This is a genomic window from Saccharopolyspora sp. NPDC050389 (assembly GCF_040655595.1).
Taxonomy (GTDB): Bacteria; Actinomycetota; Actinomycetes; order Mycobacteriales; family Pseudonocardiaceae; genus Saccharopolyspora.
In genome coordinates this window covers 19,259-75,538 of the sequence record NZ_JBFAKG010000012.1, presented here as the reverse complement: position 1 = coordinate 75,538, position 56,280 = coordinate 19,259, and the positions used below count along the sequence as shown (strand labels likewise).

54 protein-coding genes (1 of these 54 running past the window's edge) are annotated in these 56,280 nt (G+C 70.2%); 26 read left to right on the top strand and 28 right to left on the bottom strand.

Annotation, left to right across the window (positions count from 1 at the left end):
- The 7 genes from AB0I53_RS10410 to AB0I53_RS10380 all read left to right on the top strand — a co-directional run.
- Positions 1–285, top strand: the 3' portion of a protein-coding gene (locus AB0I53_RS10410; RefSeq protein WP_358599589.1) for a VOC family protein. The gene continues 99 nt to the left of window position 1, outside the view; the window shows 285 of its 384 coding nt (coding positions 100–384); its start codon lies beyond the left edge, outside the window; it ends in the stop codon at positions 283–285.
- 214 nt (positions 286–499) lie between these two features.
- A complete protein-coding gene (larE, locus tag AB0I53_RS10405) occupies positions 500–1,324 on the top strand; it encodes an ATP-dependent sacrificial sulfur transferase LarE (protein ID WP_358599587.1) in 825 nt (274 codons plus the stop codon).
- Positions 1,321–1,989 carry a nickel pincer cofactor biosynthesis protein LarB gene (larB, locus tag AB0I53_RS10400; RefSeq protein WP_358599584.1) on the top strand — a complete coding sequence of 223 codons (669 nt, stop codon included), beginning with the start codon at positions 1,321–1,323 and terminating at the stop codon, positions 1,987–1,989. The genes larE and larB overlap by 4 nt, the downstream gene beginning before the upstream one ends.
- On the top strand, positions 1,986–3,200 hold the full coding sequence (larC, locus tag AB0I53_RS10395) for a nickel pincer cofactor biosynthesis protein LarC (RefSeq protein ID WP_358599581.1): 1,215 nt from the start codon (positions 1,986–1,988) through the stop codon (positions 3,198–3,200). The genes larB and larC overlap by 4 nt, the downstream gene beginning before the upstream one ends.
- Before the next feature lie 212 nt (positions 3,201–3,412).
- Positions 3,413–3,799, top strand: coding sequence for a nuclear transport factor 2 family protein (locus AB0I53_RS10390; RefSeq protein ID WP_358599578.1), 387 nt, complete (start codon positions 3,413–3,415; stop codon positions 3,797–3,799).
- A gap of 82 nt (positions 3,800–3,881) precedes the next feature.
- Positions 3,882–4,748 carry a GDSL-type esterase/lipase family protein gene (locus tag AB0I53_RS10385; RefSeq protein ID WP_358599575.1) on the top strand — a complete coding sequence of 289 codons (867 nt, stop codon included), beginning with the start codon at positions 3,882–3,884 and terminating at the stop codon, positions 4,746–4,748.
- 32 nt (positions 4,749–4,780) lie between these two features.
- Positions 4,781–5,329 carry a GNAT family protein gene (locus AB0I53_RS10380; RefSeq protein WP_358599572.1) on the top strand — a complete coding sequence of 183 codons (549 nt, stop codon included), beginning with the start codon at positions 4,781–4,783 and terminating at the stop codon, positions 5,327–5,329.
- Positions 5,330–5,342: 13 nt separating this feature from the next.
- Here the strand turns inward: AB0I53_RS10380 and AB0I53_RS10375 are convergent, their stop codons facing one another.
- The 6 genes from AB0I53_RS10375 to ligD form a co-directional block, all read right to left on the bottom strand.
- Entirely contained in the window at positions 5,343–7,079 is a 1,737-nt protein-coding gene (locus AB0I53_RS10375; RefSeq protein WP_358599569.1) for a hypothetical protein, read from the bottom strand.
- Positions 7,076–8,899, bottom strand: coding sequence for an alpha-L-fucosidase (locus tag AB0I53_RS10370; RefSeq protein WP_358599566.1), 1,824 nt, complete (start codon positions 8,897–8,899; stop codon positions 7,076–7,078). Before AB0I53_RS10370 ends, AB0I53_RS10375 begins: the two co-directional genes overlap by 4 nt.
- A 280-nt stretch (positions 8,900–9,179) precedes the next feature.
- The gene (locus AB0I53_RS10365) at positions 9,180–11,267 is read right to left on the bottom strand and encodes a xanthine dehydrogenase family protein molybdopterin-binding subunit (RefSeq protein ID WP_358599564.1); all 2,088 of its coding nucleotides are present in this window, start codon (positions 11,265–11,267) and stop codon (positions 9,180–9,182) included.
- Positions 11,264–12,250, bottom strand: a complete 987-nt coding sequence (locus AB0I53_RS10360) for a xanthine dehydrogenase family protein subunit M (protein ID WP_358599561.1) — start codon at positions 12,248–12,250, stop codon at positions 11,264–11,266. Before AB0I53_RS10360 ends, AB0I53_RS10365 begins: the two co-directional genes overlap by 4 nt.
- The gene (locus AB0I53_RS10355; RefSeq protein ID WP_358599558.1) at positions 12,247–12,738 is read right to left on the bottom strand and encodes a 2Fe-2S iron-sulfur cluster-binding protein; all 492 of its coding nucleotides are present in this window, start codon (positions 12,736–12,738) and stop codon (positions 12,247–12,249) included. The genes AB0I53_RS10360 and AB0I53_RS10355 overlap by 4 nt, the downstream gene beginning before the upstream one ends.
- 91 nt (positions 12,739–12,829) lie before the next feature.
- The gene (ligD, locus tag AB0I53_RS10350) at positions 12,830–13,843 is read right to left on the bottom strand and encodes a non-homologous end-joining DNA ligase (RefSeq protein WP_358599555.1); all 1,014 of its coding nucleotides are present in this window, start codon (positions 13,841–13,843) and stop codon (positions 12,830–12,832) included.
- 186 nt (positions 13,844–14,029) lie between these two features.
- Here ligD and AB0I53_RS10345 point away from each other — a divergent pair, with 186 nt between their 5' ends.
- From AB0I53_RS10345 to AB0I53_RS10335, 3 genes are all read left to right on the top strand, one after another.
- Positions 14,030–14,245 carry a hypothetical protein gene (locus AB0I53_RS10345; RefSeq protein ID WP_358599552.1) on the top strand — a complete coding sequence of 72 codons (216 nt, stop codon included), beginning with the start codon at positions 14,030–14,032 and terminating at the stop codon, positions 14,243–14,245.
- Between the two features lie 181 nt (positions 14,246–14,426).
- Positions 14,427–15,908 (top strand): CoA transferase, encoded by a 1,482-nt coding sequence (locus AB0I53_RS10340; protein ID WP_358599549.1) that lies wholly within the window; start codon positions 14,427–14,429, stop codon positions 15,906–15,908.
- Between the two features lie 362 nt (positions 15,909–16,270).
- On the top strand, positions 16,271–17,068 hold the full coding sequence (locus tag AB0I53_RS10335) for an exodeoxyribonuclease III (protein ID WP_358599547.1): 798 nt from the start codon (positions 16,271–16,273) through the stop codon (positions 17,066–17,068).
- Positions 17,069–17,260: 192 nt separating this feature from the next.
- Here the strand turns inward: AB0I53_RS10335 and AB0I53_RS10330 are convergent, their stop codons facing one another.
- A complete protein-coding gene (locus tag AB0I53_RS10330; protein ID WP_358599544.1) occupies positions 17,261–17,758 on the bottom strand; it encodes an Lrp/AsnC family transcriptional regulator in 498 nt (165 codons plus the stop codon).
- Between the two features lie 132 nt (positions 17,759–17,890).
- On the opposite strand from AB0I53_RS10330, the gene pdhA reads away from it, so the two are divergent.
- Genes pdhA through AB0I53_RS10315 form a run of 3 tightly spaced genes read left to right on the top strand, consistent with a single transcriptional unit; the run spans position 17,891 to position 21,179 of the window.
- Positions 17,891–18,916, top strand: coding sequence for a pyruvate dehydrogenase (acetyl-transferring) E1 component subunit alpha (gene pdhA, locus AB0I53_RS10325; RefSeq protein WP_358599728.1), 1,026 nt, complete (start codon positions 17,891–17,893; stop codon positions 18,914–18,916).
- The gene (locus AB0I53_RS10320; protein WP_358599541.1) at positions 18,916–19,944 is read left to right on the top strand and encodes an alpha-ketoacid dehydrogenase subunit beta; all 1,029 of its coding nucleotides are present in this window, start codon (positions 18,916–18,918) and stop codon (positions 19,942–19,944) included. The genes pdhA and AB0I53_RS10320 overlap by 1 nt, the downstream gene beginning before the upstream one ends.
- Complete coding sequence (locus AB0I53_RS10315; RefSeq protein ID WP_358599538.1) at positions 19,941–21,179, top strand: dihydrolipoamide acetyltransferase family protein; 1,239 nt, start codon at positions 19,941–19,943, stop codon at positions 21,177–21,179. The genes AB0I53_RS10320 and AB0I53_RS10315 overlap by 4 nt, the downstream gene beginning before the upstream one ends.
- A gap of 61 nt (positions 21,180–21,240) precedes the next feature.
- Here the strand turns inward: AB0I53_RS10315 and AB0I53_RS10310 are convergent, their stop codons facing one another.
- Both AB0I53_RS10310 and AB0I53_RS10305 read right to left on the bottom strand, forming a co-directional pair.
- The gene (locus tag AB0I53_RS10310; protein ID WP_358599535.1) at positions 21,241–21,903 is read right to left on the bottom strand and encodes a hypothetical protein; all 663 of its coding nucleotides are present in this window, start codon (positions 21,901–21,903) and stop codon (positions 21,241–21,243) included.
- A 69-nt stretch (positions 21,904–21,972) separates the two neighbouring features.
- Complete coding sequence (locus tag AB0I53_RS10305) at positions 21,973–22,203, bottom strand: hypothetical protein (RefSeq protein WP_358599533.1); 231 nt, start codon at positions 22,201–22,203, stop codon at positions 21,973–21,975.
- Positions 22,204–22,530: 327 nt separating this feature from the next.
- Between AB0I53_RS10305 and AB0I53_RS10300 the strand changes: the two genes are divergently transcribed.
- The 7 genes from AB0I53_RS10300 to AB0I53_RS10270 all read left to right on the top strand — a co-directional run bounded on the left by AB0I53_RS10300 (position 22,531) and on the right by AB0I53_RS10270 (position 28,706).
- A complete protein-coding gene (locus AB0I53_RS10300; RefSeq protein ID WP_358599725.1) occupies positions 22,531–23,490 on the top strand; it encodes an ATP-binding cassette domain-containing protein in 960 nt (319 codons plus the stop codon).
- 65 nt (positions 23,491–23,555) lie between these two features.
- Positions 23,556–24,305, top strand: coding sequence for an ABC transporter permease (locus AB0I53_RS10295; protein ID WP_358599530.1), 750 nt, complete (start codon positions 23,556–23,558; stop codon positions 24,303–24,305).
- A gap of 47 nt (positions 24,306–24,352) precedes the next feature.
- Positions 24,353–25,012, top strand: coding sequence for a GntR family transcriptional regulator (locus AB0I53_RS10290; protein ID WP_358599527.1), 660 nt, complete (start codon positions 24,353–24,355; stop codon positions 25,010–25,012).
- 161 nt (positions 25,013–25,173) lie between these two features.
- A complete protein-coding gene (locus AB0I53_RS10285) occupies positions 25,174–25,575 on the top strand; it encodes an SgcJ/EcaC family oxidoreductase (RefSeq protein ID WP_358599524.1) in 402 nt (133 codons plus the stop codon).
- An 18-nt stretch (positions 25,576–25,593) separates the two neighbouring features.
- A complete protein-coding gene (locus tag AB0I53_RS10280; protein WP_358599521.1) occupies positions 25,594–26,226 on the top strand; it encodes a helix-turn-helix domain-containing protein in 633 nt (210 codons plus the stop codon).
- 257 nt (positions 26,227–26,483) lie between these two features.
- Positions 26,484–27,965 (top strand): NCS1 family nucleobase:cation symporter-1, encoded by a 1,482-nt coding sequence (locus AB0I53_RS10275; RefSeq protein WP_358599518.1) that lies wholly within the window; start codon positions 26,484–26,486, stop codon positions 27,963–27,965.
- 24 nt (positions 27,966–27,989) lie between these two features.
- Complete coding sequence (locus tag AB0I53_RS10270) at positions 27,990–28,706, top strand: aspartate/glutamate racemase family protein (protein WP_358599515.1); 717 nt, start codon at positions 27,990–27,992, stop codon at positions 28,704–28,706.
- Positions 28,707–28,734: 28 nt separating this feature from the next.
- Here the strand turns inward: AB0I53_RS10270 and AB0I53_RS10265 are convergent, their stop codons facing one another.
- A complete protein-coding gene (locus tag AB0I53_RS10265) occupies positions 28,735–29,934 on the bottom strand; it encodes a transcriptional regulator (RefSeq protein ID WP_358599512.1) in 1,200 nt (399 codons plus the stop codon).
- Between the two features lie 161 nt (positions 29,935–30,095).
- Here AB0I53_RS10265 and AB0I53_RS10260 point away from each other — a divergent pair, with 161 nt between their 5' ends.
- Positions 30,096–31,913 carry an NAD(P)/FAD-dependent oxidoreductase gene (locus tag AB0I53_RS10260; RefSeq protein WP_358599509.1) on the top strand — a complete coding sequence of 606 codons (1,818 nt, stop codon included), beginning with the start codon at positions 30,096–30,098 and terminating at the stop codon, positions 31,911–31,913.
- 53 nt (positions 31,914–31,966) lie between these two features.
- On the opposite strand, the gene AB0I53_RS10255 is transcribed toward AB0I53_RS10260, so the two are convergent.
- Positions 31,967–33,124, bottom strand: a complete 1,158-nt coding sequence (locus tag AB0I53_RS10255; RefSeq protein ID WP_358599506.1) for an LLM class flavin-dependent oxidoreductase — start codon at positions 33,122–33,124, stop codon at positions 31,967–31,969.
- Between the two features lie 213 nt (positions 33,125–33,337).
- On the opposite strand from AB0I53_RS10255, the gene AB0I53_RS10250 reads away from it, so the two are divergent.
- Positions 33,338–34,813 (top strand): AMP-binding protein, encoded by a 1,476-nt coding sequence (locus tag AB0I53_RS10250; RefSeq protein ID WP_358599503.1) that lies wholly within the window; start codon positions 33,338–33,340, stop codon positions 34,811–34,813.
- A gap of 48 nt (positions 34,814–34,861) precedes the next feature.
- Here AB0I53_RS10250 and AB0I53_RS10245 read toward each other — a convergent pair whose 3' ends face one another.
- On the bottom strand, positions 34,862–35,977 hold the full coding sequence (locus AB0I53_RS10245; protein ID WP_358599500.1) for a nitronate monooxygenase: 1,116 nt from the start codon (positions 35,975–35,977) through the stop codon (positions 34,862–34,864).
- A gap of 253 nt (positions 35,978–36,230) precedes the next feature.
- Here AB0I53_RS10245 and AB0I53_RS10240 point away from each other — a divergent pair, with 253 nt between their 5' ends.
- Together AB0I53_RS10240 and AB0I53_RS10235 are read left to right on the top strand one after the other, a co-directional pair.
- Positions 36,231–37,676: an MFS transporter gene (locus AB0I53_RS10240; RefSeq protein WP_358599497.1), complete on the top strand. Its 1,446-nt coding sequence runs from the start codon at positions 36,231–36,233 to the stop codon at positions 37,674–37,676.
- A 10-nt stretch (positions 37,677–37,686) separates the two neighbouring features.
- Complete coding sequence (locus AB0I53_RS10235) at positions 37,687–38,274, top strand: TetR family transcriptional regulator (protein WP_358599494.1); 588 nt, start codon at positions 37,687–37,689, stop codon at positions 38,272–38,274.
- A gap of 139 nt (positions 38,275–38,413) precedes the next feature.
- Here the strand turns inward: AB0I53_RS10235 and AB0I53_RS10230 are convergent, their stop codons facing one another.
- The 7 genes from AB0I53_RS10230 to AB0I53_RS10200 all read right to left on the bottom strand — a co-directional run bounded on the left by AB0I53_RS10230 (position 38,414) and on the right by AB0I53_RS10200 (position 45,917).
- Complete coding sequence (locus AB0I53_RS10230) at positions 38,414–40,462, bottom strand: tetratricopeptide repeat protein (RefSeq protein WP_358599491.1); 2,049 nt, start codon at positions 40,460–40,462, stop codon at positions 38,414–38,416.
- Between the two features lie 250 nt (positions 40,463–40,712).
- Positions 40,713–41,333: an HAD family phosphatase gene (locus AB0I53_RS10225; RefSeq protein ID WP_358599488.1), complete on the bottom strand. Its 621-nt coding sequence runs from the start codon at positions 41,331–41,333 to the stop codon at positions 40,713–40,715.
- 40 nt (positions 41,334–41,373) lie between these two features.
- Positions 41,374–41,979, bottom strand: coding sequence for a TetR family transcriptional regulator (locus AB0I53_RS10220; protein WP_358599485.1), 606 nt, complete (start codon positions 41,977–41,979; stop codon positions 41,374–41,376).
- Positions 41,963–43,369 (bottom strand): AMP-binding protein, encoded by a 1,407-nt coding sequence (locus tag AB0I53_RS10215; protein ID WP_358599482.1) that lies wholly within the window; start codon positions 43,367–43,369, stop codon positions 41,963–41,965. Before AB0I53_RS10215 ends, AB0I53_RS10220 begins: the two co-directional genes overlap by 17 nt.
- 129 nt (positions 43,370–43,498) lie before the next feature.
- Complete coding sequence (locus tag AB0I53_RS10210) at positions 43,499–44,116, bottom strand: class I SAM-dependent methyltransferase (RefSeq protein WP_358599479.1); 618 nt, start codon at positions 44,114–44,116, stop codon at positions 43,499–43,501.
- A gap of 131 nt (positions 44,117–44,247) precedes the next feature.
- Positions 44,248–45,000, bottom strand: coding sequence for an amino acid ABC transporter ATP-binding protein (locus AB0I53_RS10205; RefSeq protein ID WP_358599476.1), 753 nt, complete (start codon positions 44,998–45,000; stop codon positions 44,248–44,250).
- On the bottom strand, positions 45,000–45,917 hold the full coding sequence (locus AB0I53_RS10200) for an amino acid ABC transporter permease (protein WP_358599473.1): 918 nt from the start codon (positions 45,915–45,917) through the stop codon (positions 45,000–45,002). The genes AB0I53_RS10205 and AB0I53_RS10200 overlap by 1 nt, the downstream gene beginning before the upstream one ends.
- 412 nt (positions 45,918–46,329) lie before the next feature.
- On the opposite strand from AB0I53_RS10200, the gene AB0I53_RS10195 reads away from it, so the two are divergent.
- Complete coding sequence (locus tag AB0I53_RS10195) at positions 46,330–47,247, top strand: ABC transporter substrate-binding protein (protein WP_358599470.1); 918 nt, start codon at positions 46,330–46,332, stop codon at positions 47,245–47,247.
- 161 nt (positions 47,248–47,408) lie between these two features.
- On the opposite strand, the gene AB0I53_RS10190 is transcribed toward AB0I53_RS10195, so the two are convergent.
- The 9 genes from AB0I53_RS10190 to menD all read right to left on the bottom strand — a co-directional run bounded on the left by AB0I53_RS10190 (position 47,409) and on the right by menD (position 55,665).
- A complete protein-coding gene (locus AB0I53_RS10190; protein WP_358599467.1) occupies positions 47,409–47,666 on the bottom strand; it encodes a hypothetical protein in 258 nt (85 codons plus the stop codon).
- 2 nt (positions 47,667–47,668) lie between these two features.
- Positions 47,669–48,184 (bottom strand): DUF3039 domain-containing protein, encoded by a 516-nt coding sequence (locus tag AB0I53_RS10185; RefSeq protein WP_358599464.1) that lies wholly within the window; start codon positions 48,182–48,184, stop codon positions 47,669–47,671.
- A complete protein-coding gene (locus AB0I53_RS10180) occupies positions 48,181–48,351 on the bottom strand; it encodes a hypothetical protein (protein WP_358599461.1) in 171 nt (56 codons plus the stop codon). Before AB0I53_RS10180 ends, AB0I53_RS10185 begins: the two co-directional genes overlap by 4 nt.
- A 58-nt stretch (positions 48,352–48,409) precedes the next feature.
- Complete coding sequence (locus AB0I53_RS10175; RefSeq protein ID WP_358599458.1) at positions 48,410–49,624, bottom strand: helix-turn-helix domain-containing protein; 1,215 nt, start codon at positions 49,622–49,624, stop codon at positions 48,410–48,412.
- 148 nt (positions 49,625–49,772) lie between these two features.
- Entirely contained in the window at positions 49,773–50,333 is a 561-nt protein-coding gene (gene ssuE, locus AB0I53_RS10170) for an NADPH-dependent FMN reductase (RefSeq protein WP_358599455.1), read from the bottom strand.
- Positions 50,334–50,530: 197 nt separating this feature from the next.
- Complete coding sequence (locus AB0I53_RS10165; RefSeq protein WP_358599452.1) at positions 50,531–51,592, bottom strand: methyltransferase; 1,062 nt, start codon at positions 51,590–51,592, stop codon at positions 50,531–50,533.
- Between the two features lie 16 nt (positions 51,593–51,608).
- Positions 51,609–52,778, bottom strand: a complete 1,170-nt coding sequence (locus AB0I53_RS10160) for a chorismate-binding protein (protein WP_358599449.1) — start codon at positions 52,776–52,778, stop codon at positions 51,609–51,611.
- 15 nt (positions 52,779–52,793) lie between these two features.
- Entirely contained in the window at positions 52,794–53,948 is a 1,155-nt protein-coding gene (locus AB0I53_RS10155; RefSeq protein ID WP_358599446.1) for an acyl-CoA dehydrogenase family protein, read from the bottom strand.
- Positions 53,949–53,991: 43 nt separating this feature from the next.
- Positions 53,992–55,665: a 2-succinyl-5-enolpyruvyl-6-hydroxy-3-cyclohexene-1-carboxylic-acid synthase gene (gene menD, locus AB0I53_RS10150; RefSeq protein ID WP_358599443.1), complete on the bottom strand. Its 1,674-nt coding sequence runs from the start codon at positions 55,663–55,665 to the stop codon at positions 53,992–53,994.
- 230 nt (positions 55,666–55,895) lie between these two features.
- Between menD and AB0I53_RS10145 the strand changes: the two genes are divergently transcribed.
- Entirely contained in the window at positions 55,896–56,210 is a 315-nt protein-coding gene (locus AB0I53_RS10145; protein ID WP_358599440.1) for a hypothetical protein, read from the top strand.
- The last annotated feature ends 70 nt before the right edge of the window (positions 56,211–56,280 follow it).

The following is a 56,280-nucleotide window of genomic DNA, read 5'->3' as shown; positions in this document are numbered from 1 at the left end:
TTCGGTCCGTTCATGTGCGTCCAGACGAGCAACGACGTCACGCTGGACTACCTGGAGACCGACGAGAAGATCGTCCCGCAGCACTACGCGTTCCTGGTCGGCGACGCGGAGTTCGACGAGATCTTCGCGCGGATCAAGGCACAGGAGCTGCCGCACTGGGCCGACCCGGCGCATCAGGAGCCGAACCAGATCAACACCCGGGACGGCGGCCGCGGCGTCTACTTCGACGACCCCGACGGCCACGTCCTGGAGATCCTCACCAAGCCCTACGGCAGCGGCCGCTAACCACCCATTTCGCCTGGTCAGACCCCGTGAGCACTTTGGGTTGCCATAGCGACCCAAAGTACTCACGGCCGCTGACCTGGCAGAACGTCCGGCGCGTGCTCCGGGGGATGGGATCTTCCGCCGAATCCGGTTAGAGTGTGGTCAGACCACCTGTCCGGACCGTGACGCCGTTCCCGTCGCCGGACGGCCGAAGGCGGACGAAAGGAGTGCCACCGTGAGCGTGCCCGAACTCGATCGGCTCCGGCAACGGATCGGCGCGGAGGAGGCCCTCGTGGTGGCGTTCTCCGGCGGCGTCGACTCGGCGCTGCTGGCAGCCGTGGCGCACGAGGTGCTCGGTTCACGGATGCTCGCGGTTACCGCCGTCTCACCCAGCCTCGCCGCCGACGAGCGGCGGCAGGCCAAGGAGTTCGCTCGCAGCCGTGGCTTCGCGCACGTCGAGGTCTGCACCGACGAGGCCGACCGGCCCGAGTATGCGGAGAACGACGGAAACCGCTGCTACCACTGCAAATCCGCGCTGTTCGACGCACTGGAGCCGCTGGCGTCCGTCATGGGCGCCCGCATCGCACTGGGCACCAACCTGGACGACTTGGGCGATCACCGGCCCGGCCAGCAGGCCGCCGCGCAGCGCGGCGCCATCGCGCCGATGGTGGACGCCGAGCTCAGCAAGGACGCGGTCCGGCGCGCCAGCCGGGAACTCGGACTGTCCACTGCGGACAAACCAGCGGCGGCGTGTCTCGCCTCGCGCGTCGCCTACGGCGACCCGGTGACGCCCGAGGTGCTCGGCCGCATCGAGCAGGCCGAGGCGGCGATCCACCGCCTCGGTTTCGAGGTGTGCCGCGTGCGGGCGCACGGCCAGGGCACGGTGGCCCGACTGGAGGTTCCGGCAGCCGACATCGACCGGGCCGCGGCGCGGCACGACGAGCTGGACCGCGCGGTGCGCGGGGCCGGTTTCCAGTTCTGCGCGCTGGATCTGGCCGGATTCCGAAGTGGACGGATGAACGTGCTGCTGCCGCTGCTGCCCGCCCGGACCGCGTCATGACCGGGTTCACCGACCTCGGATACGCGCGGGTCGACACCGACCGGGAATCCCGGCAGGGCCTTCCCGAGGTGGTCTACGCGCCCGGCAAACGGCCCGCGGAGATCGCCGGCATCGTCACCGAACTCCTCGCCCGGGGCACCGGTCCCGTGCTGGCGACCCGCGTCGAAGCCGACGTCGCCGCGGCGATCGCGGTGCCCGGCGGCACCTACCACGAGACCGCGCGGCTGCTGGTGTGGCGGCCGGCGGCGGCCGGCTCGTTCCGGGTCTGCATCGCCACCGCGGGCACCTCGGACTGGCCGGTGGCCGCCGAAGCCGAGGCGGTGGCGGCCGCGATCGGGCTGTCCACCGACGTGGTCCGCGACGTCGGGGTGGCCGGGATCCACCGGCTGCTGGCGGCCCGCGACGAGCTCGACCGGGCCGACGCGGTGATCGTGGTGGCGGGCATGGAAGGCGCGCTCGCCAGCGCCGTCGGCGGGCTGGTGGCCTGCCCGGTGATCGCGGTGCCGACGTCCACCGGTTACGGCGCGGCGCTGGAGGGCGTGACGGCGTTGCTGGCCATGCTGACGTCCTGCGCGGCGGGCCTGACCGTGGTCAACATCGATTCCGGGTTCGGCGCCGCGATGGCCGCGCACCGGCTGGCCCAGGTGGTGGCGAAGCCGCGATGATCCTCTGGCTCAATCCCGTCACCGGCATCTCCGGCGACATGCTGCTCGGCGCGCTGCTCGGCCTCGGCGCGCCGCTGGACCAGGTGCGGGCGGCCGTCGAGTCGACCGGGCTGCCGGGCTGGCGGTTGTCCACCGAACAGGTGCAGGTCAACGGCATCGCGGCGACGAAGGCGGTGGTGGATGTCGACGACACCAGCACCGAACGGCACGCCTCGGAGCTGATCGCACGCGTGCGGCAGGCCCGGCCCGAGCCTGTGGCGGAGCTGGCCGCCGCGGCGATCACGGCGATCGCCGAGGTGGAAGGCGCCTTGCACGGCGAGCACCCGGATGACGTGCACCTGCACGAGATCGGCGGGCTGGACACCGTGGTGGACACCGTCGGCGTGGCCGCCGCGCTGCACGCCCTGGGCATCACGGCCGTGCATTCCGCGCCGCTGGCGCTGGGCAGTGGAACGGTGCGGTGCAGCCACGGCGTGCTTCCGGCGCCCGCTCCGGCGACCCTGCAGCTGCTGCGCGGCGCGGCCGTCGTCGGCACCGACCTGCAGGGCGAGACGGTCACGCCGACCGGCGCGGCCCTGCTGCAGGCGATCGGCACCCGCTTCACCCCTCCCCCGGCCATGACCGTGCAGGACACCGCCTACGGGGCAGGCACGCGCCGGTTCCCTCAGCGCCCCAACGTGCTTTCGGCGACGCTCGGGATACCGCTGGGAGCCGAGCCGGTCGAGCCGATGATCGTCCTGGAGTGCAATGTGGACGATGTCACCGGTGAGGTGCTGGGGCACGTGATCAACCGCGCGCTGGAGCGAGGCGCGGCGGACGCCTGGACGACGCCGGCGACGATGAAGAAGTCCCGCCCGGCCCAGGTGCTGCACGTGCTGTGCCGCCCGGAGCTGGAGTCCGCGCTGTCCGAGATGGTGCTGGCGGAAACAGGCAGCCTCGGGATTCGCCGCCACGCGGTGGACCGCCGAGCCCTGCCCCGCCGAACCACGACGGTCACGGTGCAAGGCCACCAGATCCGCGTAAAGCACGGCCCCCACCACGCGAAACCGGAACACGAAGACGTCGCAGCGGCGGCCTCAGCCCTCGGCCGCCCCCTCCGAACCATCGCCGCCGAGGCCCTCGCCGCCGCTGAACCCCTGAAGGGCGATGAAGCGAACGGCCTGTTCACCTCCTCTAACGGTCCAAACGGTCCGTTCACCTCACCGGCATAACCGAAGCTCAGCGGAGCGAACGGACCGTTTACGCCGTTTAGCGGAGCGAACAGGCCGTTCGCATCACCGAGCCGAACCCCCTCGGCTGAGGTGAACGGACCGTTTGCGCCGTCTAGCGAGGTGAACAGGCCGTTCACTTCGCCGCCGTGAACGCGAGCCGCTGGGCCTCCGGAGCCTGCGCGAGGGTCTTGTCGGTGCCAAACTCCCAGGTCATGGACTGGGAGCGAGTGCTTGCGTGGGTTGCCGGGTACGAGCGGGCTTGGCGGGCGCCTGGCGTCGACGCGCTCGCCGAGATCTTCGCCTCCGACGCGAGCTACCAGCAGGCCCCGTACCTCGAGCCCATCGTGGGGCTCGCCGCCATCGGGCGGCTTTGGGAGGCCGAGCGGGCCGGGCCCGACGAGGAGTTCCAGCTGACGAGCAGCCCGGTGGCCCTCGAAGGCGACACCGCCGTCGTCCGGGTCGAGGTCCGCTACGGCGGGTCGGTGCCGCAGGAGTACCGGGACCTGTGGGTCATCCGGTTCGCCCCGGACGGGACGTGCCGGGCCTTCGAGGAATGGCCGTTCTGGCCCGGCAAGAACTACCGCGCCGAGCCCGGCTGACGCGCCGATTCTTCGCCCAGCGGTCGCCGGATGGTCACCGCCGCCTCACCGCCGCAGGAAGCACGGCGATCACGATGATCACGTGCAGGACGCGATCACGGCGGGCCCGCGCGGCCTGCGGAGAACACGGACCCTCGCGGTGCTCGGCGACTCGGTCGCCGTGGGCATGGGCGACCCGGTGGCCGGCGGCTGGCGCGGATTCGCACCGCTGCTGGCCGAGGCGCTCGGCGCCGCGGAGCTGGCGAACGTGGGATCGAGCGGCGCGCGCATCGCGGCCGTGCACGACGCCCAGCTGCCCGCCGCCCTCCGCGCCGCGCCGGAGGCCGCCGTGGTGATGGTCGGCATGAACGACACCATGCGCTCCGACTTCGACGCCCGCCGGCTGCGGCAGCAGCTGAACGACGTCGTGCGCGCCCTGGCCGCCGCGGGCGCGGTCGTCGTGACGATCCGCTACCACGACCACGGCCGGGTCTTCCGGCTCCCCGGGCCGCTGCGCAAGGCTCTGGCCAGGCGGATCGGCGAGCTCAACCGGATCCTGGACGCCGTCGCCGCGGAACATGCCGCCGGCGTCGTGGACCTGGACCGGCTACCGGGCGCCTACCACCCGGCGACGTGGAGCGTGGACCGGCTGCACCCCTCCGAGTTCGGGCACCGGATGCTCGCCGCCGCCTTCGCCGACCGGTTCGCCGCGGCCGGGCTGGCCGTGCCCGGCGAGGTGTCGCTGGAATGCTCCGGCGGCGCGCGGGTCAGCGGGTTCGACCACCTGCGGTGGCTGCTCGCCAAGGGCGTCCCGTGGCTGTTCGGCCGCGGCCACGACCTCTTCAGGTATTCCCTGAAGACCCTCCTGCGCGCCGCTCTGCCGCCGCGCCGAAGGCGTCCGTCTATTGAGGACTCAGAACGTGGTGCGCACCTGGAAAAACGGCTGAGGAACACCGCCGCACCGGACTAGGATGAGCTCGACCGATCTCTGAACGGAGACGCATGTTCAGCCATCCCCTCACCGAAGATGCCGCGCTGACGCCGCTCGAACCCTGGCAGGCGGACGAGTTCGCCGCCCACGCCGAGCGCTACCGCGACCACCTGGCACCTTGGATGCCGTGGACCGAGATCGTCACCGACGAGGCGTCCGCCCGGGCCTACCTGCAGACCTACGCCGACCGGCAGGCCGCCGACGAAGGGCGCCTCTACGGGATCCGGCTGCGCGGCGAACTCGTCGGCGGGATCCTGTTCCGGGTCTTCGACGTGCCCGCGGGCGTCTGCGAGCTCGGCGTGTGGATCGCGCCGGAGGCGCAGGGCCGGGGACTGATCACGCGGGCCGCGACGCACCTGATCGGCTGGGCCATCGGCGTGCGCGGCATGAGCCGGGTGGAATGGCGCAACGACGCGGAAAACCACCGGAGCAAGGCGACGGCCCAGCGCCTGGGCATGACGCTCGACGGCGTGCTTCGCGAATCCTTCCTGTACCAGGGCCGCCGACGCGACGTCGAGGTCTGGTCCCTGCTCGCCTCCGACTGGCGTTCGAGGTCGTAGCCCAACCCGGACGTCACCGGTACCGATCGACGGATTGGCGCATGCCGTGGTCCGGGTCGGCGTCGTAGGTGCCGTCCGGGTTGCGCGGGCCGAACGACTGCGGGACGTACAGCGAAGCGCACGAGGGGCTCGCGTCGGCGAGGTGCCGGAACTCCGACCAGGCCCGGTCGTACCCGGCGATGTGCGCGCGGATGGCCGTCGTGTCGTAGCTGCCGGTTCGGTCGCCGGCGAAACCGCGCAGCATCGCGCCCCAGCCGTGGTGGATCACCTGGTGCAGCAACAGCCCGTACCTGCTCGAAACCCGCAGGTACTCCCGGGTTTCCGGATCCGAGGGCCGGATCTGCCCGGCCAGCCGGTCGATGCCGGCCCAGATCGCCTCCGCGGCCGCCTTCTCCGCCAACGCCGCGTCCACCAGCCCGGCGTCGAGCACCCGTTGGAAGTCCGCGGTGAGATCCTTGTCCGAGCCGCCCAGGAACTGGTCGCGCATCCACGTCGTCCGGCCCAGCTCGAACACGGTGCTGTAATGGCCGTGCAGCACTCCCGTGGCCGAAGCCAGTGCGAGCTGCCGGAAGCGAGCTCTGTCCACTGCGGACATTCCCAACCGGCGCCCGTACTCGTCGAAGATCGACCGCTCGGCACGTCCGGTGTCGCGCGCCCATCGGCTCACCACGGAGAAGTTGAGATCGCACCAGAGCTCGTGCTCGATGTACGGCCCGCGCCAGCCGCCACCGCGCGACCACGTCCAGATCCCGCGCAGGTTCGGGTGGTCCCGGATGTCGACGAGCCCGTTGGGCCCGGGCGCGTCGGCGTTCTCCTCGAATCCGTTGAGCACTCCGTCGCCGATGTAGTTGGGATGCGCGCCCTTGCCCTCGTACTCGCGCTGGCACTGCACCTCCACGACCTGCGGATGCCGGCCGATGGTGAGCGTCGGGTTGAACGCCTTGGTACGCCAGTAGTCGCCCTGGGTGTGCTTGATGGAGAAGAACAGGTTCGGGTGCGGCGCGACGCGGTCGGTGACGCTCAGGTAGTACGCCGGATCGGTGTGGAAGCCGTCGAATGACCAAGTGCGGTAGAACAGCAGTTTGCCGCGCCTGGCGCAGACCTCCTCGCGGAGGATGTCGAGCAGCAGCAGGTGGCTTTCGGCGCCGCGGGTGATCGGGTTGTTGCCGGTGTGGTGCGGCGTGTTCGACAGGTACGTCTCGCCGGTCCGCACGACCAGCCCGTCCAGGCCTGGGAACCGGTCGAAGACCTCGGCGAGCATGACCCGGTGGATCTGCCTGGTCAGCGGGCGGTCCAGGTCGATCCGCCCGTCGTCGCCGAGGATCTCCCCGGCGTAGAGCTCGACCAGGCGCTTCGGCAGCACGATGATGTCGGTGAAGTACAGCGCCCGCAGCCCCGCGCGGTGGATCTGCCGGATCCGCTCGTCGATCGTCGCGGCGTTCCACTCGACCCACGTCCTGGCATCCGAGCCCGGCGGGAAGATCCGCTCGTCGAAGCTGTCGAAGGTGACGGCGGTGTGCGGCGGCCGGAACTCGTTGGCCACCTGGGCGTTGTGGCCGTGCGAGGCCAGCGTCCGCGGATCGTTGTAGGCGCTGCGCGTCGGCGGTTCGCCCGGGTTCGAGTGGACCATGTCCATCAGCCAGTCCAGGCTTCGCGAGCCGGGCGCTTCGGCGGTGCCGCCGGGCAGCACCGCGCCGGCGGCCGCGAGCCCGCCGGCGAGCAGCGCGCCACGCCTGGTCAGCGGCATCATTCCGCCGGGCGGAGCTGGCTCGCCGGGATGATCTGCTGCGGCGTGTTCGGGCTGGTCCACAGCAGCTTCGCGACGCCTTCGTTGGTCTCCTTCTTCATCTCCATCCGGATCGCGTACCGGTGGCCGGCTTCGAGCGGGATGGCCGCGTCGTCCACGGCCGGGCCGTGCTCCGCCCAGTTGTCGATCACCAACCGGTCGTCGATCCACAGCCGGACGACGTTGGACGACACCGTGCGCAGCGTGTACGTCTCGGTGAAGCGCGGTTCGAGCGTGCCGCTCCAGCGGGCCGAATATCCGGCGGGCAGGATCGCGGGATCCGGCGAACCGGTGTACTTCCAGTCGTAGTTCACGCCCGGGTCGACGCGCGTCACGTCCGGTTCGCCCGGCGAGTTGCGGTGTGCCCAGAAGCGCGCGGTCAGCCCGGTTCCGTCGCCTTCGGGAATCGGGCTCGGCGTCGCGACGTCCAGCTCGATGACGGTGGCGAGGTCGTTCGTCGGCCCGCCGGAGGGGCGGATCGCCACCGTGTCGCCGGTGCGCTCGACGTCGACCCGCTGGTCGCTGCCCAGGACGCGTGCGGCCGTGACATCGAATCCGGATTTCGCTTGCAGCGTCAGCGAATCGCTGTTGCCTGGCCACGAGTACACCGACGCGTAGAGCTTCCCGTCGCGGCGGCTCACCGTTCCCCAGTCCGGCTGGGCGACGATGCCAGGTGCACCGGCCGAGAGCACCGCGGCGCCCTGGCCGTCGCGGCGCAGCCACTCGCCCATGTCGTGCAGGCGCGTCACGGATTCCGCCGGCACCCGGCCGCGCGCGTCGGGGCCGATGTTGAGCAGGTAGTTGCCGGCCCGGCCCGCGGTGGTGGTGAGGTTGCGGACCAGGTCGGCCGAGGACTTCCAGTCGTGGTCCCACTTCGCGAAGCCCCAGTGCCCGTTGATCGTCATGCAGGTCTCCCACAGCTGCCCGGCGACGGGCTCGCTCGGGATCTCCTGCTCGGGCGTTCCGGTGTCGCCGTCGGTGACCCGCCGCTTGCCGACCCTGTTGTTGACGATCAGTTCCGGGTTCAGGCCGCGCACGAAGGATTCCAGGCGCTCGCCGTCCTGCGCGGTCCACGGGTTGGGCGGGTTGTCGGTGCTCCACTCGCCGTCGAACCACAGCAGGGCCGGGTCGTAGTTCGTGACGAGCTCCCGCAGCTGTGCGCGCATCCGCTCCTGGTAGCGGTCGAACGTGTCGGGGTTCGAGGCGTCCGGATCGTGCCAGTCCCAGATCGAGTAGTAGAAGCCCAGCTTGATGCCGTACCGGTCGGTCGCCTGCTTGAGCTCGGCGAGGATGTCGCGGTTCTTGTCGAACGCCGAGTGGTCCCGCAGGTTCCACCGGTTGACCTGCGTCGGCCACATGGCATAGCCCTCATGGTGCTTGGCCGTGATGACCAGGTACCGCTGCCCGGCTTCGGCCGCGGTGCGGGCGATCGCGTCGGCGTCGAACTCGGCCGGGTCGAACCCGGCGACCAGGTTCTCGTACTCGGCTCGCGGGATCGCGCATTCGCGCTGGATCCACTCCGCGTTCTGGCACACGCTGCCGTCGGGCCGCCGGTATTCGCCCTCCAGCTGCGAGTAGCCGCCGAAGTGGATGAACATCCCGAACCGGCTGTCGCGCCACCACCGGGTCCGCTCCGCGGTGAAGGGATCGTCGATGGCGTAGTTCGTGCCCGGATTCGCCGGCGGCGGCGCCGCGCTTCCCGGAACGGCGGAGCCGGCGAGCAACGCGGCGGCGAGCAGGCCGATCGCGGCGGTCCTGGCGGAACGTGCGGATGGTCCGGGCATGAAGACCTCCCCGTCGAGGCAGTCCGGTGATCCGCGAGCAGTCAAACAAACGCCCGAATACCGGGGCAAGACGCCCATCGGGCGACGCGATCGCGAGAGATACCGGAAAACCTCGCCAGGTTCGGCGATTCCGCGCAGCGGGACTGCTGCGCACGGCGCAGCCGTTCACGGACATGAACGGAACAAGTCCATCGTGGACCGGGTGCCCGCGTTCGCGCCGCTCAGTACCGTGCATACTTTGTGCTGCTATAGCGACAAAAAGTACGCACGACCCCACCGCTCAGGACAGGAACCTGTCCAGGGTGATGGGCAGGTCGCGGATCCGGATGCCGGTGGCGTGGTGGGCGGCGTTGGCGATCGCCGCCGCCGTGCCCACGATGCCGAGCTCGCCGATCCCCTTGGCTCCCATCGGGTTCACGTACGGATCGTGCTCGTCGATCCAGTCCGCCTCGATGTCGCCGATGTCGGCGTTGACCGGGATGTGGTACTCCGCGAAGTCGTGGTTGACCACGTGCCCGAACCTGGGATCGACCACGCTGTGCTCGTGCAGTGCCATGGACAGCCCCATGGTCATCCCGCCCAGCAGCTGGGAGCGCCCGGTCTTGGCGTTGATCATCTGGCCGACCGCGAAGATGCCCAGCAGCCGCGGCACCCGCACCTCGCCGGTTCCGGTGTGCACCCGGACCTCGGCGAACTGCGCGCCGAAGCTGTGCATGGACAACTGCCCGGCGTACGGGTTGTCCGGCAGCGCCCCGGTGACCTCCACGCCCTCGTCCGGGACCGGTTCCCCGCCGGGCAGCTCGGCGCGCAGCCGGCGGGCCGCGTCCACGATCGCCGAACCCCAGCACAGGATGCCGGTCGACCCACCCGCGCCCGAGGCGTACGGCAGGTCGGTGTCGCCGATGCTCAGCACCACGTCCGACATCTCGACGCCCAGCGCGTCGGCCGCGATCTGGGTGAGCGCGGTCCACGCCCCGGTGCCGATGTCGGCGGCGCCGATGAGCACCCGGTAGCGGCCGTCCGGCCTGGCCTGGATGGTGGCCCGCGAGCCCGGCATGATGAACACCGGGTACGTCGAGGCGGCCACCCCGGTGCCGACCAGCCAGGGCCCGTCGCGGCGCTTGCGCGGTGCGGGATCACGTTGCGCCCAGCCGAACCGCTGCGCGCCCTCGCGCAGGCAGGCGACCAGGTTCCGGCTGGAGAACGGCCGGCCGGTCTCGGGATCGGTGTCCGGTTCGTTGCGGATGCGGAACTCGACGGGATCCAGGCCGCAGGCGATCGCCATCTCGTCCATGGCGACCTCCAGGCCGAACATGCCCGGCGCCTCGCCGGGCGCGCGCATCCACGACGGCACCGGCACGTCGAGCTCGACCAGCCGGTGCGTGGTGCGGCGGTTCGGCGCGGCGTACATGACACGCGTGGGCACGGCGGTCTGCTCGGCGAACTCCTTGATCCGGGAGGTCTGCTCGACCACGTCGTGGCTGATCGCGGTGAGCAGGCCGGAGGCGTCGCAGCCGAGCCGGATCCGCTGGACGGTGCCGGTGCGGTAGCCGACCACCGAGAACATCTGCTGCCTGGTCAACACGAGCTTCGCCGGCCGCGGGGTGACGAGCTGCGCGGCCATCGCGGCCAGCACCACGTGCGCGTGCGGCAGCCCCTTCGAGCCGAAGCCGCCGCCGGTGTGCGGGCAGACCACGTGGATCCGGTGCGGGTCCATGCCGAACAGCGCCGCGATCGTGTCGCGCACCCAGTGCACGCCTTGCGTGGAGTCGTAGAGGGTGAGCTCGTCGTCGGACCACATCGCGATGGTGGCGTGCGGCTCCAGTGGATTGTTGTGCTCCTGCGGCGTGGTGTAGGTGGCGTCGAGGACCACCGCGGCGGTGGCCAGCGCGCCGTCCACGTCGCCGTCGTCGGTGTCGGTCGGGAAGCCGCCGTTGACCTCGCCGGGCTTGACCAGATCCGCGCGGGCGGGGTGGAACGAGGCGTCGTGGGTGCGCGACTCGTAGCTCGGCCGCACCAGGTTCGCCGCCCGCCGGGCGGCCTCCGCGGTCTCGGCCAGCACCGCGCCGATGAACTGCCCGCGGAAGCCGACCTCTGGCGACTGCAGGATCGCCAGCTCGGCGTCCTGGGTCGAGGCCAGCCGCGGCGCGTTCTCGTGGGTCAGCACGCCCAGCACGCCCGGTTCGCGCATCGCCGCGGTGGTGTCGAACCCGGTGATCCGCCCCAGCGCGATGTCGGACTGCAGCGGGAACACGTGCACCGGCCGGTCGACCGGGTGCTCGGCCGCGTACAGCGCGGCGCCCCGGACCTTCTCGTCGCCTTCGATGCGGTCGACCGGCGCGCCGATCAGGCTGGTCGTGGCGGTCATCGCCGCACCTCCGCGAGCTCGGCGAGGACATCGACGATCATGTTGCGCGTCAACGGGATCTTGAACTCGTTGCCGGGCAACGGCCGGGCGTCGGCGAGCTCCGCGTCGGCCGCCTCCCGGAACTTCTCCTCGGTCGCGACGGCGCCGCGCAGCACCGCCTCGGCCCGCGTCGCCCGCCACGGCTTGTGCGCGACGCCGCCCAACGCCAGCCGGACGTCGCGCAGCTCGCCGTCGGCGACGTCCACCGCGGCGGCCACCGACACCAGCGCGAACGCGTAGGACGCGCGGTCGCGGGCCTTGCGGTACCGGGAGTTCGCCGCGAAGCCCAGCGACGGGATGTCGATCGAGGTGATCAGTTCGCCGTGCTCCAGGACGGTGTCCCGCTCGGGCTCGTCGCCGGGCAGCCGGTGCAGCCCGACCAGCGGAATCGCCCGCTGCCCGTGCGGCCCCTGGGTGTTCACCACCGCGTCGAGCGCGACCATCGCCACCGCCATGTCGGACGGGTGCGTGGCCACGCACGAATCGGAGGTGCCGAGGATCGCGTGCTCGCGGTGGAAGCCTTCCCGCGCCGAGCAACCCGTCCCGGGTTCCCGCTTGTTGCACGGCGTCGTCACGTCCTGGAAGTACACGCACCTGGTGCGCTGCAACAGGTTCCCGCCCGTCGTCGCGAGGTTGCGCAGCTGGCCGGACGCGCCCGCCAGCACCGCCTGCGAGAGCACCGGGAAGCGCTCGCGGATCACCGGATCGGCCGCCAGGGCGGTGTTGGTGACCGAGGCGCCGATGCGCACGAACTCGGGGTGCTGCTCGACCCGGCCGGAGGTCAGCTGCCGGATGTCGACCAGCACGTCCGGCAGCTCGACCTCCAGTTTCATGAGGTCCACCAGGTTGGTGCCGCCGGCCAGGAACGCGGCGGTGGGCGTCGTGGAGAGGGTTTCCACCGCGGTGGCGACGTCGGCGGCGCGCTGGTAGCGGAACGGCTTCATCGCTGCGCCACCTCCGCGATGGCCGGGACGATGTTGGCGTACGCGCCGCAGCGGCACAGGTTTCCGCTCATCCGCTCGCGGATCTCGTCGGCCAGCCCGGCACCGTCCGCGGTGACCGCGCTCGGCTCGCCGTCGCGCATCTCGCACAACACGCCGACGGCCGAACACACCTGGCCGGGCGTGCAGTATCCGCACTGGAACGCGTCGTGCTCGATGAACGCCCGCTGCACCGGGTGCAGGTCGGCGCCGGCCAGGCCGTCCGCGGTGCGGAACTCCGCGCCGTCGAACGCCACCGCCAGCATCAGGCAGCTGTTGACCCGGCGGTCGCCCAGCAGCAGGGTGCACGCGCCGCACTGGCCGTGGTCGCAGCCCTTCTTCGCGCTGGTGATCCTCAACCGCTCCCGCAGGGCGTCGAGCACGGTCATGCGCGTGTCGACGGTGAGCCGGTGCTCGGTCCCGTCCACGACGAGGGTGATTTCGGCTTCCACGGTCCCCTCCCTTCAAGCCTGTTCAACAGGCTTACCCGGGAGGCAGCCGCGTCACGCACGCCGCTCGGCCCCGGATAGGGGGCAACGGCGCTCAATGGTTGTCGGGATGCGGAAAGTCGCTGCCGGATCGCGCATCCTCCAGGCCCGTCCAGGGGTCGTCCTTCTGCGCCAGCCGCCGCGCCATGTTCGCCAGGCCGTAGGACTGCGGTGCCGCCCGGCCGAGCTCGTCGAGGTCGAGCGGGGTCGCGGCCGGAGCGCCCGGGCGGGCGCGCAGCGAGTAGGGCGCGATCATCGTCTGGCCGTAGGCGTTGCGGTTGGTGTCCAAGAAGATCCGGTTCCCGCGCTTGTCCTTGCGCTGTTCGATGGTGAGCCGGTCCGGCTCGTCGCGCGCGGCCTGCTCGGCGAGTTCCCGGATCGCGGCCCGGACCTCGTCGAAACCCCGTTCGCCGCGCAGCGCGGCGGCCACGTGGAACCCCTTTCCGCCGGTCGCCTGCACGTGCGGCGGCAGCCCGGCGTCCCGGAACCGCTCGCACATCCGCCGCACCACCGCGCGGAGCTCCGGCAGATCCGCTCCCTCCGGCGGATCGAGATCCAGCACCGCGAGTGTCGGCCGGTCCAGGTTATCCACGGTGGACAGTCCGATGTGGAACTCCAGGCACGCCTGGCCGGCCAGGTAGAGCAGGGTCGCCGCGTCGTCGACGACGACGTGGTGCACCGTGCCGGGCGCGCCTCGTTGCGGCACGGCCGCCACCCGCACCCAGTCCGGGAAGTGGCTCGAAGCCTCCTTCTGGAAGAACCCGCCGGAGCCGATGCCGTCCGGGAACCGGCGCAGCGTCATCGGCTTGCCGCGGGTGTGCGCGACCATCACGTCCGCTACGGAGCGGAAGTACTCGATTACATCCCGTTTCCGGTAGCCGTCGTCGGGGTAGAGAACTTTGTCCGGGTTGGACAGTTCGATCCGCCGGCCCTCGACCTCCAACAGCGTGGTCACCGGCCGCCACCGCAGCCCGTCGTCGGCCCGGCCGATTCCGGCTGCGCGGCGACCGGCGCCCCGCACGACGGCAGTGCTCGCGCCGTAGCCCTCCAGCAGGAAGTCGTAGTGCACATGCCGTCGGCGTACCCGGCTCGTGGCCAGACCAATCGGATGGCCGGTACGCCCGTTCGCGCGATGTCCATTCGCTGGCTAGCGGCCTCGCATTGAGACGATCGGGTGAAGTGTGGAACTCCGGGCCGCCGCATTTGGTCCTATGGGGCAAGAAACCGACTGGGGCCGAGCCCGGGGAGACGACCTATGCAGCAGCACGTGCACGCCGAACTGATCGGCGGCCCGGAAGACGGCCGCTCGTTCATCATCCCCGCCCCGGAGACGGACTTACCGCTCGGCCAGTTCACCTTTCCGTCGCCACGCGACGGCGAAGCGCCCTGCGCCCGCTACGACCGGCACGACCGCCGCGCGGACGGCGTGTGGCGCTACCAGTACGCGGGCGAGCAGAACATGTTCCGCTGATCGCCTTCTCCGCGAGCACCGGTCCTCAGTGGATTCCGGCATTTCCTCCGCGACTCGCCGCCGCGGTCACGCCACGTGACCGCGGCGGTCACGCCGCGTTCGCGAATCGGTCCAGCCGGGCGGCATGATAAATAATTAGCCTGGGTAAGGAATTCCGCGCGGCACCAGTCCAGGAGGAACCGTGTCCCTCACCGAGCGAATCAGCAAGGCGATCGCAGCCCCCGCCACCGACGACGCCTTCGATCCGCATGCCGAGCTCGCCGACGTGCTGACCGGCGTCGGACTGGGCCCGGCCGACTCCGGCGGGCACGTCTCCTTCCGCGGCGCCGACCCGGTGGTGCCGAGCCCGCTGCGGCTGGGCGGGGCGTCGGCCGTCGCGCTGGCAGCCAAGTCGGTGGTGATGGCCAAGATCTGGCAGCTGCGCGGCGGACGCGGCCAGGACATCGCGGTGGATCTGCGCACCACCCCGCACCGGCTGTGCCCGTTCTACGACCGCCGGTGGGAGCTGCTCAACGGCTATCCCGGCGCAAGCCCGGCGAACCCGAGCAACGCGCTGGGCTTCGCCTTCTACCGCACCGCCGACGACCGGTGGGTGATGCCGCTCAACCCGTACCCGAAGCTCAAGGTGGGGGCGCAGAAGCTGCTGGGCGTGCCGGACGACGGCGAGGCGGTGGCCCGCGCCATCGCCGGCTGGCGGGCCGGCGATCTGGAGGAGGCGGCCGAGGCGGCCGGCGTGGTGATGCCGATGCTCCGCTCACCGGCGGAAATGCTCGCCGAGATCCAGTACCGCGACTTCTTCGCCGACATGCCGCTGATCGAGGTGACCAAGATCGGCGACAGCGACCCCGAGCCGTTCCGCCCCGGCACCGCGCCGCTGGACGGCATCCGCGCGCTGGGCATGGGGCACGTGATCGCCGGCGCAGGTGCCGGGCGCGCGCTTGCGCTGCACGGCGCGGACGTGCTCAACCTGTGGCGCCCCAAGGAACTCGAACACGACACCACCTACATCACGGCCAACGTCGGGGTCCGGTCATCCACAGTGGACCCATACCGTCCGGAGGGCGCCGCGCTGATCCAGCGGCTGCTCGCCGACGCCGACGTCTTCTACGCCAACCGCCGCCCCGGCTACCTGGAGTCGATCGGGTTGTCGCCGGAGCAGGCCGCCGGCGCCCGCCCGGGCATCATCCACGCCACCGCATCCCTCAACGGACCCGCCGGGCCGTGGGCCGGGCGCGTCGGCTTCGACCAGTCCGCGGGCAGCCTGGTCGGGATGATGAACCTCGAAGGCGACGGCGAGACGCCGGCACTGCCGCCGATCCTGGTGGTCAACGACTACATCGTGTCGTGGCTGCTCGCGCTCGGCATCGGCGAGGCGCTCGTCCGCCGCGCCACCGAGGGCGGCAGCTACCGCGTGCACATCTCCCTGACCCGGGCCGCCCTGTGGATCCTGAGCATGGGCATCTTCGACCGCGACTACGCCCACGCCATCGCGGGCACCGGCGAGGAGCACGCCTACCTGGACCCGGAGACCTTCACCGCCGACACTCCCCTCGGCCGCTACCAGGGCGTCACCGACCAGGTCCACATGACGGAAACCCCGGGCGCCTACCGCCACGTCCTGCTCCCCCGCGGCGCCAGCCGCCCCGAGTGGCTCCCCCGCTGATCGTGACCCATGTGCACTTTGTGCTGCTATAGAGCCTGTTTTGGATGTGGTGAGGTGCGGATGTGGTAGCGCGGGGTTTTGTCTTTGAAACGGCGCAGCCGCTTAGCCCACCTATGCAACTCGCACCGCCGCGGGTTCTCAGGTGTCTTCTCGCGAGGACAACCCCGACGTGGTGAATTGGCATTCATGATGTCGGGGATCCCACAGCGAGAAGGCGCCTGAGGTTCCGCCACCCGCACCGCCACTCAGATCGAGTTTGGAAACAGGCTCTATAGCGGCACAAAGTACGCACGGGCTGGCAGGGCCTGGCCGGGCCCGGGTGCCGCTGCGCTGGTGACGGGGTGGTGTGGCAGGGTTCGGGCATGCGGATCGCCACCTGGAACGTCAACTCCGTCGGCGCACGGCTGCCCAAGCTGCTCGACTGGCTGGGCAAGGCCGAGCCGGACGTCCTGTGCATCCAGGAGCTCAAGTGCGCCGCCGACGCCTTCCCCGTCGACGAGGTCGGCGAGCTCGGCTACGAGGTCGCCGCGCACGGCACCGGGCGCTGGAACGGCGTGGCGGTGCTGTCCAAGGTCGGCATCGACGAGGTGCGGCGCGGGCTGCTCGACGAGCCGGGCTTCCAGGCCGACGGCGCGATGTTCGAGACCCAGGAGCCCAGGGCGATCGGCGCGACCTGCGGCGGCGTCCGGGTGTGGTCGGTGTACGTCCCGAACGGCCGCGAGGTCGGGCACCCGCACTACGCATTCAAGCTGCGCTGGCTCGACGCGCTGCGCGCCACCGCCATCGAGGAGCTGGCCGCCGACCGGCCGTTCGCCGTGCTCGGCGACTTCAACATCGCCCCGACCGACGCTGACGTCTGGGACATCGCCGCCTTCGCCGGCAGCACCCACGTCACCGAGGACGAGCGCAAAGCGCTTGCCGCGCTTGCGGAAACCGGCCTGGCCGAGGTCTACCCGCGGGCCCTGAAGTACGACATCCCGTTCACCTACTGGGACTACCGCCAGCTGCGCTTCCCCAACAACCAGGGCATGCGCATCGACCTCGTCTACGGCAACGAGCGGTTCACCGGAGCGGTCACGGATTCCTACGTCGACCGCGAAGCCCGCAAGGGCAAGGGCACCTCGGACCACACGCCGGTGGTCGTCGACCTCGCCCTGTAACCCACCCCGCACGAGCGACGCCACCAGGTGGGGCGCAATTTCCCGAGAAATTGACGTTCACCCGGGTGTCGGTCAATTTCTCGGGAAATTGACGCCCAGCCACGGCGCGGAGCTGCGGTGGTGACGGAGCGTTGTTGGTTCGGTCACCCTGGGATGGTGCGATTTCTCGGGAAATTGCGCTCCGGTTGGCGATCACCGCTCGGGTTCGAACTCGTCGAAGATCAGCCAGGTGTGGCAGTTCCGGACGCCGGGCAGCGACTGGATGTGGTCGAAGACCAGGTTCCGCAGCGACAGGTTGTCCTCGGTCCGGACCCGCACCACGAAGTCGAAGTCCCCCGCCACCAGCGCCACGTGTTCGACACCGGTGGTCGCGGCCAGCCGCCGGGACACCTCGGGCCAGGTGCCCTGCTCGATCGACAGGCCGATGAACGCCGCCGTGCCCCGGCCCACCTTGACCGGGTCGACCCGCGCGTGGAAGCCCGTGATCACGCCGCTGTCGATCAGCCGCTCCACGCGGCTGTGCGCGTTGGTGCGGGAGATGTTCACCCGCTCCGCCAGCGTGCGGATGGACATCCGCCCGTCCCGGCCCAGTTCGTCGACGATCCGCGCGTCGATCTCGTCCAGGGCCGGTGCCGATCGTCCGGCCCGGCCGCGCCGCGAATCGATCCCGATGGACGTTTGGTCGGCCATGTTGCTTCCTCGATGCCGTTCGTTCCGATTCTCTCGCGATGACTTGTATCACGTGACCGACTTGGCCGACCATCTCAAGCCAGTCGTCCTGAGGAGGTTCCGGCCGTGGAATGGCTTCCGTCGAGCAACCCGGTGCGGTTGCTGGAGCAGCCCGATCCGAACTACCCGATGCCGGAGCCCGCCCGGCTGCTGGCCGCGTACCGGGCGATGGTGCTCGGCCGCCGGTTCGACGCGCAGGCCACCACGCTCACCAAGCAGGGACGGCTGGCGGTGTACCCCTCCTCGCGCGGCCAGGAGGCCTGCCAGGTCGGCGCGGTGCTGAGCATCGGCGCCGACGACTGGCTGTTCCCGACCTACCGGGATTCGCTCTCGCTGGTGACGCGCGGCATCGACCCGGTCGAGGTGCTGACGCTGCTGCGCGGGGACTGGCACTGCGGGTACGACGTCCCGGCGACCCGCACCGCGCCGCAGTGCACGCCGCTGGCCACCCAGACGCTCCACGCGGTCGGGCTGGCCCACGGCGAGTCCCGCAAGGGCAACGACACCGTGGCCATGGCGCTGCTCGGCGACGGCGCCACGAGCGAAGGCGACTTCCACGAGGCGCTCAACTTCGCCGCCGTCTTCCGCGCGCCGGTGGTCTTCTTCGTGCAGAACAACGGCTACGCCATCAGCGTCCCGCTCTCCAAACAGTCGGTCGCGCCTTCCTTGGCGCACAAGGGAATCGGCTACGGCGTGCGCAGCGAGCAGGTCGACGGCAACGACGCCGCGGCGGTTCTGTCCGTTTTGGACAGCGCGGTGGCGCATGCCCGCGCCGGGAACGGTCCTTTCCTGGTCGAGGCGCACACCTACCGGATGGAAGCGCACACCAATGCCGACGACGCGACGCGGTACCGGCCGCCCGAGGAAGTCGAGCACTGGCAGCAGCGGGACCCGATCGGCCTCCTGGAGCGCCACCTGCGCGCGGGTGGCCACCTCGACGACGCGGCGGTTCAGCGGATCGCCGCGGAAGCCGAGGAGTTCGCCGCCGGGGTGCGAACCCGCATGCAGCAGGATCCGGCGGTCGATCCCGAGGACCTCTTCCGGCACGTCTACGCCGAACCGACGCCGCAGTTGACCGAGCAGCTCGCCCAGCTCCGGGCCGAACAGGAGGCGCTGTAATGGCACCGACCAGCATGGCGCAGGCGCTCAACGCCGCGCTCCGCGACGCCATCGCCGAGGACGAGCGCGTGGTGGTCTTCGGCGAGGACGTCGGACAGCTCGGCGGCGTCTTCCGGGTCACCGACGGCCTGCAGGCCGCGTTCGGCGAGGACCGCTGCTTCGACACGCCGCTGGCCGAATCGGGCATCGCCGGGTTCGCCGTGGGCATGGCGATGGCCGGCTTCCGCCCGGTGGTGGAGATGCAGTTCGACGCCTTCGCCTTCCCCGCGTTCGAGCAGGTCGTCTCGCACATCGCGAAGATGCGCAACCGGACGCGCGGCGCGGTCGGCCTGCCGATCGTCATCCGGGTTCCGTTCGCGGGCGGCATCGGCGGCGTCGAGCACCACTGCGACTCCAGCGAGGCCTACTACGCGCACACCCCGGGCCTCAAGGTCGTCGCTCCGGCGACCGCCGCGGACGCCTACTCGATGCTGCGCGAGGCCATCGACGATCCCGATCCGGTGGTGTTCCTGGAAGCCAAGAAGCTCTACTGGTCCAAACAGGACATCGAGCTGCCGACGACGGCGGAGCCGATCGGGCGGGCCGTGATCCGCCGGCCGGGCCGCGACGCGACGCTCATCGCCTACGGCCCCGGCGTGCCGCTGGCCATGGAGGCCGCCGTGGCGGCCGAAGAAGAAGGCTGGGACGTCCAGGTCGTCGACGCGCGCAGCCTGGTGCCCTTCGACGACGAGACGATCACCGAAGCCGTCCGCAGCACCGGACGTTGCGTGGTGCTCCAGGAGGCGCCGGGATTCGCCGGTGTGGCGGCGGAAATCGCCGCGCGCGTGCAGGAGCGCTGCTTCCACTCGCTGTCCGCGCCGGTGCTGCGCGTCGCCGGATTCGACGTGCCGTACCCGCCGCCGAAGCTGGAGCACGCGCACCTGCCGGGCGTCGACCGGGTGCTCGATGCGCTGGACCGGCTGCAGTGGGACGACCAGCCGGACACGAAGTGGCTCGGCGGAGCCCGGGGCCAGGAGGACGCCGCATGACGCGCTCCGCGGAGTTCGCGCTGCCCGACCTCGGGGAGGGCCTGACCGAGGCGGAGATCGTCCGCTGGCACGTCGAGGTCGGCGACCGGGTCGAGGCGGACCAGGTGGTCGTCGAGGTGGAGACCGCCAAGGCGGTCGTCGACGTGCCCTGCCCGCACGCGGGCGTGGTCGTGACGTTGCACGGTGCGGCCGGCGACGTGCTGGCCGTGGGCACGCCGCTGACGACGATCGCGTGCGACGACTCGGCGCACGAACAGCACCGGACCGAGGAGCGGGCCGGTTCGGGCCACGTGCTCGTCGGATACGGAACCGGCGGCGCGGCACCTCGCCGACGCCGCCGGGCGCACACCGTGTCGCGCACGCTGCGAAGCGCGGAACCGCCTGCTGCGCCGAGTCCGAACGGCGCGCCGCGCGTGCTCTCGCCCATCGTGCGCCGGCTCGCCAAGCAACACGGCGTCGATCTGTCCAATGTGGTCGGAAGCGGGCCGAGCGGCGTCATCCTGCGCCGCGACGTGGATGCCGCGTCGCATCCCGAGCCGCCCCAGCGGGACGGCGAGATCCGCACGCCGCTGCGCGGCCTCCGCGGTGCCGTTGCCGACAAGCTAGCCCGCAGCCGCCGGGAGATCCCGGATGCCAGCACCTGGGTGGACGTCGACGCGACCCGCCTGCTGGAGGCCCGTGCGCTGCTCAAGCAGCGCACGGACATCAGCCTGCTGTCACTGATCGCCCGCTTCTGCGTCGCGGGCCTGCGGCGATTCCCGGAACTCAACGCCTCGGTGGACACCGAACGCGGCGAGATCGTCCAGTTCCGGCACATCAACCTCGGTTTCGCCGCGCAAACGCCGCGCGGCCTGATGGTCCCGGTGGTGCGCGACGCCCACGAGATGAGCACGGCGCAGCTGTCCGAAGCGATCGCACACCGCACCGGCCTGGCCCGCTCTGGAGACCTCGAACCCAAGCACCTCACAGGCGGCACGTTCACGCTCAACAACTACGGCGTGTTCGGCGTGGACGGCTCCACCCCGATCATCAACCACCCGGAGGCCGCGATCCTGGGCATCGGCAGGATCATCGACAAACCCTGGGCCCACCAAGGAGAACTGGCCCTCCGGAAGGTGACCCAGCTGTCCCTGACGTTCGACCACCGGGTCTGCGACGGAGCGACCGCAGGAGGCTTCCTCCGCTACGTCGCGGACTGCGCCGAAAACCCGATCACGGCCCTCGCCGACCTCTGAGGCGCCGAGACTCCGTGAGTACTTTGTGTCGCCATAGCAGCACAAAGTACTCACGGGCCGGTCACGCCTCTGCGGATTCCGCGGTGGCGTGGTCGTAGTAGGCGAGGACGCCGCGGGCTCCGTGGAGGGCGAAGTCCGCTTCCGGGTTTGCCGGCTTTCCCGCCATCTCGATGATTTCGCGCATCGTCACGTTCACCAGGTCGTCGAGCGCTCGCCAGCGCGCCGCCGGGTCGGTGCCCTCCCGGGTGTCCGGGGCGAAGTCGTCCTCGCTGCGCCGCAGCCCCTCGCGCAGTTGCCGGATGAGCTTCATGAACGTGCCGTGGCCGCGCCCGGGCACCAGGTCGTCGGCGCGGGACGACAGCAGGCCCGCCATGTAGGTGATGTCCTCGACGTGGTTGCCGAGCCACTTTCGGCGCCGGTAGATGCCGCCCAGCTCCGGCCACCGCTTGCGAGCCGCCTGCCGGGACCGGCCGGTGACCGCGCTCAGGTCTGCGAGGCTCGCGCCGAGCCACACCGTTTCCACCGCCGCCGTGGCGGTGTGCCGCCCCGCCGCGTCGGCCATCAGCTCCTCCGCCTCCAGCGCGGCGCGGAACCTGCCGAGCGCGGCCACCCGCCGCTCCTGCTCGTCGCCGAAGTCGCTGCCCTTCGGGCCCGGATCGATCGCCTCGACCGGCACCGCGTTCGCCATCTGCCGCACCAACCGCTCGGCTTCTTCCGCCGACATGTCCAACCTCCTTGTAAACCTTGGGTTCACAGTAGCACTGTGAACCCAAGGTTTACAACTGCGCGAGAGTCACCCGTCGGCCGCGTCGTCCTCGGCGAACTCCTCCATGAGTCGCCGACTGGCGTGGAACAGCTCGGCGAAGCTGGCGAACTTCGCCAGTTCCCCGTACTTGGGCTCGAACAGATAGGCGGCCCACTCGCCCTCCGGGCTGGCCTCAGCAGGATCGAGAAGCCAGAAGTCTTCGCCTTCCGCGACATCCAGCGACGGCTCGCCCGGGCCGGGACTTGAGCAGCACTGCACCTTCAGGCAGCCCCACGGCCCACCAGGCGCAACATGACCCGATTTGCGAACCCGAGACAGCAGAGCTGCAAACCTCTGGTTTACAACTGAAGTCATTCAAGAAATTCCAGAAATGGCCGCCGACCTGCGAATTCACCTCTACGCCGAGTCCGCGCCGAGCACGTCGGGCTCGACGTTTTCGCAGGTCAGAGCAAACATGAAAGTGCTGTTCATGTTTGACCGCCGGTCTCTCCGCGCGCCAAGATCGGTCATCTCGCCCGAAACCCCCGAACCGGGGTTTCCTCGTCATGCCCAAATTCAGCGGCAGCCGAATCGAAGGAGCCGATGATGATCCACGCCCGCGGCCTGACCCGCCGGTTCACCGTCAAACGCCGGCCGGTCGACGCCGTGCGCGGGCTCGACCTCGACGTCGAGCCCGGCCAGCTGGTCGCATTCCTCGGGCCGAACGGCGCCGGCAAGTCGACCAGCCTGCGAATGCTCACCACGCTGCTGCCGCCCACTTCCGGAACGGCCACCGTCGCCGGGCACGACATCATCGCCGCGCCCGCCGCGGTGCGCGCCCGCATCGGCTACGTCGGCCAGAAGAACAGCGCCGGCGAGAACTTCCGCGCCCGCGACGAGCTGATCACCCAGGGCCGCAGCTACGGCCTGACCCGCCACGACGCCCGGCGCCGCGCCGACGAGGTCCTCGACCTGCTCGACCTGACCTCGCTGGCGGCCCGCAAGCCGGGCACGCTCTCCGGCGGGCAACGCCGCCGCCTCGACATCGCGATGGGCCTGGTGAACCGCCCGGCGCTGCTGTTCCTGGACGAGCCGTCCACCGGCCTGGACCCGCACAGCCGGGCCAACATCTGGGAGCACGTTCTGCGGCTGCGCGAAGAACACCGCACGACGCTGCTGTTCACCACGCACTACCTCGACGAGGCCGACAGCATGGCCGAGCGGGTGGTGATCGTCGACCGCGGCCGGGTCATCGCCGACGGCACGCCCGAGCAGCTCAAGGCCGACCTCGCCGGCGACCGCATCACCATCACCGTCGCCGAGCCGGACGCGGCACCGGCGGCCGAGGCGGCGGCCCGGCTCGGCTCCCCTGACGCCGTCACCGTCGACGGCCCGTCGGTAGAGATCCGCGTGCCCCGCGCCGACACCGCGCTGCCGGAATATCTGCGCGCCTTCGAGGAGACCGGGATCAAGGCGATCGCGGCCGAAACCGCGCGCCCCACCTTGGACGACGTCTTCCTCGCGCTCACCGGCCGAAGCCTCCGCGAGGGCGAAGCGGAGTCGTGAGCTCGAGTGCCGGTTCTTACCGGCTTGCGCACTCACGACCCCCGAACCTCAGAAAGGACCGATCGATGCAGTTCTTCCGCGACACCGCAACGGTTTTCGCCCGGGAGATCACTCCGGCGCTGCGCGAGCCGGTGGCGATCCTGTTCAGCATGGCGCAACCGGTGCTGTTCCTGTTCTTCTTCGGGCCGCTGCTGGCCGGCACCTCCGGCTTCGACGCCGCGCCGTGGCAGTGGTTCGTGCCGGGAATCCTGGTGATGATGTGCCTGTTCGGCCCGATGATGGCCGGCTACAACCTGCTGGTCGAGCTCGGCGGCGGCTCGCTGGAGCGGATGCTGGTGACGCCGCTGAACCGCTCGGCGATGCTCGTCGGCCGCACCCTGAAGGAGTTCGCTCTGCTGCTGGTGCAGGCGGTGCTGCTCATCGCCCTGTCCGTGCCGCTGGGTTTCCAGCTGCACCCCGCCGGAGTGCTCGCCGGGCTGGCCCTGCTGCTGGTGTTCGGTGTCGGGCTCGGCACGCTGTCGTTCGTGCTGGCGATCGCCTCGCACCCGGGCGGCGAGCTGTTCTACGCGATCACGCAGCTCGTGCTGTTCCCGTTGCTGCTGCTGTCCGGCGTGCTGCTGCCGATGGACTTCGGCCCGGCGTGGCTGCAGGTCGTCGCGCAGTTCAACCCGGTCTCGCACATCGCCGACGCCGAGCGGGCGCTGTTCTCCGGGCAGCTCGCGGACCTGTCGGTGCTGTACGGGATCATCGCGGCGAGCGTCATCGCCGCTGCCGGTCTGTGGTTGGGAACGCGCGCCATGAAGCGCGGGGTCTGAACCCGCCTCGCATAGGCTGGGGGCAGCGCGACCCAGGAGGAGGAGCCGTGTCGGTCACCGGTGAGCAAGCCGCGGATACCCGCATCCCCCTGCGCGACCAGGTGCGCCAGGAGTTGCAGGCCCGCATCGCCGATGGCCGGTTGCGCCCCGGTGACCGGATCTTCGAACAGGAACTCGCCGCCGAGCTCGGGATCTCCCGGGTTCCGGTGCGCGAGGCGATCCGGATGCTGCAGAGCGAAGGGTTCGTCGACGTGCTGCCGCGCCGCCGGGGCGTGTTCGTCCGCGGCCTGGACCGCCAGCAGGTCAAGGAGCTGTTCGAGGTCCGCGAGGCGCTGGAGGTCTACGCCGCCCGGCTGGCCGCCGAGCGCGCCGAGACCGCGGACGTGGCGCAGCTGGCCGATCTCGCCGGCAAGGCGCGCGATGCGCACGAGTCCGGCGACGTCAACGCGATGTCCGACGCCAACGCGACCTTCCACGACAAGCTCGTCGGGCTCGCGGGCAACGACCTGCTGGCGTCGATGCTGGAGCCGCTGCACAGCCGGCTGGCCTGGCTGTTCCGGATGAACCTGGAACCCGAGCGGGTGTGCACCGAGCACGAGGAGCTCCAGGCCGCGATCGCCGCCGGCGACGCCGACCGGGCCGCCGAGGTCGCCAAGCAGCACGTCCTGTCCAGCCGCCAGATGGTCCTGGAACGCATGCTCTTCTGACCGCTGAGCTCAGCGCGCCGCATTCGGCAACTCCCGACGAGCGCTCCTGGCTCGGGGCATGCTGCCGATCTCCCCAACTCCTTGACGCTGGGTAGCCGCACGAATACTGTGAACGCATGTTCATGAACACGTGTTCATGAGCGATCTCGGGAGGTATCCGAATGACGAATGACGCGGACGTGGCGGCGCTGGAGCGGCTCGAACGGCAGCAGACCGACGCGTGGGGACACGACGGCGCGGCCTTCGCCGCGACCTTCACGGAGAGCGCCGACTTCGTCGACGTGATGGGCGGGCACCTGCACGGCCGCGAGGCCATCGCGAAGAGCCTGCAGGACGGGTTCGACACGTTCATGGCCGGCACCCGGATGTCGGCCCCGCGGGAACGGCGCGTGGAGTTCGTGTCACCCGAGCTGGCCGTGGTCATCAACAGCGGGAACTGCGTCCTCCAGCCCGGCGCGACCGAATGCCGGGTCGAGGACCTCTCGATCCAGACGAAGGTCGCGGTCAAGCAGGACGGCCAGTGGTTGTTCCAGACCTTCCAGAACACCCGCGTCCGCGCCTGATTCCAGCGAGGGACTGAAATGCCGAGAACCCCGGCCGCACTGCGCGACGCCGGCGGCCCAGGGATTCGCGAACACCTGATCCGCGTCGCCGAGGGCCTGATCGCGCAACGCCGCACCGAAGGGTTGACCGTCCGCGCCATCGCGCGCGAAGCGCAGGTCGCCGACGGCGTCCTCTACAACTACTTCGACGACAAGGAGGAACTCCTCGCGCACGCCTTGCTGGCGCACATCGAGACGGCCGAACGAACCCTGGCGCCCCCGCCAGCGCCCGGCGACGGCGCGATCGAAGCGAACCTCGCAGCACACCTGCGGCACATTCTCGATCTGCACGAGCGAATCCTGCCCGCATTCGCCGGGTTGCTGAGCCAGCCCAAGGCGCTCGCCCGGTTCAACACCTGGCCACGATCGAAGAAGGGGAACAACCTCCAGCAGACCCTGGCCGCGCACATCCGCGCCGAGCAGGAACTCGGCCGGATCGATTCCGGAGCGGACGCCGACGCCGCTGCGACCTTGATCGTCGGCGCCTGCTACGAATTCGTGCTGCCCCGCCTGCTCCAACCGTCGACGGCCGAACCGCTCGAGGTTCCGCCGGAGTTCATCGACAGGCTCGTCGAAACGCTCCTCAACGGCGTTCGCCCCGCGAAACCCTGACCGCGCCGAACGCGGCGCTGTTGGAGATTTCCACATCCCGGATCCCTTGTGCCACAACGACACGAGGGATCCGGTGCGTCGGCCGGGAAACCACGTCCGGCAAAGATTTCGGTATACGAACAACGCCGACTCACTCTTGACCGGTGGTTCTTCCGGGCCTACCTTACGTATACATATTCTTATACTTCCACATCGTGGAAGAAATGAGAAAATCAAGGTAGCCGAATGTTTCAACGTGGAAACCCGGGAGCAGCCTAATGACCGCGACGGACAACCGATCTGCCACGGATCCGCCCGGCACCGCCAGCACCACTCTGTACAGCTACGACCTCGCCCCGACGAAGAAGGAAGGGCGCCGCTGGGGCGCCTACAACGTCTTCACGCTCTGGGCCAATGACGTGCACAGCCTCGGCAACTACGCCTTCGCCATCGGCCTGTTCGCGCTCGGGCTGAGCGTATGGGGCATTCTACTTGCATTCGTGCTGGCCTCGGTGCTGTTGTTCCTGCTCCTGACGTTGTCCGGCTACATGGGCCACAAGACGGGCGTGCCCTTCCCGGTCATGAGCCGCATCGCGTTCGGCACCAAGGGCGCGCGGATCCCGGCGGCCGTCCGCGGCATCGTCGCCATCGCCTGGTTCGGCATCCAGACCTACCTCGCGTCGGCCGTGCTGAACGCCCTCCTCGTGGCCATGTTCCCCAGGCTGCAGTTGCTGGAGACCACGTCCGTGCTGGGGCTGTCGACGCTCGGCTGGATCACCTTCCTCGTGCTCTGGGCGGTCCAGGTCCTCATCGTCAGCTACGGCATGCACGTGATCCGCAAGTACATGGCGATCGCCGCGCCGACCACGCTCATCACGATGTGCGCGCTGGCGATCTGGATGTTCGTCCGCGCGGGCGGTTCCATCTCGATCTCCACCTCGCAGCCGCTCACCGGCGGGGCGATGTGGCTGCAGATCCTGCAGGGCGCCGCGCTCTGGGTCGTGATCTACGGGACGTTCGTGCTGAACTTCTGCGACTTCACGCGCTCGGCCAAGAGCCGCAAGTCGATCGTCCGCGGGAACCTGATCGGGATTCCGGTGAACATGCTCTTCTTCGCCGGCATCGTCGTCGTCCTCAGCGGCGCGCAGTTCAAGCTGGACGGACGGGTGATCACCAGCCCGACCGACATCGTCCAGACGATCCCCAACCTGATCCTGCTCGCGAGCGCCTCGATCGCCCTCATCATCCTGACGATCGCGGTGAACCTGATGGCCAACTTCGTGGCACCGATCTACGTGCTCGTGAACCTCTTCCCGCAGAAGCTGAACTTCCGCCGGGCGGGGCTGGTGAGCGCCGTCATCGGTCTCGTCATCCTGCCCTGGAACCTCTACGACAACCCCGTGGTGGTGAACTACTTCCTCGGCGGCCTCGGTGCGCTGCTCGGCCCGATCTTCGGCGTGATCATGGCGGACTACTGGTTGCTGCGGAAGGCGCGCGTCAACGTCCCGGACCTCTACACCGAGAACCCGGACGGCGACTACCACTACCGCAACGGCTACAACCCCAAGGCCGTCTGGGCGTTCGTCCCCGCCTCCGCGATCTCCGTCATCGTGGCGCTGGTGCCCGTCTTCGAGGTCGTCGCCGGGTTCTCCTGGTTCATCGGGGCGATCCTCGGCGCGGCCATCTACGCCGTCATCGGCGACCGCAAGCCCGAATTCCGCGACGTCGACGGCGAAGCCATCGCGGTCGCCGCCGAGTGAACCAGCGAATCCATGAGGGGAAACATGAGGATCGTCGTCGCCAACGTCAACACGACCGAGGCGGTCACCGAGGCAATCCGGCAGCAGGCCGTGAAAGTCGCCTCCTCCACCACCGAGATCGTCGCGGTGACACCGGATTTCGGGGCGGGCTCGGTGGAGGGCAACTTCGAGAGCTACCTGGCCGCGGTGGCGGTGATGGACCGCGTCAGTCGGCTCGAAGAGCCCTTCGACGCGCTGGTGCTGGCGGGCTTCGGTGAGCACGGCAAGGAAGGGCTCGCGGAGCTGTTCGACGTGCCGGTCGTCGACATCACCGAGGCCGCCGCGCACACGGCCTGCCTGATCGGCCGCCGCTACGCGGTGGTGACCTCGCTGCGCCGCACGCTCGGCCAGATCCACGACCGCCTCCAGCTGATCGGCCTGACGGGCCGGTGCGCGGCGCTGCGTGCCGCCGAGATCCCGGTGCTGGAGCTGGAGGCCGACGAGGACCGGGCCGCGACGCGCATCGTCGAGGAGGCGCGGCTGGCGGTGGAGCAGGACGGTGCCGACGTGATCCTGCTCGGCTGCGCCGGAATGGCGGGCCTCGCGGAGCGGATCGAAGCGGAGGTCGGCGTCCCCGTCGTCGACGGAGTCGCCGCGGCGGTGAGCCTGGCGGAGGCCCTGGTGAGCCAGAACCTCACCACCTCCAAGCGCGCCTATCCCACGCCCAGCCCCAAACCCCTGAAGGGCTGGCCGCTGCAGTGAACAACTGGCAGTTCACCGCGCCCGAGGATCACGGCGGGCCCGGTGCGCGGTGGACTGCCAACTGGACGCCATCGGCCAATCGGTAGGGCCTGGTTTCCACGAGAGTCCCGTGCAGGCGGCGCAGCCGCGACACCTCCGCGCGCACGGTGACGAGATGCTCGGTGTCCCCGAACAGGGCCCGGCTGAGCGCTTGCGCGGTGAGGCCGGCCGGCCCGGCGGAGTGCAGGAGCGCGAAGATCTCGGCGTGCCGATTGGTCAGCGGGCGGTGCCATTCGGCGTCACCGGAGCGCAGGCGGAGCACCGGCGGACCGGACAGGTCGAGGTCGAGCAGCACCGTCCGCCCGCGGTTCGACGGCCGGATGAGCCAGCCGTCCGCCAGCCGCTCGGGCAGGCAGGCGCCGAGGCCGGGCACCGCGATGACCTGCCCGTCGGCCGGTGCGGCGATCCGGTCTCCCACCGCGATGCCCGAGCTGTGCGCGACCCAGCCGTCGTCGTCGACCAGCAAGGCCGGCCCGGAGGCGGCGGCCAGCAGCGGCTCGGCCGACTGCCGCAGCCGTTCCAGGCCCTGCCGGTGGCCGCGCCAGAGCTGGGCTTCGGCGAGCCGCCGCGCCGTCTCGACCAGGGCGCCGATCGCCGGATGCAGGGTCAGTGCCGGCCCGCTGACGTCGACGACGCCCAGCAGCGCGCCGGTGCGCGGGTCGTGGATCGGCGCGGCGGTGCAGTACCACGGATGCTGGCCCTGTTCGAAGTGCTCGCCCGCGAGCAGCTCGACCGGTGCGGCCTCGGCCAGTGCGGTGCCGATCGCGTTGGTGCCCACGTTCGCCTCGGTCCACTGGGCGCCAACGCGGAAACCGAGATCCTCGGCCCGGCGCCGGACCGGCGACGCGCCCTCCTGCCAGAGGATGACGCCATCGGCGTCGGTGACGACCAGCAGCAGCGGCGAAGCGTCGGACACGGCCCCGATCACCTGCCTGAGTTCGCCGATGACGTTCCGCAACGGCGAATCGTGCCGCCTTCGGGCGAGCGCTTCCTCGGCGAGGGCGGCGCGGGCATTGAGGCCGTCGGCGGTGAGACCGAGCCCGAGGACGCGCGACCAGGAACGGGAGACGAGGTCGCGAGGGCGCAGCTGCGGCCGGCTTCCGGAGATGACGGCGTCGTGCATCCGCACCAGGTCACGGGCGTAATCGGGCAGGTGCCGGCCCGGCGGGACAGCGTGCGGAACGCTCACCTGTCCACCTCCCGCGCCATCGCTCTCGCCGCGATGATATGTGGCACCGGTCACTGCACGCGATAGCCGGGCCGGAATGCAATTCCCTGCAACCCTTGCCGACCACCTCAACGAGGCGTGTGATCTGCATTACTCGATTACTGGGATGACAGGGAGTTGCGATGACGCAGACGATCGACCCGGTGGCACGGCCCGGCTCCCCGCAGGCGCGCGTCGATGCCTGGCTGAATCGTTTCGAGTCCGCGCTCGCGGCCCGCGACGCCAGGCAGGCCGCCGAGCTGTTCGCGGTCGACAGCTACTGGCGGGACCTGGTGTCGTTCACCTGGAACCTCAAGACCGTCGAGGGGCGCGAGGGCATCGCGCACATGCTGGCGGCCTGCCTGGGCAACACCGCCCCCTCCGGCTTCCGCACCGCGGAGGCCCCGGTCGAGGCGGCGGGCGTCATCGAGGCGTGGATCGAGTTCGAGACGGCCAACGGCCGGGCGAAGGGGCATCTCCGGCTGACCGACGAGGGTGCCTGGACGCTGCTCACCAGCCTGCGCGAGCTCAAGGGATTCGAGGAGCCGCAACGCGAACGGCGCCCGAAGGGCGCCCACCACGGGACGATCAAGGGACGCCGTTCGTGGGTCGAAGAACGCGACCGGGAGAAGTCGGAGCTGGGCCGCGAGCAGCAGCCCTACGTCGTCGTCATCGGCGGCGGGCAGGGCGGCATCGCGCTGGGCGCGCGGCTCCGCCAGCTCGGCGTGCCGGCGCTCGTCCTCGAACGCAACGCCCGCGCCGGGGATTCGTGGCGCAAGCGCTACAAGAGCCTGTGCCTGCACGACCCGGTCTGGTACGACCACCTGCCGTACCTGCCCTTCCCCGACAACTGGCCGGTCTTCGCGCCCAAGGACAAGATCGCCGACTGGCTGGAGATGTACACGCAGGTGATGGATGTGCCCTACTGGACGGGATCCGAGGTCACCTCCGCCGACTGGGACGACGAGACCGAGCAGTGGACGATCGTCGTCGACCGCGACGGCGAGACGATCACCCTCACGCCCCGCCAGCTCGTCTTCGCCACCGGGATGTCCGGCAAGCCGAACATCCCGTCGTTCCCGGGAATGGAGCTCTTCGAAGGCGATCAGCACCATTCCTCCCAGCACCCCGGCCCCGACGCCTACGCGGGCAAGCGGGCGGTCGTGATCGGCTCCAACAACTCCGCCCACGACATCTGCGCGGCGCTGTGGGAGCACGGCGCCGCGGTCACCATGGTGCAGCGCTCCTCCACGCACATCGTCAGGTCCGAATCGCTGATGGACATCGCCATGGGCGACCTCTACTCCGAGCGCGCGGTGCGGGCCGGGATGACCACCGACAAGGCCGACATGGTCTTCGCGTCGCTGCCGTACCGGATCATGCACGAGTTCCAGATCCCGGTGTACAAGCAGATCCGGGAGCGCGACGCGGACTTCTACGACCGGCTGGAGAAGGCCGGATTCCTGCTCGACTGGGGCGACGACGAGTCCGGGCTGTTCATGAAGTACCTCCGCCGCGGCTCCGGCTACTACATCGACGTCGGCGCCTCCGAGCTGGTCGCCGACGGCGAGATCGCGCTCGCCCGCGGCAAGGTCGACCACCTCACCGCCGACGGCGTCGTGCTCTCCGACGGCACCGAGCTGGCGGCCGATCTGGTCGTCTACGCGACCGGGTACGGCTCGATGAACGGCTGGGTGGCGGACCTGGCCGGCCAGGAGATGGCCGACAAGGTGGGCAAGTGCTGGGGCCTGGGTTCGGGCACGACGAAGGATCCCGGGCCGTGGGAGGGCGAGCAGCGCAACATGTGGAAGCCCACGCAGCAGCAGGGCCTGTGGTTCCACGGCGGGAACCTGCACCAGTCCCGGCACTACTCGCTCTACCTCGCCCTGCAGCTCAAGGCCAGGTTCGAGGGCATCCCGACCCCGGTCTACGGCCTGCAGGAGGTGCACCACCTGTCCTGACCGCCCGGCGGCGCCTTCGGCCAACGCCCGGTCGAAGGCGCCGTTTCCGGCGGCTACGCGCGTTCGGCCTCGTACTTCTTGGCCATGTGGGCCACCGCGTCGTGCTGGGCTTGGGCGTGGCCTTCCCTGGTGTCCCGCGCCCGGGCCTTCGCGTCCAATGTGGACTGATGCTGTCCCTGGAAGGCCGGCATCACGTGCTGGGCGATCAGTTCGTAGGAGCGCTTCGTCGCCGCCGGGTTCGCCCAGTCGTGTGCCATCAGCAGCATCGCGCCGAACCCGCCGGACTGGCCGACCAGCCGCTGCACCTGCTCCGCCGCATCTTCCGGGGTGCCGATCACGCCGACGCCCGAATCGCGGATGAACGCGATCATCTCCCTGATGTCGCCGCCCGACACGTGCATCTGCGGGAAGGCCGCGATCTTCTGGAAGTACTCGAACCAGTCCGCGATCCCGTGCTCGACGTCCCGGTACGCCTGCTCCCGCGTCTCCGCGACGTGCATCAGGCCGACCAGCCGCCACGCCCCGCGATCCACCTCGGCACCGAACGCCTCGGCGCGCTCGGTCATGATGCCCCAGTGGTAGCCCAGGGCGTCGAAGCTCTCGGCGGTGAGCGTCGCGCCGATCGACAGCAGCCCGACACCGTGCCGCCCGGCCAGCCGGGGGCCGGTCGGAGACGCCACCGCGGCCACCGCCACGTCGAACAGCGGATCCGAATAGGGCCGCAGCTGCAGGCGCGCGTCGACGAGGTTGTGCGTGCGGGTCTGCGCGGTGACCGCTTCGCCGCGCAGCAGGCGCAGCACGATGTCGAGGTTCTCCTCGAGCAGCTCGCGGGTCTCGGTCGGGTTGAGGCCGATCATCGCCGAATCCGTGGGCAGCGAGCCCGGCCCGACGCCGAGCATGACCCGGCCGCGCGTGAGGTGGTCCAGCAGCACCATCCGGTCCGCCACCCACAGCGGGTTGTGGTAGGCCAGCGAGATCACGCCGGTGCCGAGCCTGATGTGCCGGGTGCGTTCGGCGGCCGCGGCGATGAAGATCTCCGGCGAGGCGATCAGCTCGCTGCCCGCCGAGTGGTGTTCGCCGATCCACGCCTCGTCATAGCCGAGCGCGTCGAGGTGCTGGATGAGTTCGAGATCGCGGTGCAGCGCTAGGGTGGGGTTCTGGCCCGCGGTGTGGAACGGTGCCAGGAAAACGCCGAAACGCAGCTTGCTCACGCCTACCTCCTGGGTAGCCCGGGATGCCTTCCCCAGTGCACTAAAGCCGCCGCCGGACCGCAATCGCCCGACCGGACAAGCCGAAATAGCCTGCGCCTATCGGTTCGTTAGGCGTGCTGTCTTTGTCGTACCCACCGGTCGGTGATTCATTCGGTGCAAGCCGGGCGGTTTCCGCTGTCCGCCGGTCCGAAGTGGACGACAAGGAGCTTGAGAGTGCCCGCAGCCGACCGGCCAGTCGCCGGTACCCCGTTTCCCGTCCGGTTGGCCGAACTCGCCGCCGCCGAACCCGACCGCGCCGCGCTGACCTGCGAAGGCACCACGCTCACCCGGGCCGAGCTGGAATCGGAGTCGAACCGGCTGGCCCGCGACCTGCTGGCGCACGGCGTGCGGCAGGGCGACTTCGTCAGCATCGTGCTGCCCAACGGGGTGCCGTTCGTGCTCGCCGAGATCGCGGCCTGGAAGGTCGGCGCGGTGCCCCAGCCGCTGAGCCCCAAGCTCCCGGCCGGTGAGCTGGCCGAGATCATCGCGCTGACCGAGCCGGCGCTGGTGATCGGCGACGTCGAACCCGAGCTGTCCGGCGGGCGCCCGGTGCTGCCCGCGCGGTTCCGCTCCGCCCAGCAGGACGACGGCCCGCTGCCGGTGGCGGTCTCCCCCGCGTGGAAGGCGCCGACCTCCGGCGGCAGCACCGGTCGCCCCAAGGTGATCGTCGCGGGGCGGCCGGCGCTGGTGGAGGACGTGGAATCGTCCGCGGACAGCTTCGGCATCGAGCCCGGCGGCGTCGCGCTGGTGCCTTCCCCGGTGTCGCACAACGCGCCGAACATGTCGGTGGCCATGGGATTGCTGCGCGGCAACCACGTGATCCTGATGCGCCGCTTCGACGCCGCCGAGACGCTGCGGCTGATCGGCGAGCACCAGGTGACCTGGCTGTACGTGGTGTCGACGATCCTGGGCCGGATCGCGAAGCTGCCCGCGGAGGTGCGCGACGCCGCGGACATGTCGAGCCTGCGCGCCATCTTCCACACGGCGGCGCCGGTGCCGGTGTGGCTGAAGAAGCAGTGGATCGACTGGGTCGGGCCGATCCTGCGCGAGCTGTACGCGGGCACCGAGGCGCAGGCCGCCACATTCATCACCAGCGAGGAGTGGCTGGCGCACCCGGGCTCGGTCGGCCGGGTGCTGCGCGGCGAGATGCAGGTGCGCGACGCCGAAGGCCGGGTCCTGCCGCCGGGCCGGGAAGGCAAGGTGTGGATGCGCACGCCGACGGACGTCGAGCCGACGTACCAGCTGCTGGGCGGGCACGCGCAGGTCGGCGAGGGCGGCTGGGAATCCCTCGGCGACATCGGCTGGTTCGACGAGGACGGATACCTCTACCTCGGCGACCGGGAGACGGACATGATCCTGGTCGGCGGCGCGAACGTGTACCCGGCGGAGCTGGAAGCCGCGCTGGGGCTGCACGACGCGGTGGTGGACAGCTGCGTGATCGGCCTGCCCGACGACGACCTCGGCAACGTCCCGCACGCGATCGTCCACCCGCGCCGCCCGGTGACCGAAGCGGCGCTGCTGGAACACCTCCGCGCCCGGGTGGCGGCCTACCGCCTGCCCCGGAGCTTCGAATTCGTCGCCGCTCCGCTGCGAGACGAGGCGGGCAAGATCCGCCGCTCCCGCCTCCGGGCCGAACGCCTGCCCTCGTGAGTGTTCACTCCGGTTCTTACCGGAACGAACACTCACGAGCCGTGGCGGTCAGGTGAGCTTGCCGAGGTTGGTGAGGACTGCGGCGCAGTCGTCGATGATTTCGCCGGTGATGTCCGCCGCCGGTCGCAGCTCGTTGAACGTGCCGACGACTTGACCGATGAAGAACGATGCCAGGGCCTTCGCTCCGTCGTTGCCGGCTTCGGCAGCTCGGTTGATGCGCCGCCACGCCTCGTCGACCAGCATCGGTTGCAGTGGCATCGGCAGCGGCGCCGGGCTGCCCGGGCTCGCCCACTCGTCGTGCCACGCGCTGCGCAGCTGCCGGGCCGGTTTCCCGGTGCGAGTCGGCGAGCGCAGCGTGTCGCCGCTGGTCGCGGCCAGGAACTTGGCCTTCACCGAGGGTGACGTGATGTCCTCGTGGCTGGACAGCCACACCGATCCGCACCACACGCCGGCCGCGCCCAGCGCCAGCGACGCCGCCATCTGACGCCCGGTGGCGATTCCGCCGGCCGCCAGCACCGGCACGTCGCCCGCGAGATCCACGACCTCCGGCACCAGCACCATGGTCGCGATGGTTCCGGTGTGCCCGCCGGCCTCGGTGCCCTGCGCGACGAGCAGGTCGACGCCCATGTCGAGCTGCCGCTGGGCGTGCTTCGGCGATCCGACCAGCGCCGCGATCGGCACCCCGTCGGCTTTACCGCGCTCCAGCATCGCCGCCGGCGGCGTGCCGAGCGCGTTCGCGACCAGGGCGATCCGGTGCGAGAAGGCGACGTCCAGCAGCGGCTGCACGATCTCCGGGCCAACGCTGGCCGCGAAGCGGTCTCCCGCCGACGCCGTGTCGGACGACGGGATGTCGTACTTCGCCAGCAGCGAGTCGACGAAGTCGTAGTGCTCCTGCGGGATCTGGGCGCGCAGGCTGGCCAGGTAGTCGGCCGGGTCGCCGGTGGCCGTCTTGCTGGGCACCAGCACGTCGACGCCGTAGGGGCGGCCGTCGACCTGCTCCTCGATCCAGGTGAGCTGCGCGTCGAGTTCTTCCGGGGTGTAGCCGGTCGCGGCGAGCACGCCGATGCCACCGGCGTTGGTCACGGCCGCGACCACTCCGGGTGAGCGGTTGAATCCCACCAGCGGACTTTCGATGCCCAGCAGTTCGGTCAACGCGGTGCGCATGCGCGCTCCTTCCCATCGCCGGGGCGACATTGCGCCGGACAGCCGCATGATGCCTACTGCGGCCGCCGAACACCAGAACGCATTGCGCCGCCGTCGCCGCAATCCCCCACCCAGGTTTATCCACAGTGGACAAAGATGTGGGCGAAACATCCCGAATCGCGCTGAATCGACACCAGCAGCGCCTTGCGGCGCGAGGTGAACACGAGTTTACTTGCTTGGTGAACACAAGTTCACGCCGATAGCGAGGAGCCCGATGAGCTTGGCCACGCCCACCGCACAACGACGTTCGAGGCTCGTCATCGGAGTGCTCGCATCGTGCGGGATCGCGGTGTCGTTGATGCAGACCCTGGTCGTACCGCTGCTCCCGGAATTCCCCAGGCTCCTCGACACGTCGCGGTCCAACGCGGGCTGGCTGGTCACCGCGCCGCTGGTGGCCGGCGCGGTGTGCGCACCCGTCCTCGGCCGGCTCGGCGACATGTACGGCAAGCGCCGGATGCTGCTGATCTCGCTGGCCACGATGGCGGTGGGCAGCGCGATCGGCGCGGTCAGCGACGACTTCACCGCCGTGCTCGTCGGCCGGGTGCTGCAGGGCGCGGCGGTCGGCGTAGTGCCGCTGGGGATCAGCATCATGCGCGACGAGTTACCCGAGGACCGCGTCGGTTCCGGAGTGGCGTTCATGAGCGCGACGCTGGGCATCGGCGGCGCGGTGGGGCTGCCGGTGACCGGCGTGGTGGCCGAGAACCTCAACTGGCACTGGCTGTTCGCGGGCGCGGCGGTGTTCGCGATCGCCGAGATCGGGCTGATCCTCTGGGTGGTGCCGGAGTCGCCGCTGCGCACCGGCGGCCGATTCGACTTCCTCGGCGCGGTGGGCCTGTCGGCGGCGCTGACGTGCCTGCTGCTGGCGATCTCCAAGGGCAACGAATGGGGCTGGACCAGCGGCATCATCATCGGCCTGCTCGTCGCGGCGGCGGTGTTGTTCCTGGTGTGGGGCCTGTACGAACTGCGCGTCGGTGCGCCGCTGGTGGATCTGCGGGTGTCGGCCCGGCCCGCGGTGCTGCTGACCAACATCGCCTCGGTGCTGATCGGCATGGCGATGTTCGCCGGGTTCCTCGTGGGCTCGCAGATCATGCAGGCCCCGGAGGGCACCGGCTACGGCTTCGGCATGTCGCTGGTGCTGACGGGCCTGGTGCTGTTGCCCATCGGCGCCGCCATGGGTGTGTTCTCGCCGGTGTCGGCGCGGATCTCCCGGCGGCGCGGGCCGCGCACCACGCTGATCCTGGGCGGCACGGTGCTGATGGTGGGCAACCTCGCGGGATCCTTCCTGCACTCGCCGCTGCCGCTGGTGGTGTTCAACCTGACCGTGGGCGCGATCGGCGGCGCGCTGTCCTACGGCGCCCTGCCGACGCTGATCATGCAGGCGGTGCCGCAGACCGAAACCGCCGCCGCGAACAGCCTGAACAGCCTGGCCCGCTCGATCGGCACGTCCAGTTGCAGCGCCATCGTGGTCGCGCTGACGACCGGATCGGTGGTGCAGATCGCCGGCGTGAACTACCCGTCGACGTTCGCGTACTCCTGGGTGTTCATGGTGGCGGGCGCGGCGGCGCTGCTGGCCGCGCTGATCGCAGCGGCGACGCCGGGAACCCGCCGGTACACGCCTGTTACCGCGCAGGTGGCGACCACGGCGGGGCGGTCGCGCTAGCCTGAACGGCATGTCCAGCACGGCTCCGGCCACAGCGGTCGGCGAGGACCAGCGGCGCGACGCGTGCGCCACCCGCGAAGCCATCCTCAAGGCGGCGCGACGCCGCTTCTCGTCGTGCGGCTACGCCGACGTGACGCTGCGCGACATCGCGGCGGACGCCGAGGTCAGCGCGGCCCTGGTGATGAAGTACTTCGGCAGCAAGGAAAGCCTGTTCGCGGAGGCCTCGGGCTTCGAGCAGGACGCGGAGCGCCTGCTGGACTGCGAACTCCCCCGGCTCGGCGAACACCTGGTCCGGACGCTGCTGGACTACCACGACCGAACCCAGGGCGACCCGCTGGTGCGGGCGGTGTTCACGTCGTCGCGCCCGGCGGGAGCCCAGTTCCGCGCGAACTTCGAACAACAACTGGTCACCCGCCTGGCCAAGCGCCTGACGGGGCCGAAGGCCCGCCTCCGAGCGGAACTGGTCTGCAGCCACCTGATGGGCCTGGGAGCGGCCCGCCTGGTACTGAAAACCAAAGCGATCAGCGCAGAACCAAAGGAAAACCTGATCGCGATAACGGCCCCACTGCTCCAGAACTGGATCAACGGCCCGCTGTAAAAACACCCGAAGATCAGGCCGCCCAACGTTTCCCCAGGTCAAGACCCGTGTGCACTTTCTGTCGCCATAGCAACAAAAAGTACACACGGGCCCAACCAGCCAAAACGACGGCCGACACCCCTAGATCTGGCTTGTCGCGTTACTCGGCGTCCAGTGTGCTGAGACAGGCTCGGACGGTGTCTGCGTCGGAGTGGCCGAGCTGGTCGAGCACGACGAGCGCAGCCTGCCAGGCTTCCCGAGCTCCCTCCGCATCACCAGCAGTGCGCAGGGCTTCGCCGAGCTTGGTGAGGCTGGTCGCCTCGCCCAACTGGTGCCCGATGGCGTGACGGTGCTCCGCCGCCTTGCGGTAGGTGCGCACCGCGTTGTCGATGTCCCCCGCCTGAAGGTATGCGGACCCGAGGTTGGTCAGCGCGTAGCCCCGGGCGAATGGGGCATCGATCTCGCTGGCCCGGTGCAGATGGGTGAGTGCTGCGGTGAAGTCACCGAGGTGGGCCAAGGCCAGTCCGAGAACAGCGTCGGCCCCGGATTGAACTTCCTGGTCACCAGAATCGCCTAGTATTTGCAGTGCGTGTCGTGCGGAGGTCGCCGCATCCCCGTAGCGCTCCAACTCGAGAAAGATCTCCCCAAGCACGCCGTGTGTGCTGGCTTCCCAGAATTTGTCGCCGAGTTCGGCGAACAGTTCGGCGGCGGATTGCTGGTATCGAAGAGCTGCATCAGGTTCCCCGCGGAAGAGATGTGCCGTGCTGAGGTCGGCGAGCAGTCTTGCCTGTGCGGGAAGATCTCCATTCTCCGCAGCGACTTTGAGTCCGTCAGCGCTGCTGACTTTCAACTCGTCGATCAATCCGCGCAGCTTGAACGGGTAGGTGGCCGCATGTGCCAACCACGGGCCACGGGACATCTTTAGTGCCACTGCCTGCCGGATGGTGGCCAGCACGCCGGCGTGCTCGACATCCCACCATGCCAATGCGTCTTCATACGTGGCGAAGTCGCGCCATAGGCGTTCGTCGACGTACTCCAACTCGGGCAGGGGCCGACTTGGCAGCAGTCGTTGGTTGGCGGCGTAGGTGGTGTAGAGGTAGTGGTCGAGCAAGCGCTGCAACGCCGCGGTGCGTTCCTGCTCAGTTTCGTTCGCATGCGCGCACTCACGCGCATAGGCGCGCAGCAAGTCGTGGAAGACATAGCGGTCTCCCGCGCGTCGGGTGAGCAGATGCGCCCGGCAAAGCTCGGCTAGCGCCCGACGAGTGTGGCGCTGGCCCGCCCCGGCAAGTGCCGCAGCCGCGTCGAGGCCGACGTCCGGCGAATTCGGGAGTCCCAGCAAGCGAAACAGCCGAGCAGCCTGCGGGGAAAGCACGCGGTAAGACCAGGAGAACACCGCTCGGACACCGGTTCGCCCACCCAGATCCAGCGCATCAAGCCGATCACGCTCATCACGGAGATCAGCAGCGAGGTCTTCCAACGGTACGTCCGGTTCGGCTGCGGCTTGTGCGGCGACCAGGGTCAGCGCCAGCGGCAGTCCCGCGCAATGCTCCAACAACGCCGCCACCGCCTCCGGGGCGTTGGCCAGCCTTTCGTCACCGAGAAAACGAGCCAGCAATTGGCGTCCTTCGCCGCGGGTGAGCGTGGCCAGGGAGAGCCGCTGCGCACCGTGGTGAGCGACCAACCCGTCCAGCCGCTGACGACTCGTCACGACCACCAGACACCCGGCCGAGCCAGGCAGCAAAGGCAACACCTGCTCGGCATCACGAGCGTTGTCCAGCACAAGCAACATCCGCCGCCCGTGCGACAGCGTCCGAAACTGCGCCGCCCGAGCCTCCTCAGTCGCCGCTACCGCTTCCGGCGCCACTCCCAGCGCGGTGAGAAACCCGATCAACGCCTCCGCTGGAGCCATCGGATCAGCCACCGGATCAAAACCACGCAAATTCACATACAACTCACCGTCGGGAAACCGCTCCCGAACCTGCTGAGCCCACTGCACCACCAACGTCGACTTGCCCACCCCAGCAAGCCCGTCAACGGTCGACACCAGAACCGTGTGATCGTGGCCAGCGCCATTGAGCAGCGTGGTCAACGCATCCTGCTCGACCGTCCGGTTGACGAAATGCCGCACCGTCGCTGGAAGCTGACGCGGCACCTCCCACGGACGCCCCACCGAACCGGCCGAGCCATGAATGTGCACATCCCCCAGCACATTCTGCGCCTGAACAACATTCTCAGCCGACGACGCACTGTTCCGCGTCCCCCCGTCCGGCGATCCCACACATCCCCCTCAAACACACGACGAAAAACAACCAGTGTGACCCTGGCACAAGCACGATCGAACCTGCACCGCCATCCGCGCAAGCCACGAAGAGCAGGAACACCCGAAAAACAGGTCAATGCAGTTGCGAGGTTGGCAGCGCGTTGGTCGTGAGTGGTGGTTCCGGTAAGAGCCGGAGTCATCACTCACGAGTTCGGTTCAGCAGTGGTGCGAGGGTTTTTCGGAGTTGGGTCGGGTTTTGGTGGTGTAGGGATTGCATGCCGAGTTCTCGGGCCGCTTCGACGTTCTGGAGGGTGTCGTCGACGAACAGGCAGCGGGTCTCCGGGGCTCCTGCTCTGGCCGCTGCGAATCGGTAGATCTCCGGGTCGGGTTTCGCGATTCCCACTCGGGCGCTGTTGACCACTTCGTCCAGGAGATCCGCTATCCCGAGCCGGGCCAGGTCCGATTCCAGTCGGGTGGTCGCGTTCGACACCAGGACCACTGGGACGTGTTCTCTGGCCGCCGCGAGCAGTTCCGCTACTTCTTCGACGACTTCGCCTGCGTGGGCGGACCATTCGGCGACGAGCACGCGCGCCGCTTCCGGTGTTCCGCAGGCTTCGGCGAGATCGTCGGCGATTGCCGCGCGCCATTGCTCGTCCGTCTGGGCCCCGGTGATCGCGGGGTTCAGGCGGTCGGGCGCGAACGCCGTCTTGGCCAGCGTCCCCGGCGGCAGGCCGTTCGCGCGGTCCAGGCCGGACATGATTTCCGGGTCCCACCAGCGCAGAACCCCGTCGAGGTCACAGAGGATCGCATCGAACGACATGCCGACCATGATCACACAAACGCCCGCGTGAACCGACGATTCACAGTGGCAGGCCCGCCTCCAGGTGCGCCAGGCTCTGATCCAGTGCCTCCAGCGCGTTCAGGTCCGGGTTTTCCGCCCAGCGCAGCCACACCTCCAGCAGCACTCCGAACACCGCTCCGGTGAAGCTGCGAACCTCGGCGTCTTCGGGGGCGTGACCGGCCCGTTCCGCTACCAGCTCGGCGAGCACGTGCTGGGTCTGCTTGATGTTGCCCAGGCTCGCCGCCCAGAGTTCCGGGACGGTGAGCACGAGTTCCTGAAGTTGCCGCCGCTGCGCGACTTCTTCGCCGGACAGCCCCGCGAAGGCCGTTCGGATCGCCTCCCGGACGGCCCGCAAAGGACTCAGCTCCGCGGGTTGGGCGCGGAACGCCTCGACCACCTCCGGGGCGTAGCCGTCGGAGACGACGAGCTTCTCCTTCGTCGGGAAGTAGCGGAAAACCGTGCTGGGCGACACCTCCGCGGCCTCGGCGATCTGCTCGACGGTGGTCGACTCGTAGCCCTGGGTCGCGAACAACCGCAGCGCCTGCCGCCGGATCTCGGAGCGGGTCTTGGCCTTCTTCTTCGCCCGCAGCCCGCTGGCCGGGCTCGGTTCAGGGCTTGCCGTCATGGCTCAATTCTCCGTGCTGCGCCGACTCGAACGGGATCACGGTGCGGAACTTGCCGCCCCGGCTCTGCCGCGGCGGCTCCGCGGCCCGTTGCAGGTCGACGTCTCCCAAGCCCCGGTCGGCGAGGGCGCGGGCCAACCCGTCGAGCACGGTGCGCCACACCTGCTCGGCATCGACCCCGGTGGCGCAGGTCAGCCTGATCCGCAGCGCCATCGGCGCGGGCTGCTCGGCCTGGAACAGGCCGACCCCGGGCACCCGGTCGATCAGGGTGTTCAGCACCATCGACGGGATCTCGACCGTTCCCCCGCCCGGCGCGAGGAAGGCGAGCCGGTTGGCGACGCGACCGCGCACCTGGAACGCGGGCTGCGGGTTGCCGCACGGGCAGGCGTCCGGCCGCTGCAGGACGCTGTCGCCGAGGTCGTAGCGCAGGATCGGCTGAATCCGGTTGGCCAGGTTGCTCACCAGCACGGTGTGCGAGAGCTCCCCGGGCGCAACCGGCCGGTGGTCCGCGTCGACGGGTTCGAGCACCGCCCAATCGCTGTTGGCGTGGTACCAACCGTGCGCGCAGCCGTCGGTCAGGAAGGGGCATTCGGTGGCCCCGTAGGTGTCGCGGATGTCGGCGCCGAAGGCCGCGGCCATCCGCTCGCGTTCTGCTGGCGTGATCGCCTCGCCGGCCGTCTCCACCAGCAACGGATCGATGCGCAGGCCGCCGTTCTGCTGCTCGCGGGCCAGCAGGGAAAGCACGCTGGCGTAGCCGAGGACGATCGCGGGCCGGAAGCGGTTGAGCCCGGCCACCAGCTCCTCCATCGACGCGTGCGCGGAGAACACCCGCACGATGCGGCGGGTGACCGGGTTGGCGAACAGCCGCTCGGACCCGGCCGCCACCAGGAAGTGGCCACCGGTGGCGACGACCAGCGCCATCCGGCCACCGCGCGCCACCGCCTTCGCCAGCCCGGCCGCGCCCAGCCAGGCACCGCGCATCCGCGAGGCCAGCGCGACGTTGACGGTCAGCGCCCGCTCGTCGACCACGAAAATGCCCGGTGCGCCGGTCGTCCCCGATGTCGTGATCAGCGTGTACCGCCCGGCGAAGGGCCGTCCGGCCGATTCGGGGTCGGCCACGAACTCCTGCGCCGCCGCCCACGTCACCGCGCGGTCGGTGACCCAGTCGTCGAACTCCGCCATCAGCGACTTCTTGCCGGTCACCGGCAGCAGCGCCGGGTCGGTGACCCGATCCGGCAAACCGCGGTAGAGCCGCCGGTAGAAGGGCGAATTCGCCCTGGCGAAGGCGACCTGCTCGGCCAACCGGGCCCGCCCGCGCTCGGCCATCGCCTCCGGGCCGAGCCGGCGCAGCCGGTTCGCCTCCCGCAGCCGCCCCAACATGCTCTCGCGCACAGCCGCTCCCTCCCGAGAATGTTGACAGTCTACTCCCATTTGAAAGTCGACTGTCAAATTCTCGTGGGAGCGGGGCAACGACGAGGGGCGCCTCCGGCGGACCGGAGGTGCCTCTGGACAGGCTTCGCGCTAGCGGACTTCGAGGACCGGGATTCGGCAGCGGACGTTCTCGCCCTTCACCGACTCCCACTCGTCCGCTTCTCGGAGGCGGATCCGGCCCTCCGTGGCCAGGCCGTTGATGTGCTCGCCCACCTTCCGGGACTCCCAGACGTGCGCCACCGTCGCCACCACCAGGCCGCCCGGGCGGACCACCCGGACCAGTTCGTCGAGGACCTCCGGGCCGACGTGACCGTCGGTGATCGTGCCGACGCAGATCGCCGCGCCGTAGGTGTTGTCGGCGATGTCCAGGCGTCGCGTCAGGTCGGCTTTGGCCAGGTTGCGGTAGACGCCGCGGGCCCGGGCCTGGTCGAGCATGCCCTGGGACAGGTCGACTCCGTCGATCACCGCGACCGAGCGCTTCGCCAGCGCCGCGCCGACCAGGCCGGTGCCGCAGCCCGCGTCCAGCACCGGCCCCGGGTCGCCGGCCAGGTCCACCAGGCGGTTCGCGGCGTTCGCGGGCGCCACGTAGTCCATGCCCTGGACCATGTCCGCGTCGTACTCCGCCGCCCACTCGTCGTAGACCGTTTCGGCTTCTTCCTTGCTCTTGAGGTCGTACGCGCGCTGCAGCTTCGGACTGCGCCCAGTCATCATCGACTCCCTTCGCTCGGACTCACCCACCCTTCCACGATCCGATTCCGAGAAATACGACGGAGATCACAGCGCCGCGTCGGGATCGGCGCAGCGCACAGCGTTGTTCTCGATCGCCGCCGGATCTCCTTTCACAGCACGCGCTGCAGGAAGTCCCTGGTCCTGGGCTGCCGGGGATCGTCCAGGACCTTGCTCGGCGGCCCGGTTTCCAGCACCTCGCCGTTGTCCAGGAACACGACGGTGTCCGCGACCTCCCGGGCGAAGCCGATCTCGTGGGTCACCACGACCATCGTCTGGCCCGCCTCGGCCAGGTCACGCATCACCGCCAGCACCTCCCCCACCAGCTCCGGATCCAGGGCGCTGGTCGGCTCGTCGAACAGCAGGAGCGTCGGTTCCATCGCCAGCGCGCGGGCGATGGCGATTCGCTGCTGCTGGCCGCCGGAGAGCTGTCGCGGATAGGCGTCCTCGCGATCCGCCAGGCCGACGCGGCGGAGCTTCTCCCTCGCCCTGATCAACGCGTCCTTTTTGGACAAACCGAGCACGCCGACCGGCGCCTCGATCAGGTTCTCCAGGACCGTCAGGTGCCCGAACAGGTTGAAGCCCTGGAACACCATGCCGATCCCGGCGCGCTGGCGGGCGATCGCGCGGTCGCCGAGCTCGTGCAGCTTGCCCGCCGACTCGCGGTAGCCGACCAGCACGCCGTCCACCTCGATGCGCCCGGCGTTCACCTTCTCCAGGTGGTTGATGCAGCGCAGCAGCGTGCTCTTGCCCGAGCCGGACGGGCCGATCACGCAGGTCACCTCGCCTTGCCGCACCGCCAGATCCACGCCGCGCAACACCGGCGTGGAGCCGAAGCTCTTGTGCAGACCGGTAATCCGGAGCATCACCGGGCTCCCTTCAGCACGGCGCGGAACCGCTGCAGCGGCGTCGGCGGCAGCTCCCGGTGGGCACCGCGGGCGTAGTGGCGTTCGACGTAGTACTGGCCCGCCGTCAGGATCGACGTGATCGCGAGGTACCAGACGGTCGCCACCAGCAGCAGCGGGATCACCAGGTAGTTCCGGTTGTAGATCAGCTGCACCGAGTACAGCAGGTCGTGCACCGCGATGACGCTGACGATCGAGGTGCCCTTCAACGTGCCGATGAGCATGTTGCCCGACGGCGGGATGATCGCGCGCATCGCCTGCGGGAGCACGATCCGGCGCAGCACGCGCATCCTGGTCATGCCAAGTGCCTGCGCGGCCTCGGTCTGGCCCGCGTCGACCGACAGGATGCCGGCGCGCACCACTTCCCCGGCGAATGCGGCCTCGTGCAGCACCAGGCCGATCACCGCCGTCGTGGTGCCGCCGAGCAGGTTCACGGTGTCCACTGTGAACAACGGCCCGATGCTCAGCGTCGGGTACAGCGCGCCGATGTTGAACCAGAACAGCAGTTGGACCAGCAGCGGGATGGATCGGAACAGCCAGGTGTAGGTCCAGCTCAGCCAGTTCAGCACGGGATTTCCGGACAACCGCATGACGGCCAGCACGGCACCCAGCGCGAAGCCGAGGACCATGGTGACGGCGGTCAGCCACAGCGTGAGCCAAAGGCCGTTCAGCACGGCCGGGAGCGCGAAGTAGGCGGCGACGACGGGCCACTGGAAGTTCGGGTTCGTGGCCATCGAATGCACCACGAGCGCGAACACGACCAGCGCCGCGACGGCGGCGATCCACCTGGCGGGATGCCGCGCGGGCACCACGGGCGGCGGGTCGACTATGGCGGGCTCGGCGTCCGGCACCGCCTGCAGATGCGTTGATCGGGTCATCGGGACTTTCCTGTCGTGCGGCGATTTCGGCGAAAATCAGCACGTCGATTTCCGATGAAATCGCGCTGCTTGGACGAAGGAGAGAAACGCCTCGCAGGAAACGGCCGCCGAACGACGTCGGCGCGGGGTCCACCACCGCCTGACACGCTAGCCGCCCCGGCCGCGGCGTCAAGGCCGTCCCAAAGGTTGATCGTCGTTGACACCCACCGGGCCTCCGGCGATTCTCGTTGTGTGACCAGGCAACTGCGTTTGGTGAAACGCGCCCACATCGACCTCGCCCTGGTGTGGTCGGCCGCTTGTCGCGGCTGACGCCATTCCTCCTTCGCGCCGTCAGCCGCTGCAGCTGACCACCTCGCACGGGCCGTCCACCACCACCGCGCCCGTTCGCTTCCCGTTGAAGGGTTCACACCGAATGCTGCCCCGTTTCAGAACGATCGTCGTGATGCTGGCCGCGGCCGGGTTGCTCGCCGGATGCGCGCCCGGCGCGATCCCGACCGAAGCCGCGCCCGGCCTGGACGCGACCGCCGACGTGATCTCCGCAGTTCCCAAGGACGAAGCGATCGCGGCGCTGCTGCCACCGGACGTCAGGCAGGCCGGGGTGCTGAACTTCGGCAGCTCGCTCGACGGCAGCCCGCCCGGAGCGTTCTACCTGCCCGACAACCGCACCGCGGTCGGCGTGGACATCGACGTCGCCGAGGCCGTGGCCCGCGTGCTCGGCGTGCGCATCGACCGGCAGGACGCCGCCTTCGACACGATCCTGCCCGCGCTGGGCAGCGGCAAGTTCCAGGTCGGCACCGGCAACTTCGGGGTCACCGAGGAACGCAAGAAGACCGTCGACTTCGTGACGTACCTGAACGACGGCCAGGGTCTCGCGGTCCGCCAGGACAGCGATCTCGCCCCGGTCACCGACGTCACGCAGCTGTGCGGGCGGACCATCGGCACCGGCGCGGGCACGACGTTCGAAACGACGCTCAACGCCCACCAGCACCGCTGCGGCGAGCTGGGCCGGCCGGCCTACCAGGTGCTGGTCTTCAAGGAGATGAGCGCGCAGTACTCCGCCTTGCAGCAGGGCAAGGTCGACGTGCTGATGAGCACGATCAACGGCCTGCGCTACACCGTCAGCCAGCAGCCGAACCTGCGATTCCTCAACGAGTTCCGGCGCCTGAACGTCGGATTCGCGCTGGAGAAGGGCTCGCCGCTGGCGCCCGCGTTGCAGGCGGCGGTGAACAAGCTGATCGAGGACGGCACCTACGAGCGGATCGTGCGCAAGTGGGGCGTCGAGGCCTCGGCGATCGGCACCTCCGAGACCAACCCGCCGGAACTGCACTGAGCCGGTGACGCGATGAAAAGGGCGCTGTTAGACCGTGGAGGCCGTTGAGTCCGCAATGGACAAGGGCATCAGCGCCGCGCCCGGACGATCCACGCGGTCAGTCCCGGACGACGATCCGGGTGCCGCTCTCGGCCGGTGCGGCCACGTGGCCGCACCGGCTTCTACAGCCGTTGCAGTCCGGCAAGCACGTCGGCGAGTAGCTTCCACGTAACCCTCGGGTGACTGCACGCGACGCGTTTCGCTGCGGCGCGCTCGGCGTCGAGTGCTTTCTCGTCGGCGAGCGTCGGCGGGTCGATGTCGGCGATCTCCGGGAGGGTAGAACGGCTGGCAGTCGGCGGTTCGGCGGCGAGATCACCAGTCCAGCTCACGGTGTACCCGGCCGCGATGATGCCCGTGCGGCGGTGCTTTGCCGCTGCCATGCCTACGAAATCTCCTCGAACGCGATCTCGATGCACTCCGAGCACATCGGCCATCCGTCCGGCGGGCGCTCGTCCGGCCCCCATCCGATCTCTCCGCAGAGCCCCGAGACGACCGTCCCGCCCCCGTACGGCTTGGTCGACTCGTTGGGCTTCGCCCAGTGGACGACGCGCTCGCGCCAGGACGGCGCGTACAGCAGCATCACGCCCGACGACTCGACGATGACGTCCGCCGGGGACGCAGCCAGAAGCTCCCGGCTCGACGGCGCGCTTTCGAGCTCGGCGCGTGCGACCGGCGGCGCTTCGCTGGTGAGCGCAGCGAACATGAGGCACGTCGGGCACGGGTTGCCCGTGAACGGCTCGACGATCTCGGCTTCGTCCGGCGCGAGCCGGTCGCCGCACGGCGACACCCACACGAGGTGATCGACGCGGTAGGCGTGCACTTCCGGCGGCCGATCCGGCGGCGCGTACTCCGGGCGTAGCCGCGCCAGGATCACCGCCGCTGAACGCTGGCCGTTCACGCGGCACGCCCCGGAAAACGACGGCGGAGCCGTTCCTCCCGACGCCGCGCCTCCGCCTTCAGCGCCTGCTTCTCCCGGTGTCCCGGCAGCCACCACACGATGAAAAGCGGAACGAAGATCACCGACCAGGCCAGCAGCCCGAGCAACATCGCCAGTGCCTCATGCATGGCGACAAGATCTCCTGGCCCGACACGGCCGATAGGTACGTTTTGTACCCCTACCCGATCAGCGGACCCCGATCCGCTGCGCCAACGACCGCACGGCCGCCAACTCGCCACCTGGCGGACCGTCAAGAAGCGAATGCGTCAACTCGCGTGCCCAGCCGTTGAACCGGGCTGTTTCCGGCGCAGTCCGCTCCGCCCGGTCCAGCATCCCTAACACCGCTGCCTGATCGCCCTGCAAGGCGTGAACACGGGCGACCTCGATCAGGTGCCGAGCCCGGCGTGGCACCGACGCGATTTCGGCCGAATCGAAGTTCGCCGCCTGCATAGCCTCGCCACTACGCCGCAGCTCCACTCCCAACGTGACTGCGTTCGCCTTCATGACCGGCAGACCGAAGCTCGATTGCACGTGCCGATAACCGGGTCCGAGCTTCCGGGCGATTCCATAGGCCGACTCCCAGTATCGCCAGGCTTCGCCGTGCCTGCCCCGACGGGCATAGGTCAATGCATTCTCGGCCCGAAGCGCGCCGACCATGCCGCGCCAGTCGTCCGGGGCCGACTCCAGATATGGCTCTAGCTGGGCCGCGCCGTCGTGGGCGACGCTGATCGCCTCTTCCCAGCGCCCCGATTCCCGCAGCGCCTGCACCAGCGCCCACGCCCCGGCAGCCATCGCGTACGGGTCGTCGGCTTCTTGCCCTTCGGTGACGGCCCGGTCGGCGACCAGCCACACCAGTTCCGGCGCGGGCTGGAACGCGACGTAGAAGTCGGCGAGCTGGTAAACGCCCGCCAGAATGCGCCGCGCATCCCGTCGTTCCTCACCCCGCCGTGCCCGGACAGCACGCTGCCCGTCCCGGATCAGGTCGGGCAACAGTGCCCCGAGCTGTGTCCGGTGGTCCGGCGAACTGTGCCGCACCTTCCACGCCGACACCAGCCGTTCCGCCAGGTGCGCCAGGTCCACCGGCCGCGTGTCCGGCGTGAGCCGGTACTCGGTCAACGCGGCTTGCACGTCGTAGAGCGCCTGGTGAGCAGCGCCAGGCGCGAACCGGGACACCGACACCGCTTCATCGTTCCCAGTGAGCTCGGCGAGGTCTCGAACGTCGAGTACGTGGGCAAGCTTGGTAAGCATCTGGAGCTTCGGCGTCTGCAAGCGCCCGGTCTCGACCGCCTTAACCCACTCGGCCGACCGGTCGACGAGACCGCCCAGCACACTGCGGCTCATCCCGGCGCGTTCCCGCGCCTGACGGATACGAGCACCAACAGACGGACCGTTCGAGGACACGATCACATCACCTCTTCGCGGAAGAACCTCTTCGCGAAACCCCCAGCCCGTCGACCGGGGGCATACCTCCACGAAGAGGTACCGCCGAGCATAGCGAGATCCCGATCAGGTGACGAGGAGTCGGGCGGCGCCCTTCTGCCTCGTGTCGTTAGGCCGTGCGGCCGAGGACCGTGGAGTGCGGGACGCCGTCGAGGGCCTTGGTGAACTGCTCGACGACGTCGGCCAGCGGTTCGGCGCTGTCCGGGTGGACGCTGAGCTGGTCGTCCACCACCGAGATGTGCTTGTCCAGCAAGAAGAAGCTCTGCACCGCGTGACGGGCGCCCAGCGAGTGCACCACCGGGCGCAGCGCGTAGTCGATGGCCAGGACGTGGGCGACGGTGCCGCCGGTCGCCAGCGGCAGCACCGCCTTGCCGGCGAAGCCGAACTGCGGCAGCAGGTCCAGGAAGGCCTTCAGCAGGCCGGAATACGCCGCCTTGTAGGTCGGGGTGGCCAGCACGACGCCGTCGGCCTCGGCGACCTTGCCGATGGCTTCGGCGATCGCCGGGGCGCGGGTGTCGGCGCCGAGCAGCGCATCCGCGGGCAGGGTGCGGACGCGCAGGTGGTCGGCGCTGCGGCCGGACGCCGCGATGCGCTGGGCGATGTGCTCGCCAATCCGTTCGGTCTTCGAGGTGCGCGACGGGCTGCCGGAAATTACGAGGACGCTGGACACACGTGCTCCCTGAGTCCGAGATTTCAGTCCGCTGTGGACTGCCTGCTGATCCGGATCTCCGCCGGATGGCGGAGGCCGGGCTGGCGGAACGCTAGGAACGACACGCTTGGGCCGACACGCGGCGGAAATCCACGTGCCGCCGCTTCGTGAGCACCGGGAACATCACGAATCAATCGCAACAGAGCACCACCGGCATGTCAATGCGGGTATCCGCGCGTCCCACCAGCCGGACGCGCCCGCCGATCGAGCATCGCGACGACGATGCTGGAGGCCGATCCGGTCGCCAGGTGGCGCTCGACGCGCAGCCCGGCCCGCGCGAGCAGCGCACCGTACTCCGCGGCGTTGCGTTCCCGGCCGTGCGTCAGCGCGGCCATCACCAGGTCCAGCCGCTTGCCGAGATGCGGTTCGTCGTTGTCCGGCAACACCTTCTCGACCACGAGTAGCCGGCTGCCCGCGTCCATCGCCTGCGCGCAGGTGCGCAGGATGCGCACGCAGGTGTCGTCGTCCCAGTCGTGCAGGATCCTCGACAGCAGGTACAGGTCGACTCCCGCGGGCACGGACTCGAAGAAGTCGCCGCTGCGGACCTCGCACCGCCGCGACATCCCGGCGGCCGCGACGTGCTTCCGCGCATGATCGGAAACGTCCGCGACGTCGAAGAGAACACCGCGCGGACGCGGGTGGCGGCGGAGGATCTCCAGCAGCAGCGCGCCGATTCCGCCGCCGACGTCGACGATGCGTTCGGCCCCGGAGAAGTCGTACGCCTGGGCGACCGCGGCGGGTTCGTCGCCGTGCGTGGCGATCATCATCCGGTTGAACAGCCGCGCCTCGTCCGGCCGCCGGGCCATGATCTCGAAGAACGGGAGTCCTTCGGCTATCTCCGGCCCGGTCCGGCCGCTCTCGACACGCTCCGGCAACGCTCGCAGCGCCTTCGAGAACAACTCGCCCTGCATCATCAGGACCATCTCGGCGGTGCCGGACGGGTGCCCGGCCAGCAGCGTCCGGCCGCTGCCGGTCAGCGCATACCGTTGCCGCGGACCGGTTTCCGCGCCCGGCTCGGTGCGCAGCAGGCCGGTGGTGGCGACGGAGCGCAACACCTGGTGCAGCGGCACCGGCTGCACCCGCAGCTTTCCCGCGAGGTCGGCGCAGGACATCGGGCCGCCGGCGAGCAGATCGGGAATGCCGAGCCTGGTGACGACGTACATCGCCCTGGCCAGGAACGCGGCGTGCATCGTGTCCAGCACGATCGGTGGAGTGCGCATCGTGTTCTCCCGGTGATCAGGCGCCGAGCACTTCGCACAGCGCGGCGAACTTCGCCTCGGTCTCCCGCAGTTCCACGTCCGGATCGGATTCGGCGATCAGCCCGCACCCGGCGAACAGCCGCGCCCGCGGGCCCGTCAGCTGGGCGCACCGCAGCGCGATGCCCAGCTCGCCGCTACCCGTCGCGTCGATCCAGCCGACCGGGCCGGCGTAGCGGCCCCGGTCCAGGCCTTCCAGCTCGTTGATCACCCGGTCGGCGGCGGCGCGCGGGGTGCCGCCGACGGCCGCCGTGGGGTGCACCGCGGCGGCGAGTGCGAACAGGTCGAGGTCGCCCTTGAGCTCGCCCGCGACATCGGTGGCCAGGTGCGCGATGTCGCGCAACCGCAGTTCGAAGGGCCCGTCGGTCCGCAGCGTGGTGCAGTTCGGCGCGATCGCGCCGACCAGCGACGCGACGGCGTACGCGTGCTCGCTGAGATGCGTCCGTGAACGCGCGAGTTGCACGCCGTCGTCCCAGCTGGTGCCCGCCAGCACCCGGGCGGTGAGCCTGTTCCCGTCGCGGCGCAACAGCATTTCGGGCGTCGCGCCGACCAGCCCGGCGACGGCGAAGGTCCAGCAATCCGGGTGCCGCGCCGCGAGTTCCCGGACCAGGTGGCGCGGGTCGATCGGCTCGGCCGCCTCGGCGACCAGGTCCCGCGCGAGCACCACCTTCTCGAACTCGCCGCGACGTATCCGGCGCACCGCTTCGGCCGCGGCGTCCCGCCACCGCGCGCTCGGCAGATCTCCGTCCCGCCACCGCACCGGCCCGGGCCCGGTGACCGGCGCGGCCGGGATGCGCGGGTCGGGGCCGATCGTGGTGATCCAGCTCCGGCCCGCCCGGCGGCCCACCAGCACGCGCGGCACGATCAGCACCGACCGGCCGTTCCCGGCGTAGGAGAAGCTGACGAACGCGGCCACCCTCGGGTCGCCGCCGATGCGCTCGACGAAGCGCGCCCAGGCCTCGGCGGCCTGCCCGAAGCGGTCGGGGCCGCTGATCTCGAACCGGGCGGCCTCGCCCCAACCGACCAGCCCGTCACCGCCGCGCAGCCAGGACAGCACGCCGTGCCTGGTCGGCACCAGCTCGCACAGCTCGACCTCGGCGTCGAGGTCGCGGATGCTGACGATCTCCCGTTCCGGCACCGTCGTCGTCATGTTCGGACCTCCGGTTCAGATCATTTCGGTGATGTTGGGCGTCACGCCCAGCAGCGCGCGGCCGAACAGCTCGCCGTTGCTCGCCGGGCTGGCGACCGCGTGCCGCACGGCCACCTGGATGTCCCGCAGGTAGCCCTGCAGCGGGTGCGAGTCGGCCAGCGCGGAGGCGCCCGAGGCCGACACGAGCCCGTCCACCGCCTCGCGGCACAGCCGCGCGGCATGACCGGTGTGCAGGCGGATGCGGGCCCTGGCGAGCTGGTCGGGATGCGTTCCGGCGGCGGCGTGCCCGTCCACGACGGCCGCCGAGTCGTGGCCGATCAGCCGGACGACGTCGATCTTCATCGCGGCATCGGCGACGGCCAGCTGGAAGGCGGTGGAATCGCTCTGCCGCTCGTAGTCGGTGAACGAGATGCCCTTCTCACCCGCCTGCTCGACGACGTGTTCCAGCACCGCCTCGGCGATCCCGAGGCACGGGGCGATCAGGTAGGCCGCCAGGGTGGGCATCATGGCCGCCCGGTAGCGGGGCACGTCGGGCCGGTTCCCGGTGCGCTCGCCGCGGACGGCCGGTCCCAGCTCCAGCACCCGGTGCGCCGGGACGAACACGTCCTCGCCCACCAGCAGGTTGCTGCCCGTCGCCCGCATGCCCAGGGTGAACCAGGTGTCTTCGACGGTCAGGTCGCGCATCGGGACCAGCGCGAGGCCGACCCCGGATCGCCCGTCGAGAAAGGGAAATCCCAGCATCGCCCACTGCGAGTGCAGGCAGCCCGACGCCGGCGCCCACCGGCCGCTGAGCCGCCAGCCGCCGTCGACGGCGCGGGCGGTCGAGCGCGGCGTGAGCACCGTGCACACCCGCACGTCCGGGCCTGCGGCGTAGATCTCGTCCTGCGCGGCGCCGGGGAACAAGCCGGTGATCCAGGCTCCGGACCCGAGGATCATCACGGTCCAGGCCGCCGCCGGATCCGCCTTCGCGACCTCGCTGGTCGCGTCGATGGCGGTGCGCAGGTCGGATTCCCCACCGCCGTACCGGCGCGGCGCCAGGGCGCGGAACAGCCCGGCGCCGGCCAGCGCTTCGACCGTCTCGTCCGGCAGCCTGCGCAGCCGGTCTCCGATCGCCCGGTTGCGGGCGAGGATCGGTCGGAGGTCCGCGGCACGCCGCACGAGATCGGTCACAGCAAGCTCCTGCACGCAATCGAAGGGATGTTGCCGAATCTGCTCAGCGCTGCGGTACCGGGGCGCGTGCGCCGGTCTCGATCGCCCGGCGCAACCGGTCGTGCAGGGCGCGCCGGTCCGCCCGGTTCACCGGAACCTCGACCACGCGCAATCCGCCGCCGGTCCGGAGCACCTCCGGGAGCTGGTCGAGATCCGCAACCGTCGTGTGCGGCACCCCGGCGGCGTTGCACAGCTGCGCGAGATCCGCCCGGACCGGGGTGGCGAAGATGCGCTCGAAGGACGCCGCGTGTTCCGGCGCTCCCTGTTCCAGCAGCGAGAAGATGCTCCCGCCCGAGTCGGCGGCGACGACCAGCGTCAGCGCGGGGCGGGGCTCGTCGGGGCCGAGCAGCAGGCCGTTGGAGTCGTGCAGGAAGGTCAGATCGCCGAGCAGGGCGTAGCTCGGGCCGTCGTGCGTCAGCGCCGCACCGATCGCGGTGGAGACCACCCCGTCGATCCCGGCGACACCGCGGTTGGCCAGCACCGCCACGTCGGCCCGCGGCCGGGCGGCGAGCGCGATGTCCCGAATCGGGCTGGACGGACCGGCGAAAAGCATCGAGCCCGCCGGAACACCTGCCGCCACCGCTCCCGCCAGCCCCGGCCCGGTCACTCCGCGCTCCGCGGCGAGGGCCTCATCCAGCGCCGCCCCCGCAGCACGATCCGCTCGCCGCCAGGCGTCGCCGAAGGCCGCCGGAGGCGCCCACGCCGCGGGAATTCCGCCCACTCCGTGCACGGTTCCCGCCACATCGGTCCACATCGGACGATTACGTCCGCAGGACGTCGCCGCCGGGACGGCGAACACGTCGACGCGGTCGTCGGCCAGCAGGCGCTGCACGCAGCGGTGCAGGGTCGGCCGTCCCAGCACCAGGACCTGCTCGGGCATCAGCTCCGGCGCGGCACCGGACAGGGCCGCGGGCAGCAACCACGGCGCGGTGCGCAACGAGCGTTGCCACAGCGCCGATCCGGGCTCGGCCAGCACCGGCACGCCGGCCGGGATCCGCCCGGCCCCGCCCTGACCCGCCACCACCAGGGTTCGCGACACCTCGAGCGGCAAGGGGCGCAGCCGTTCGACGACCGGCAGCACGTCGTTCCACGGCGCACCGCCGGCCCGGCCAGTCACCACCTCGCGACCGTCCGGCACCAGCGGTTCCCGGAACGGCACGTTCACCTGCACCGGTCCCGGATCTCCCGTGCGGACGCCGACGGCGATCGCGCATGCCCGATCCACTGCGGACCGCCAGCGGGCGTTCGCGGAACTTCCTTCCGCTACTGGGAATTCGATCGCGGCCCGCACACCGGTGCCGAACAACCGGTGTTGGTCGACGGTCTGCCCGGCCCCGGTGCCGCGGAGTTCGACCGGCCGGTCCGCGGTGATCGCGAGCAGCGGGATCCCGCTGTGCGAGGCCTCCAGCACCGCCGGGTGCAGATTCGCCGCCGCGGTGCCCGAAGTGCACACCACCGGCACCGGGCGTCGCCCGCGCATGGCGAGTCCAACTGCGAGGAATCCGGCGCAGCGCTCATCGATGCGCACGTGCAGCCGCAGGCGCCCCGCCGCGTCGGCGGCGTGCAGCGCGAACGCCAGCGGTGCGTTCCGCGAACCCGGGCACAGCACGGCTTCTCTTGCACCACAACGAATCAGCTCGTCCACCAGCACGGTGGCCTGCGCGGTTGACGGATTCATAGGCGGTCAACTTACGCACGCGGCCGCCACCAGGCGTGAACGATCTGTTACGGAACGCTCACACGCCGATCCGTTACGCGTAGAGGATCAATTAGCGGGGCCGGAACTCCGGCTTCACCTCGCCGCCGCGGTCGCGCTGGTTGACTTCGACTCTCGTCGGCGGATTTCGCCGCGCTGCCAACGCATTCTGCCGACGACAACCGGAAAGTACTCCAGTCGAAGGGAATGCCGTGAGAAACGACAACGGGAACCGGCCGCTCGCCCGGCGCTGCCTGCGGGCCGCCGCGACGCTGGCCGCCACCGGCGCGATGCTGGGCGCCGTCGGCGCCGGAACCGCGTCGGCGCACGAATCCGAGCCGTCCGGCGGCCCCCTCGGCGCCGTTCAGGAATCCGGCGGCGCGCTCCTGCACCACGTGGAGGAGTACCACCTCTCCAAGCCGACCTGGGAGATCGAGAGCCTGCTCACCAGCCCGCAGGAGAACATCCGCGTCCACAAGGCGATGCTCGACGAGATCGTCGACCCGCTCGTCGGCCTGCTGCCCTGACGACATCCGGCGGCCGGGGGGGGCGCGGGGGGGCGGCGCCCCGCCCCGCCGGGGGGGGGGGCGCGGCGCC

What these genes read in the sequence shown, in the direction of transcription:
- AB0I53_RS10260 (WP_358599509.1), top strand. Translation starts at nt 30,096, where the DNA reads ATGACGCAGACGATCGACCCGGTGGCACGGCCCGGCTCCCCGCAGGCG.
- AB0I53_RS10270 (WP_358599515.1), top strand. Translation starts at nt 27,990, where the DNA reads ATGAGGATCGTCGTCGCCAACGTCAACACGACCGAGGCGGTCACCGAG.
- AB0I53_RS10380 (WP_358599572.1), top strand. Translation starts at nt 4,781, where the DNA reads ATGTTCAGCCATCCCCTCACCGAAGATGCCGCGCTGACGCCGCTCGAA.
- AB0I53_RS10370 (WP_358599566.1), bottom strand. Translation starts at nt 8,899, where the DNA reads ATGCCCGGACCATCCGCACGTTCCGCCAGGACCGCCGCGATCGGCCTG.
- AB0I53_RS10275 (WP_358599518.1), top strand. Translation starts at nt 26,484, where the DNA reads ATGACCGCGACGGACAACCGATCTGCCACGGATCCGCCCGGCACCGCC.
- AB0I53_RS10345 (WP_358599552.1), top strand. Translation starts at nt 14,030, where the DNA reads ATGCAGCAGCACGTGCACGCCGAACTGATCGGCGGCCCGGAAGACGGC.
- AB0I53_RS10240 (WP_358599497.1), top strand. Translation starts at nt 36,231, where the DNA reads ATGAGCTTGGCCACGCCCACCGCACAACGACGTTCGAGGCTCGTCATC.
- AB0I53_RS10285 (WP_358599524.1), top strand. Translation starts at nt 25,174, where the DNA reads ATGACGAATGACGCGGACGTGGCGGCGCTGGAGCGGCTCGAACGGCAG.
- AB0I53_RS10160 (WP_358599449.1), bottom strand. Translation starts at nt 52,778, where the DNA reads ATGACGACGACGGTGCCGGAACGGGAGATCGTCAGCATCCGCGACCTC.
- AB0I53_RS10200 (WP_358599473.1), bottom strand. Translation starts at nt 45,917, where the DNA reads ATGACCCGATCAACGCATCTGCAGGCGGTGCCGGACGCCGAGCCCGCC.
- AB0I53_RS10205 (WP_358599476.1), bottom strand. Translation starts at nt 45,000, where the DNA reads ATGCTCCGGATTACCGGTCTGCACAAGAGCTTCGGCTCCACGCCGGTG.
- AB0I53_RS10315 (WP_358599538.1), top strand. Translation starts at nt 19,941, where the DNA reads ATGACGCGCTCCGCGGAGTTCGCGCTGCCCGACCTCGGGGAGGGCCTG.
- AB0I53_RS10195 (WP_358599470.1), top strand. Translation starts at nt 46,330, where the DNA reads ATGCTGCCCCGTTTCAGAACGATCGTCGTGATGCTGGCCGCGGCCGGG.
- larB (WP_358599584.1), top strand. Translation starts at nt 1,321, where the DNA reads ATGACCGGGTTCACCGACCTCGGATACGCGCGGGTCGACACCGACCGG.
- AB0I53_RS10220 (WP_358599485.1), bottom strand. Translation starts at nt 41,979, where the DNA reads ATGACGGCAAGCCCTGAACCGAGCCCGGCCAGCGGGCTGCGGGCGAAG.
- AB0I53_RS10190 (WP_358599467.1), bottom strand. Translation starts at nt 47,666, where the DNA reads ATGGCAGCGGCAAAGCACCGCCGCACGGGCATCATCGCGGCCGGGTAC.
- AB0I53_RS10360 (WP_358599561.1), bottom strand. Translation starts at nt 12,250, where the DNA reads ATGAAGCCGTTCCGCTACCAGCGCGCCGCCGACGTCGCCACCGCGGTG.
- AB0I53_RS10330 (WP_358599544.1), bottom strand. Translation starts at nt 17,758, where the DNA reads ATGGCCGACCAAACGTCCATCGGGATCGATTCGCGGCGCGGCCGGGCC.
- AB0I53_RS10320 (WP_358599541.1), top strand. Translation starts at nt 18,916, where the DNA reads ATGGCACCGACCAGCATGGCGCAGGCGCTCAACGCCGCGCTCCGCGAC.
- AB0I53_RS10365 (WP_358599564.1), bottom strand. Translation starts at nt 11,267, where the DNA reads ATGACCGCCACGACCAGCCTGATCGGCGCGCCGGTCGACCGCATCGAA.
- AB0I53_RS10280 (WP_358599521.1), top strand. Translation starts at nt 25,594, where the DNA reads ATGCCGAGAACCCCGGCCGCACTGCGCGACGCCGGCGGCCCAGGGATT.
- larC (WP_358599581.1), top strand. Translation starts at nt 1,986, where the DNA reads ATGATCCTCTGGCTCAATCCCGTCACCGGCATCTCCGGCGACATGCTG.
- AB0I53_RS10390 (WP_358599578.1), top strand. Translation starts at nt 3,413, where the DNA reads ATGGACTGGGAGCGAGTGCTTGCGTGGGTTGCCGGGTACGAGCGGGCT.
- AB0I53_RS10375 (WP_358599569.1), bottom strand. Translation starts at nt 7,079, where the DNA reads ATGATGCCGCTGACCAGGCGTGGCGCGCTGCTCGCCGGCGGGCTCGCG.
- AB0I53_RS10295 (WP_358599530.1), top strand. Translation starts at nt 23,556, where the DNA reads ATGCAGTTCTTCCGCGACACCGCAACGGTTTTCGCCCGGGAGATCACT.
- AB0I53_RS10300 (WP_358599725.1), top strand. Translation starts at nt 22,531, where the DNA reads ATGATCCACGCCCGCGGCCTGACCCGCCGGTTCACCGTCAAACGCCGG.
- AB0I53_RS10210 (WP_358599479.1), bottom strand. Translation starts at nt 44,116, where the DNA reads ATGACTGGGCGCAGTCCGAAGCTGCAGCGCGCGTACGACCTCAAGAGC.
- AB0I53_RS10245 (WP_358599500.1), bottom strand. Translation starts at nt 35,977, where the DNA reads ATGCGCACCGCGTTGACCGAACTGCTGGGCATCGAAAGTCCGCTGGTG.
- AB0I53_RS10165 (WP_358599452.1), bottom strand. Translation starts at nt 51,592, where the DNA reads ATGCGCACTCCACCGATCGTGCTGGACACGATGCACGCCGCGTTCCTG.
- AB0I53_RS10335 (WP_358599547.1), top strand. Translation starts at nt 16,271, where the DNA reads ATGCGGATCGCCACCTGGAACGTCAACTCCGTCGGCGCACGGCTGCCC.
- menD (WP_358599443.1), bottom strand. Translation starts at nt 55,665, where the DNA reads ATGAATCCGTCAACCGCGCAGGCCACCGTGCTGGTGGACGAGCTGATT.
- AB0I53_RS10225 (WP_358599488.1), bottom strand. Translation starts at nt 41,333, where the DNA reads ATGTCGTTCGATGCGATCCTCTGTGACCTCGACGGGGTTCTGCGCTGG.
- AB0I53_RS10235 (WP_358599494.1), top strand. Translation starts at nt 37,687, where the DNA reads ATGTCCAGCACGGCTCCGGCCACAGCGGTCGGCGAGGACCAGCGGCGC.
- AB0I53_RS10180 (WP_358599461.1), bottom strand. Translation starts at nt 48,351, where the DNA reads ATGCATGAGGCACTGGCGATGTTGCTCGGGCTGCTGGCCTGGTCGGTG.
- AB0I53_RS10310 (WP_358599535.1), bottom strand. Translation starts at nt 21,903, where the DNA reads ATGTCGGCGGAAGAAGCCGAGCGGTTGGTGCGGCAGATGGCGAACGCG.